We start from the raw sequence: 56927 nt of genomic DNA on the forward strand, positions 1-56927 counted from the left end.
TCACAGATAAGCCCTGACTGAAAAGTCAGGGCTTTTTCTATTGGGTTTAAATAACGTTCTTGTTAGCTACACGATGATTCCGACAATTCAGAACACTGATTGAAACCCCGGTCTAAAATCCCTATAACAGACAGGTGCAACAGATGCGGAAGGAATTGGGCAATAAAGTGCGAAAAAAAACCTATGCAATGCGTTATGTCGCGGGGCAGCCCGTTGAACAGATCTTTCCACCCGGCAGCATGCTACATCTTGGTCAGGCGCTTCCCCCTGGCGCACCGCTGACGCCTGACGCACATTTGAAAATTCTGGTATGGAATATCTTCAAGCAGCAGCGCGCTGACTGGATGTCCGTATTACAGGGATTCGGCAAAGATGCGCACCTTGTACTGCTACAGGAAGCGCAAACTACGCCTGAGCTGATACAGTTCGCGACCAGCAACTATCTTGCCGCCGATCAGGTACCAGCTTTTGTGCTGCCGCAGCATCCTTCTGGCGTCATGACGCTGGCTTCGGCGCATCCCGTTTACTGTTGTCCGCTACGTGAGCGTGAGCCGCTGCTGCGTCTGGCCAAATCGGCGCTCGTTACCGCCTATCCCCTTCCAACCGGCGAAATGCTGATGGTCGTCAACATTCATGCGGTGAATTTCAGCCTGGGTATCGATGTCTATAGCAAACAGCTGGGACCAATAGGTGAGCAGATCCTGCATCATAAAGGTCCGGTAATTATGGCTGGCGATTTTAATGCCTGGAGCCGACAGCGTATTCATGCGCTTTATCGCTTTGCCCGTGAAATGGCGCTTAAAGAAGTCAGGTTTACCGACGATCACCGCCGTAAAGCTTTTGGACGCCCGCTCGATTTTGTCTTCTACCGCGATATGAACGTCAATAAAGCCTCAGTGCTGGTTACGCGTGCTTCAGACCATAACCCTCTGCTGGTCGAATTCAATGCGGCGCGCTGACGCCCAGAACACTAGCCTGAACTAAAGCGGCTCCCTTCGCTTACAGACGCCGTAAGAGGCGCTAAACGGCCTCTTCGCGCATTTTATAGCCTTATGCCATTCTTTGACTGAAAAGCGGTCTGCGAGGGTTTTACGCGCTGATTCTCGAGCCTGTTGAGGAAGCAGAGGCGTTCAGGCTGGTCAGGAAATATCTCTGGAGAGGATGAAAAAGAAAAAGGCCAACTTTTGTTGGCCTTTTCGACGCATCAGGTATCTGGCGATGCGCTATTATTTACGTAGAGCGTAAGCCTGTCGCCGGGCTGGATATCTTTCGTGCTGCTCAGGACCGTATTCCAGCGCATCACATCCTTGATATCGACACCGTGGCGTCGTGCAATACTGGCAAGAGAATCACCTTTACGCACGCGATAGGTGATGCTGTTGCTATTATCAGCCAGGCTGGCCGCGCTGTCGCCTACGGTCAGCGTCTGACCGGGACGAATGCTGGCGCCCTGCAAACTGTTTTGCTGCTTTAGCGTAGCTACGCTAACGCCCAGTTTGCTGGCAATACCGGAAAGGGTATCGCCACGACGAACTTTATAGGAGCTGCCTGCCGTACTGGTTTTCGCCAGCTGAGTCGGCTGCACCGCTGCGATGTCGCCTGAAGCCAGTGAATTACGCAGCTTCGCGACGTGGGACTTAGGCACGAGAATGTACTGAGGTCCGTTAGGCGCAGTGGCCCCTTTTTTATAGCCGGTATTGAAGCTTTTAAGCTTGCTAAGCGACATACCCGCCATTTCTGCCGCCTGCGTCAGCTGCATCTGCTGGCCGACTTCGACGCGCGCCAGCGCGCGACTTTCATCAGGCGTTGGCAGTTTAATGCCGTAACGTTTGTTGTTCTTAAGCAAATCGCTTAGCGCCAACATTTTCGGTACGTAAACCGTTGTTTCGCGTGGCAACGATAAATTCCAGAAGTCGGTCGGTTTACCTCGGGCCTTGTTCTGCTTTATCGCTTTCAATACGCGCCCTTCACCGCTGTTATAAGCAGCAACGGTCAGCAACCAGTCGCCGTCAAACATCTTGTTCAGACGCTGCATCATATCCAGCGCAACTTTGGTCGAGGCCACAACATCGCGACGCCCGTCATACCACTGGTTTTGTTTCAAACCATAGTTTTTGCCCGTTGTTGCAACAATCTGCCAGATGCCAGCGGCATTGGCGGATGAGGTTGCATGGGGGTCAAAAGCGCTCTCCACTATGGGTAGCAGTACCAGTTCCATCGGCATCTTACGTTTATGTATCTGCTCGACTATCCAGTACATGTACGGCTCTGCCCGTAATGTTACATCGTGGAGATAGCTCTTATTTTTTAAGTACTTTTGTTTTTGTTCGCGGATCCGGCTGTTTTCCGGAATCCCCATCTTCAACTCGTCACTAATGAAACTCCAGAGATCGGTATCTTCTGCGAGGCCAGTTCCATCTTCCTGCCATCGCGGCGACAACATACGATCACCGTACTTTCCATTTTCACCTTGACCAGCTGAAGACAGACTCTGGGCATGCTGTTCGGGGATATTGGCGTCATTCCGTGATGCCTGACATCCCACCAGCAAGACCGAGGCGAGTAATATCGCTTTAGCCTTCATGTGTGTGTCAATAGTTCGCTTAAAAGACGAGCAACTATACGTGACGCCCTGTCACAACACAACCCGAAAAATCAAAAATGGTCTTTCTTCTTACGCAGAGCAGCAAAAGTGTCCCATACATGTCCTGTAGATAAATCTGTATTTAATGCTCTTTGCAAATCAGGATCTTGCGTACGGAGAAATAAATTTATTTGCCTTTCGTGCGCAAGTTTTGTGGGTAAAGTAATGCCGTTTTCAGCGCGTAAGTCCTTAATTTTCTGATATTCAGCCATAATTTGCGGGTTATGGGGCAGAATAGCCGCAGCAAACTTCATATTTGATAACGTATACTCATGCGCGCAGCAAACCAGGGTGTCATCAGGGAGCTGATCAAGCTTTTGAAAAGATTCGTACATTTGCTCAGCGGTGCCTTCAAAAAGGCGGCCGCATCCGCCGGAAAACATTGTGTCGCCACAAAAAAGATAAGGTGAGCTGTAATATGAGACATGTCCTAAAGTGTGTCCCGGCGTATGAATGACGGAAAAGTCCATACCCAGCACAGAGACGATGTCACCCTCGCTGATGATGACGGATGCGCCTTTATCTTCTGTTTCCTGTGGTCCGTAAATGACAATGTCAGGAAATTTTTCCAGCAGCGTTTTTACGCCGCCGACGTGATCCTGATGATGATGCGTTAACAAAATTGCGATCGGCTTCCAGCCGTTTGCATAGACTTTCTCCAGTACCGGTTGCGCTTCGCCGGGATCGACAATCAGACAGTTGCCTGCTTCATCGTTGAGTGTCCAGATGTAGTTATCCTGTAATGCTGGAATACTGGTAAGATTCATCATCACCTCGAGCAAGTCATAAAAAGGAAGATGGTAAAGCATGAAGCCTGCGAAGACACGCCAGATTCTGACTGCACCGCATTCATGGCGAGATATGCCGTGGGGAGACTATTTTCGCGATGCGCTGACTCAGCAGCTACAGCCTTACCTCGGAAAGCTATATGGCTTTCATATGCTTAAGATTGGCAACCTTAGTGCAGAAATCAACACCGAGCAGTGTGCTATTTCACATCAGGTCAATGTCGGCAGCGAGGGAGAGTTGTTGCATGTGCTGGCGCAGCCCACGCAATTACCCTTCGAATCGAAATCCGTTGACGCATGCCTGCTGGCGCATACGCTGGCCTGGAGTCAGGACCCGCATCGCATCCTGCGCGAAGTGGACCGCGTGTTGATTGACGACGGCTGGATGATTATCAGCGGCTTTAATCCGTTTTCACTGCTGGGCATCAGTAAGGCGTTGCCGGGCATCCAGCGCAAAGCGCCGTGGAGCGGCAGGATGTTCAGCCAGATGCGCCTGCTCGACTGGCTGAATCTGCTCAATTACGAGGTCGTATATCGCACGCGCTTTCAGGTGGTGCCCTGGCATCAGCAGGGCGGGAAGGTTATCAGCGCGCATCTGCCGGCGCTGGGATGCCTTAACATCGTTGTCGCCCGGAAACGGACATTTCCGCTGACGCCGACCAAAGCTAAAAAAGCGCTGGCCAAAGCCCAGCTGCGTCCAGCGGTCAACGCCACGCGGCATTTTCATGCGGAGAAAGATCAGGACTCAACCTGATAGCCTATATCCTCTGACTGTGGGCGCGAGGCTGCGCTGCGCGCCAGCTCGTCGCAGCGTTCATTTTCAGGATGGCCGGCGTGGCCTTTTACCCATTCCCACTGGATTTCATGCCCAGCCAGCGCGCTGTCGAGGCGTTGCCACAGATCGACGTTTTTCACCGGCTTTTTCTCCGCCGTTTTCCAGCCGCGCTTTTTCCAGTTGTGGATCCAGCTGGTGATGCCCTGACGCACATACTGACTGTCAGTGCTCAGCACGACGTGGCAGGGTTCTTTTAGCGCCTCCAGGGCCACAATCGCCGCCATTAGCTCCATGCGATTGTTTGTCGTCAGCCGGTAACCGGCGCTAAAGAGCTTTTCATGTTTTCCGTAGCGCAAAATTGCGCCGTAGCCACCGGGACCGGGATTGCCCAGGCAGGATCCATCGGTGAATATTTCTACCTGCTTGCGCATCTCTGGTAGACTCCCTTTTGAGAAAAACGCCAAGTCTGACACAAAACGAATCCTATGAGCACTGCAAATAACCGCCAGATCGTACTCGATACTGAAACCACCGGCATGAACATGATCGGTGTCCATTACGAAGGTCACCGTATTATTGAAATTGGCGCGGTTGAGGTCGTCAATCGTCGGCTGACCGGTAATAACTTCCATATCTATCTGCGGCCCGATCGGCTGGTGGATCCGGAAGCATTCGGCGTGCACGGCATTGCCGACGAATTTCTTGCCGACAAGCCGACCTTCGCGGAGATTGCGGATGAGTTCCTGGACTACATTCGCGGCGCCGAGCTGGTGATCCATAACGCCTCGTTCGACATCGGCTTTATGGATTATGAGTTTTCCATGCTGAACCGGGGCATCGAGAAAACGGAAACCTTTTGCCGCATCACCGATAGCCTGGCGATGGCGCGTAAAATGTTTCCTGGCAAGCGCAACAGTCTGGATGCGCTCTGCTCACGCTATGAGATCGATAACAGCAAGCGCACGCTGCATGGCGCGCTGCTCGACTCCGAAATTCTGGCGGAAGTCTTCCTGGCGATGACGGGCGGCCAGACGTCGCTGGCGTTTTCGATGGAGGGAGAAAACAGGCAGCAGACCGAAGGCGAAACTATACAGCGCATCGCGCGGCCGGCTTCCGCGCTGCGCGTCGTAGCCGCATCCGATGAAGAAGTCATGGCGCATGAATCTCGTCTTGATCTGGTAATGAAAAAAGGCGGCAGCTGCCTGTGGCGTGGCTGAACGGCCTGTCTTTGTCGCTAAAATCAACGACAAGCGTAAAAAAACAGCAAACGCGCCGCGCAACGTTAAAAAGCATTGACGGGGTATCTGACGGCCATTAATATGCGCCTCGTTCCCGACGGGGAACACAGCGCGGTGCGGTAGTTCAGTCGGTTAGAATACCGGCCTGTCACGCCGGGGGTCGCGGGTTCGAGTCCCGTCCGCACCGCCAACTTTTTAGAAAGGCCGATTCAGTAATGAATCGGCCTTTTGCTTTTTTATTTCTGGTCAAATAACCCGTAGCTCTCGGCAGAGACATGCGTTTGCGGGCGGCCTGACGGCAAGAAGCCTGCTTCAGGACTGGGCGCTGAGAGCAGACTCGTCGGCACAACGCTGTTAACGATGCGCGCGTAACCTTTGCGCTGCGCTTCAGTGGCATCGCCGTAGACAGCCAAATCATTAGCCTGTGTGACTGCGGGTTAATGTATGGCTGCCAGAGCAACGTAACACGGGATGAGGCCTGACGAACCCTGGCGCCTTTATCAGGGAAAGTATTGGTTGTTTGTAGTCGCGGTAGTTTCGCCGGGCCGACTTCATACCTGAGCTTTTTCCTTCACTCTTCACACCGGGTACACTCCGCTTCATTCTCTCCCCCTGCTTTTCACCAAAGCATCCACTGTCTGCTCAGGTCCGGGCAGGACAGGATTTATCCACTATTACAGATCTGGCCTCCTTATTCAGATAGCGAAGAAGATTGACAGAGCGAGACCCTAACGGAGCCAGCGTCAAAAGGATCTTTATAAAGGCAGGGGACAGCGCAAGCTTCATTGTTCCCTGACAAGCCTCTTTCTTTATAGCCTTGTGGGGGAATGGATAATTTCAACTCGACGGTATGCGCGCGTCCTTGTTCCGTTGCATTACTGGCTGCTGGCTACGTATTGCCTGCGTCTTCAACGCTGAAACGGCTGGTGGACGCACCGCTACGATTTCGAACGGCAAAGCGCTGGTTCTAAATTTCATCAAATGAAAATGCAGGTTAAATTAGTGAATGGTTTTTAACGTTAAATAAATCATGCTTGTAAAATAGGGAGGGCGATAGACAGTTTTTTTGGTATTCATTGCTAATCAATGAAATTATGGCGTCATATCGCGGAAATTAATCATTTTGTCTGTTAAATTAACTGCCTAATGTGCTTTTTAGGGTGGTAGATACCGTTAATGTGTGATCTTTTGGAGATCAATTCTTGAAAATGATGAGTGGGCGATACATTGGTTTGAATTTTATATTGTGGCTACACATCCGGTGTTAAATATTGATAATTACTCCTCAGTTTGCAGATTAATTTATATTATTGGGCCACCCCTTTTTAAGCGCGTTTTTTTAATAAGGAAAGCATGGGTTGTCGTTGCAAGATGAGCTGCTTTTATTTATTTCGGTAAAAGGAATGGCTAATAAGTATGTTAGTTGTTTTAAGGATAAAGAAATCTCCTTATCATAACTAACCGAACTCCTTCCCGGTTCGCTCAGCGTGTGGGTTTGACTAAACATAGTCCATGTGAAAATAAATAATAAGGGCAGGCGATAACGAGATATGCGTGTTAAGAATGTTAAATGTAGTGGCAAGGGGCGTAACCTTCATAATAAAACGGGAGTGATTTTCTGAGCAGCCACTTCGATTGCTAGTGACGAGCCGCGTGACGTCTCTTTTCTGGAGCCGTCGCTGGAAGAAAACCAAAACGCTGGCATCATGTTGCGTAACGATTTGGGAGCAAGGTGCGTCTTGTATAAGAAGGTGCATCCGTAGCATGGAGGGTATGACATAAAAGGCAGACGGGTGGCTTTTTTTCCATCCCTTTGGCCCAGAGCTGAATGAGTTAGCGAGGTATCATTCAAACTGACAAACCGCTTGCCATTGCAACAGCGGATTATCTGTTATTCATCTACAGAAAAGACGCATTCTGCCGTTCCAGACAAAAAATGCTGATCTTTTTTGATGCCAGCAGGATGTGATGATTTTAATCGGACAAGATTGCAAACAAAGTAATAGAGCGAAAAGGCGTAAGCGAATGCCTGAAGAAATGCGCATCCGCTATCGCAACGCCAGCAAAAGAACTGAAAGCCCTTCGCGCTGGTTTAATCGCTATGCCTCCTTTGTTGCTAATTAATGGCGCGGAGGAAAAGAGAGCCTTTTCTTTTAACTAATCATTCTAAAGGGAATAATTATGAATGAATACAGAAATGCATGGAAAGTCATCCGGATAATTAGTTGCCCATTTTATGCGTTCTTCGCACCTTTTACGTTGTCTACATTCACTTATGCCGCAAATGTCGATAGCATTGTCGTTGATGGCAATGAGCGTAAGCTTGAAGATGTGACGCTTGAAAACAATCTTACTTATCATAACATTATTGATGCTAAAAACGGCGCGCACCTCATCCTCAATAATCTGGAGTTAAACTCTTCAGGGTGGATGAGTGCGGGTATTAATTTGTTCCGCAGTTCGCTAACCGGTACGGATTTACGTCTTAATGTCAGCGGTGAGACGGCAAGAGGAATTACGATGGGCGCTGGCAGCGTCGCATCAATTAACGGCCTTACCATTACGGCTGAAGGCAGAGAGGTCTATGGTTTATACCTTTTCGGGGCAAATCCCGAACCGAATGGGCTGGGATCGGCTGAAGTTACACAGGGAACCGTTAAGCTTGGCCCTGGCAAACAGGGCAATGCCTTTTTTGCTCACTATGGCACCTTAACGCTTAACAATGTCTCGGCGAGTACCGAAGGCCAGGACAGCTATACGATTAACGTCAACGGTGAAGCGACTATTAACGTGGAGGGCGGGCAATATCTCACGCAGGGTTACCGAAGTTATGGGGCCTGGGTGGTGAGTTCATCCCGGCTTAATCTGAACAACACCAGCATAACCACGCAAGGCGATGAGGCGATAGCCATTGACGTACTGGACGCTTCGGCAGAGGTCACTAACAGTACGCTGGAAACATACGGACAAGAGGCCCATGCGCTTTATAACCTGAATTACGTCACCGCCGACAATTCATCGCTGATAACCCATGGTGACGCCAGTATGGGCCTGTTGGCGGGAGACGGAGGTCAGGGAATCGTCAAAAACAGCACGATAACCACGCATGGCGAACTTGCGGCTGGCCTGCTGGTCTTTCCCGGCTCTCAGGCGACTGCTGATAATGTCCAGATTGTCACAACCGGAGTGAATGGATATGGCATGTGGGCGCGGGCGGGTAGGCTTACCGTCAGCAATAGCCAGATTGAAACGTCAGGTGAAGCGGCCAGCGGCGTAATGGTCGACGTTTATTCTGAGGCCCCCCAGTACAGAAACCAGGTATCGTTAGATAACGTGACGCTGAATGCCCGGCAGGCGCAGGCCGTTAACGTCAGGCCCACGATGCTAACGCTGGAGGTCAAAGATTCAACGCTGTCAGGCGGAAACGGTCAGCTGATGACGGTCGCGCACTATGAGGACGAGCAGAACGCGGCGAACAATCGCTATAGCGATGTAGCGTTCAGCGCCAGCAATAGTCAGTTAAACGGCGATATTGTTGCCGACAGTGCGGGCAATACGATCGCGGTGGCGCTGACTGATGGCTCAAGGCTTAACGGGGCGGTCAAACAGGTCACCTCCGTAACGCTCGATAAAAGCAGCAGCTGGCTGATCAGCGACAGCTCAAGCGTCGGGGAGTTAATTAATAACGGAACCCTCTCTTTTTCCGATCAAAGCAAATTCGATACGCTAAACGTGACGGGCGACTATGGCGGAGATGGCGGTCTGCTGGTCATGAACAGCGTGCTGGGCAGCGACGGCTCTTCAACAAATAAGCTCACCGTCGGCGGCAACGTGCTGGCAGGAACAACCCAGGTGGCCATCAATAACCTGGGCGGATATGGCGCACAAACCGTTGAAGGCATCGAGATCGTACAGGTTGGCGGCGTATCACAAGGCAGCTTTGCAAAATCAGGGCGCATCGTGGCAGGCGCCTATGACTATGATTTGATCAAAAAAGGGGAGAGCTGGTATCTCACCAGCCAGTCTAACGCGATCGCCGGGAACGAGCCGGAACGGCAAGACAGTGAGCCGGTGCCCGCGCCTGAGCCGGTGCCAGCGCCAGCGCCCGTGCCGGTGCCTGCATCGAAAACTGTCCCGGCGGTTCGCCCGGAAGCGGGAAGTTATGCGGCAAACCTGGCGGCAGCCAATACGCTATTTACCCTGTCCCTGCACGACCGCATGGGAGAACCTCAGTTTATTGATGCGCTCTCTGACCAGGCGCAAGCAAGCAGCCTCTGGCTGCGGCAGACGGGCGGCCACAATAAATGGCGTGACAGCAGCGGTCAGCTGGAAACGCAGAGCAATCGCGCGCTGACCCAGATCGGAGGCGATACCGCGAGCTGGAGCAGGAATGGCACGGATCGCTGGCATTTCGGATTCATGGCCGGCTATGCGGATAATCACAGCACAACGAGAAATGACCATAATGGTTATGCCGCTCAGGCAAGCGTTAAGGGATACAGCGTAGGTTCCTATGCCACCTGGTATGCGAATCAGCATGACCATACCGGGCCGTGGCTTGATAGCTGGATACAATACAGCTGGTTTGATAACAAGGTCAGCGGCGAAAAGCTGGCGGCGGAAACTTATAAAACTCACGGTTTTACCGCCTCGCTGGAGAGCGGATATGCCTGGAAGGCCGGTCAGTTTACCGGTCGTTATGGCACGCTTAATCAGTGGTTTGTTCAGCCTGAAATGCAAGCTATCTGGATGGGGGTACGCGCTGATGAACACGATGAGGCAAACGGCACGCGCGTCCGGGGAGAAGGACAAGGCAACTGGCAAACCCGGTTAGGCTTCAGAAGCTGGCTGAGTAGCCATCATGTCAGTGACAACGGTAAGCAGCGTCTCTTCCAGCCGTTTATGTCCCTGAGCTGGCTGCATAACAGCAGAAATTTTGCGGCGCAGCTGGATGACATCCGGGTCGTTCAGAGCGGCGCAACCAATCAGGGCGAAGTTAAAGTCGGCGTGGAAGGGCAGCTTAATCCTCTGCTGAACCTCTGGGGTGATGTTCGGGTACAGGTGGGGGACAATGGCTACCATGACACAACGGCTTTGGTGGGAATGAAATATAGTTTTTAGAGCAGATAACGGGGCCGATCTGTTTATGATCCGGCCCCATGCTGTTTTACGACAATGATTTCTCCTGCACCGCTACGGCGCCAGCAAAAGGTTTTGCCTCGCCCGCCGCGCGCTCGTTGCGTGCCAGATAGCGATAGCATCCTCCCCCCAGCGCTGCGCCGATAAACCAGCTAAAGCTGGCGACCTCATGCAGTGACGGTACAAAGCTGATAATCAAACCGATAGCGACCGAGGGCAGCAGCGCGGCAATAGCTTTTGGATTAAATCCGCCGCGATACCAGTAGCGTCCTTTCGGTGTGGCGTCGAACAGATCGTCCACCCAGACGCGGCTGCGTTTAATCAGGTAGAAATCCGCCAGCAGAATGCCAAACAGCGGCCCGATAAAGGCGCCCAGCACGTCCAGCGTATAGTGGATAAGCTCAGGCGACTGAAACAGGTTCCACGGCGTCAGCAGCACCGAGCCGACGGCGGCTATCATGCCGCCGGTGCGGAAGCTGATTTTCTGCGGCGAACAGTTTGAAAAGTCAAAGGCGGGCGAAACGAAATTCGCCACGATATTAATGCCGATGGTGGCGGTAATCATGGTCAACAGGCCGATCGCGACCGCCAGATCGTTGCCGACCATGCTGACGGTTTCAATCGGATCGGTGATCATTTTACCAAACAGCGACTGGGTGCCAGAGACGATAACCACCGTCACGACGGAGAAGAGCAAAAAGTTAAAGGGCAGACCCCAGCGGTTGCCGCGACGGATTTCGCCCATGCTTTTGCCGTAGCGCGAAAAATCGCCAAAGTTCAGCAGCGGCCCGGAGAAGTAGGAGACGACCAGCGCGGTGGCGGTAATCATTTGCCAGCTCTGTTCACCGGCGGTCAGCGACTTGCTTGCCAGGGTAAAAGAGATACCGTCGAAACCGGTTTTGTATACAATCCATCCCGCCAGCGCCACCATCACCACGTAGACCGCAGGTCCCGCCACATCGATAAAGCGCTTAATGGCGCTCATGCCATGCCAGAAGACCATCGCCTGTAAAAGCCACATCACACCGAAGCAGCACCAGCCCAGCAGCGACAGACCCAGCCAGCTGGTCTGGGTCATTGACGACAGAGAGGGGAAAAATTTCAGCAGCACCAGCATCAGCGCGTTGGCGGCAAGATACGTCTGAATGCCGTACCAGGCGAAAGCGATCAGCCCGCGAATGACGGCCGGAATATTCGCGCCGTAAACGCCAAAGGCCTGGCGGCAGATTACCGCATAGGGCACGCCCGCCATCTGGCTGGGCTTCGCCACCAGGTTGGCACACAGCTGGACGATGCAGATCCCCGCCAGCAGACAAATCAGCACCTGCCAGCTCGCCAGACCCAGCGTAAAGAAGCTGGCCGCGACGACATAGCCGCCCATGCTGTGCACATCCGACATCCAGAACGAGAAGATGTTATACCACGTCCAGTTCTGCTGGCGCGTCGGGGCCAGATCCTCATTAGTCAGACGTGGACTGTAGTGCGCGCGGGCGTCAGCAGCCGACGCGGCAGAACTTGTTTGATGATTTGGCATAAAACCTGCTCCTCATAACGACGTTTAAGGGTCTTCGCAATACGGATAGCTGTTGCAGGATCCAGGCCAGAATTGAAATCTTGTATACAAAAAAATCTTTTAACGTATACGATGTGGAGACACAGCGACTCAGGAGAGCCGGACATGAGAAGTCAACAGGGTCAGAGCACGACCGCCGATCTTACGGATAAAGACGAGCCAATCTATCAGGCGTTAATGAACGCCATTGTCGAACACCAGCTGCCGCCCGGCAGCAAACTGCCGGAAGAGGCGCTGGCTGACGTATTTGGCGTCAGCCGTACCGGCATCCGCAAAGTGCTCCAGCGCCTCGCCGCAGTGCAGATGGTGACGCTTCTGCCCAGGCGCGGTGCACAGGTGACCACGCCCGGCGTCGACGAGGCGCGCGATATTTTCCGCACGCGCGCGCTGATCGAATGCGCCAACCTGCCTGCCGTGCTGGCGCATGTGCAGCCGCCGCACCTGGCGGCTCTGACGCAGCGCATCGCGCAGGAGCAGCAGGCGCATGACGCGCGGGACGGCGCGGCGGCGATCCGCCTCTCCGCCGCCTTTCATATTGAGCTACAGGCGATTGCGGGCAATCAGGTGCTGACCGAGCTGGTCACGCGCCTGACCCAGCGCTCCTCCTTAGTGATCGCCGCGTACGGCGCGCCCTGGCAACACGGCTGCCGCTGTGACGATCACGATCGTCTGGTCGCTCATCTGCGCAACCAGGATCTCGCTGCGCTGACCCAGGCGCTACAGCACCATTTTGACCATATCCTTTCCAGCCTGCACTTCGAGCGCAGCGGTGAGACGCTGCCTGACTTCGCACGGTTATTTTCCCGTCATAAAGAGGTGACACTATGAGCCTGATCCAGGTGATCAACCCCAACACCAGCCTGGCGATGACAGAAACCATCGGCGCGGCGGCGCGTGCGGTGGCCGCGCCGGGTACAGAGATTATCGCCGTCTCGCCATCGCACGGCGTGCCCTCTATCGAAGGCCACTTTGACGAGGCCATTGCGGCCATCGGCGTGCTGGAGCAGGTCAGGCGCGGCAGAGAGCAGGGCGTCAGCGGCCACGTTATCGCCTGCTTCGGCGATCCCGGCCTGCTGGCCGCGCGCGAACTGGCCAGCGGGCCGGTAATCGGCATCGCCGAAGCGGCCATGCACACGGCAACGCTGGTGGCGACGCGCTTTTCCATTGTCACTACGCTGCCCCGCACGCTGGTGATCGCGCGTCATTTATTGCAGCAGTACGGCTTTACCCATCACTGCGCCGCGCTGCACGCGATCGATCTGCCGGTGCTGGCGCTGGAGGATGGCAGCGGCGTTGCCCAGGAAAAGGTGCGTCAACGCTGCCTCCAGGCGAAGCAGCAGGATGGCAGCGGCGCCATTGTGCTGGGCTGCGGCGGAATGGCGACGCTGGCGCGGGAGCTGACGCAGGAGCTGGGCATGCCGGTTATCGACGGCGTCAGCGCCGCGGTGAAAATGGTGGAGTCGCTGGTGGCGCTGGGCTTTGGCACCAGCAAGCACGGCGATCTTGCCTTGCCGATCGCCAAACCTCTCTCAGGCGCGTTTCAGCATCTAAACTAACGGAACCTTGTCGCAACTTCACAGGAATCACTCAATGGATAGTGCAGAGAAGAAAGAGTACAGCTTCAACAAAAACTATCCGCGCGATCTGATCGGCTACGGCGAAACGCCGCCGCATGCCGCCTGGCCGAACAAGGCGCGCGTAGCAGTACAGTTTGTCCTCAACTACGAGGAGGGCGCAGAGAATAACGTGCTGCACGGCGATGCCGGCTCCGAGCAGTTTCTCTCCGACATCATTGGCGCGGCCAGCTACCCCGATCGCCATATGTCGATGGACTCCCTTTATGAATATGGTTCGCGCGCCGGGTTCTGGCGCATCCATCGGGAATTTCAGAAGCGCGGCCTGCCGCTGACGATTTTTGGCGTGGCAATGGCGCTGGCGCGTCATCCGCAGATCGTCGAGGCGATCAAACAGGCCGATTATGATGTGGTCAGCCACGGCTGGCGCTGGATCCACTATCAGGCGATGGACGCCAAAACCGAGCGCCAGCATATGCAGCAGGCGATCGACGTGCTCACCGATCTGTTCGGCAAGGCGCCCACCGGCTGGTACACCGGACGCGACAGCCCCAACACGCGGCGGCTGGTGGTGGAGCAGGGCGGCCTGACTTATGACAGCGACTATTACGGCGACGATCTTCCGTTCTGGACGCAGGTTACCTGCCAGGACGGCACCGTGAAGCCGCATCTGATCATTCCCTATACGCTGGAGTGCAACGATATGCGCTTCGCCACGCCGCAGGGATTCAACACCGCTGAGCAGTTCTTTACCTACTTACGCGACACCTTTGACGTGCTGTATGAAGAGGGAGAGACGCAGCCGAAAATGATGTCGGTCGGCATGCACTGTCGTCTGCTGGGACGGCCGGGCAAATTCAGAGCGTTACAAAATTTCCTCGATCATATTCAGCAGTACAGCGACGTCTGGATCTGTACGCGCCAGCAGATTGCCGACCACTGGGCGGCGACCCATCCTGCGCCGCAGCCCTGATCATCGGCAGGCGCGGCTGCTCAGACAGCCGTGCTTGCCCGCCTGCGGCGCGTTAAAACTGTAACCGGTTATTTAGAAGAAATTTTAATGGATATGCTTCACCATTAGCGCATTGTGCGCTCTGTAAGCGCCCGTTAAGCAAGGATTTATTAACGGATGTTAAATGAAATAAAGATACTTGCGTAACAAAATTAATTAACAGGCGTGAGGATCTTTGCCGCCTGAAGAAGTGTTACATCTTGCCTGCCGCCTGCCTTTTCCATTCCGTCTATAGATAGTGCACTGCGCTTTTTTATAACGGAAAAGGAACCGCTTTGATGAGCAAACTCTCCAGAAGACATTTTATGGCATTCGCTGCGGGCGGCACGGTGGCGCTGGCTGCGGGTCAGGTACACGCCCACGACGCTATTGCCTCCTCGCCTGCGGACACGCCGCGCGATCCGGGGCCGCACGATCCGACGCGAGAGGCGCAAAACCCTGACATCGTGGATCCGCCTGCGACCGACAGCGGCACGCTGCCCAATCTGCGCTTCTCGTTCAGCGATGCGCATGTGCGTAAAGGCAGCGGCGGCTGGACGCGGCAGGTGACGCAGCGCGAACTGGGCATCTCTACCACCATTGCTGGCGTCGATATGCGGCTCAACGCGGGCGGCATTCGCGAGCTGCACTGGCATAAAGAGGGAGAGTGGGCCTACATGACCTTCGGCCACGCGCGCGTCACCGCGTTTGATACAGAAGGCGGCTGGTTTGTCGATGACATCGGCGTCGGCGATCTCTGGTATTTTCCGCCGGGTATTCCGCATTCCATACAGGGGCTGGGACCGGATGGCTGTGAGTTCCTGCTGGCCTTTGACGATGGCGGCTTTGATGAAGACAGCACCTTCCTGCTGTCTGACTGGTTCAAACATATTCCGCCTGACATTCTGGCGAAAAACTTCAGCGTGCCGGTTTCGACCTTTGCAAAACTGCCTTCGCCGGACGATGAGTATATTTTTGCGGGCAAGGTGCCGGGCAGTCTGGCTTCCGATGCCATTAAGGGCGCGCCGAAATCGAAAAAGCAGTTCACCCATCGTATGCTGGCTCAGGCACCCATCACCGCGCCGGGCGGCAGCGTGAGGATCACCGACTCGCTGAATTTCCCCGTCTCGAAAACCATTGCGGCCGCGCTGGTCGAGATTGCGCCGGGCGGGATGCGCGAACTGCACTGGCATCCTAATAATGACGAGTGGCAATACTATCTGGAAGGCGAGGGGCGTATGGGCGTTTTTGCCTCATCCGGCCAGGCAAGAACCTTTGACTATCGGGCGGGCGACGTCGGCTATGTGCCTTTCGCTATGGGGCACTATATTGAGAACACCGGCGCGGGGCCGCTGCGGTTTCTGGAGCTGTTCAAAAGCGATTACTACGCCGATATCTCGCTTAATCAGTGGCTTGCCAGCACGCCGCGCGAGCTGGTGGCGCAGCATCTGCACCTTGACGACGCCTTTCTCTCCGCGCTGTCGCTGAAAAAGAATCCGGTCATCAGGTAGTCTCAGGGCAGAATGGCGCGCCATTCTGCCTTTGAAAAAGCCTGCAAAACCTGTGGTTGTTACCGCCTGCTCAATCAGCGAAAATCGCCGCTTCCATCATTTTTTCTGATGAATGAGCGCTGTAAACATGACTGAACCGCGTCAGGCGAAGTGGATTATTACGCTACGCACCTTTCTTGCCCGTTTCTGGCCGCATTCGCTGCCGGTTGCCAAAAAACAGATCGTTATCGCCAGCCTGGGGGCCGGATTAGGCCTGATGATCACCAGCCTGATCAGCCACTGGCTGCTGGGGCAGGTGAACCTGTGGTTTGTCGCGCCGATGGGCGCCTCGGCCGTCTTGCTGTTCGGCATGCCGAACAGCCCGCTGGCGCAGCCCTGGTCCATTGTCGGAGGCAACGCGGTGGCAGGGCTGATCGGCGTCACCGCCGCGCTGTTTATTCCTTATGCTCCGCTGGCCTGCGGGGTCGCCGCCAGCCTGGCCATTGCCGTGATGTTTCAGCTGCGCTGCCTGCATCCGCCGAGTGGCGCCGTGGCGCTGACGGCGATTATGGGCGGCGGCGGCGTTCATCAGCTCGGCTATCACTATGTTCTGACGCCGGTACTGCTGAACTCGGTCTGCCTGGCGCTGCTGGCGATTCTCTTTAATAACCTGGCGGGCCGGCGCTATCCGCATCCGCTGGCGACAGCCGAGACGAAACCCCTGCCAGTGGCGCTTGACGTTCCCGTCACGCGTGACGATCTGCATCAGGCGCTGGCTGAGGGAGAGCTGCTGGATATTGACGAAGACGATCTTCAGCAGCTGCTACAGCGCGCCGAGGAGATTGCCCGCGCCCGTCAGGCAGCGCGCGCTCAGCCTCTGAAGCGCGCCAGCTAGCTCATCAGGCTTACCTGCGCGGCGACGATACGCCAGCCGCCCGGCAGCCTCACCCAGCTCTGCTGCTGTCGGCCGATCTTCGCCGTGCCTTCGCGCGTAAACTCCGTGCTGCACACCGCATAATCTTCGCCGAAGGTGGTAATCACGCTGTTGCGCAGCGTGCGTGCCAGCCCGGCCGCAGGACGCTGGGCGCGGAAGGCGCGGATCTGCTCGATGCCATACAAATTTTCGCCCGCCCCCAGCCTGACGGTGCGCGCATCGTGCCAGAACAGCGCGTCCAGCGTCTCGATGTCATTGCTGACCAGCGCCTGCTCGTAACGATAAAAGGCGGCGGTAACCTCTGCCACGACGTGCGGCAGATTAATTGCTCTGTTTTCCATTTTGTTTATCCACACAGGTAATACCCTGCTGCTCAAGCGCAAACGCGACGCGCAGCGCGGCAGCTTCGTTAAAGGGCGCGGCGATCAGCTGTAATCCAATGGGCAGACCGCCTGCGGTCATCAGCGGCACGCTGCACACCGGCAGGCCGAGAAAGGAGATCGGCTGCGTCAGCATTCCCATACTGGCGCGCGACGGCAAATCCGTACCATTGATATGAATGGTGTCCTGACCGATCAGGGGCGCAGCGCAGGGCGTGGCTGGGGCGATCAGAACGTCAAACTGTTCAAACAGCGGCAGCACCTGCTGCTGAAAGTGACGGCGGAAGCGCTGCGCCTGCACATACCAGGCCGCAGGCAGCATCGCGCCCGCCAGCAGCCGCTCGCGCGAGGCAGGCTCAAAGCGCTCTGGCGCGCTGCGCAGCGCCGGCAGGTAGTGATTGCCTCCTTCGCTGGCGGTGAGAATAAAGGCCGCCGAGCGCGCCAGCTCTGCTTCCGGCAGCGTCACCTCATCCTGAATATTCAGCGCCCGCGCCGCCTGCGCCAGGGCATGACGCGCATCATCGTCGCACCAGGCAGAGAAAAAGCCGCCCAGCAGCGCGCAGCGCTGGCCCGTTTCGGCGAGTCCGGCCAGCGTCGGATCGGCAGGACGGTTCGCCTGGAAGGCATCGTGTTTATCCTGTCCTTGCAGCACGTCATATACCAGCGCCAGATCGTCAACGCGGCGCGCAAAGGGACCGATATGATCGAGGCTGGCGACAAAGGGGTGGCTGCCGCTGCGCGACAGGCGGCCAAAGGTCGGCTTGAGACCAAAGATACCGCACAGCGACGCAGGCACGCGAATCGAGCCGTTGGTGTCGGTGCCGAGAGAGAAGTGCGCCAGCCCGGCCGCAACCGCCGCAGCGGACCCGCCTGATGATCCTCCGGCGACGCGCGTCAAATCATGAGGATTGCGCGTCGCGCCAAAATGGGTGTTCTCAGTGGTAAAGCCGTAGGCGTAGGCGTCCATATTTACCATGCCGGAAAGCAGCGCGCCCGCGCGGCTCAGGCGGCTCACCGCCCAGGCATCCTGCTCTGCCGCAGGGCGATCCTGAAACAGCGCCGCGCCGGCCAGCGTCGTATGGCCCGCGACGTCAAACAGGTTCTTAACCGCGTAGGGAATACCGGCCAGCGACGGCAGGCGCTCCCCGCGCCGCTGGCGGCTGTCCAGCGCGTCGGCCTCGCGCAGCATACGTTCGGCGGTTATCTCAGTCCAGGCGTTCAGCGCCGCCTGTTGTTCAATGCCCTGCAACGTCTGCTGCGCCACTTCGCGCGCGCTAATGTCGCCGCGCTGAATTGCCTGCTGCAACGCCTGAACAGAAAAATCGCTGATAGTCATGGATGAAACACTCCCGCCACTTCGAGCCGCTCATCGAGCGGAAACGCCATCAGCGGCTCCGCCAGCGCGGCAATGCGCTCCAGCTGAATTAACAGCTCGGCGCGACGCGCGTCGTCCAGCTCCAGCGCCAGAATGCGCTCCATCTGAGCCAGGTAGAGTGTCCAGTCGGTTTGAGTCATGGTGTGCTCCTGTCAGAATCCACTTGCGCTGCCGTTGCTGCGCGGATCGCATGCGCCTTCCAGCATGCCGTTGTTGTGACGCACGATGGCGCCTGCATGGCCCACCGCCTCGCTGAAATCGGGTAGCAGCTCTACCTCGTGGCCCAGCTGGCGCAAACGTTCGACGGTTTCCGGCGCAAAGCGTCCCTCCAGCTTCAGCGAGTCGGAGGTCTGGCCCCAGGTGCGCCCCAGCAGCCAGCGCGGCGCGCTGACGGCCTGCTGAAGCGGCATACCCTGTATGACATGGCGGGTAAAAATAGCCGCCTGGGTTTGCGGCTGGCCGTCACCGCCCATCGCGCCATAAACCAGCGTACGGCCATCTTTCAGGCGGGCGGCGGCGGGGTTAAGCGTATGGAACGGCTGTTTGCCCGGCGACAGCGCCAGCAGATGATCGGGGTCGAGGCTGAAGGCCGCGCCGCGATTCTGCCAGGTAATGCCGGTGCCGGGGATCACCACGCCGCTGCCGAATTCGTGGTAGATGCTCTGAATAAAAGAGACGGCGAGACCGCTGCTGTCCATTACTCCCATCCATACGGTGTCGCCTGGCCCGCGTCCGGTTCCCCAGGGCGCGGCCTGCGCGTCGCTGATCTGGCTTGCAAGGGTGGCGAAGTGATCCTCGGTTAACAGCGACTGCGCCTCGCACGCCATATGACGCGGATCGGTGATATGGCGATCGCGGAGCGCGAAGGCTTTTTTGGTGGCTTCGACGATGCGGTGCACGGTCTGCGCGTCGTCAGCCTGCGCCATATCCAGCCGATCGGTAATGCCGAGGATCGCCAGCGAGACCATACCCTGCGTTGGCGGCGTCATGTTCCACAGATCGCCTTCGCTGTGCGCCACATGCAGCGGCGTACAGCGGCGCGCGCGCTGCCGCTGTAAATCGGCCAGCGTCACCGGCATGCCGAGCGCCGACATCTCGCGCGCCAGATGCTGCGCCAGCTCGCCGCGGTAAAAGCTGTCCAGACCCTGTTCGCTCAGCAGGCTGAGCGTGTGGGCCAGCGCGGGCTGGGTAAAACGGCTGCCCGCTCGCGGCGGCTCGCCGTCGGGCATAAAAGTAGCGGCAAAACCCGGCTGCTGTTCAAGCTCAGGACGTTTAGCGGCGGTCGCGGCGGCCTGCGACGCCGTGACCGGCATCCCGTCCGCAGCGTAGCGAATCGCGTCGCGCAGCAGGCGCGCCAGCGGCAGCGGTGCGCCGCCCAGCTCGCGGGAGAGCGTCAGCGCCTCTTGCCAGCCGCTCACCGTTCCGGCCACGGTTAAAGCGGCCGCCGGACCGCGATGGGGGATGGCGTCAGCGCCGTGATAAAAATCGGGATGCGCCAGCGAACCGGCCGCGCCGCTGGCGTCAATGGCGACAGGGTCGCCGTTCGGCGGCAGCACCAGCCAGAAGCCATCGCCGCCGAGTCCGTTCATATGGGGGTAGACCACGGCGACAGTGGCAGCGGCGGCCACCATCGCTTCAATCGCATTGCCGCCGTCGCGCAGCACCGCCAGCGCGCTCTCGCTCGCCAGGTGATGCGGCGCGACCGCCATGCCCAGCGGAGCCATATTGCTCTGAATCATAATTACGCTTCTTATCGGGTAACAGAGCGGGGATTCAAGCAAGAGCCGTTCCAGTTTTGGCGTTACCGCGCAGCAGCAGTAACCTGGATCGAATTGTGCTAGCTTTTGCTGAAACGAAAGTTACAGGGAAACGCATGAAACGGCTTGATGAACGGCTCCGAACTCACTATCCGCAGCTTTCTCCGCAGGAGCAGCGCATTGCGGACTTTGTCTTTGACCATTTTGACGATCTGATCAGCTATAACAGCGCTGAACTCGCCAGGCTCAGCGGCGTATCAAAGGCCACCGTCAGCCGCCTGTTTCGGCGGCTGGGCTATGACAAATACAAAGATATGCGCGACGAGCTGCGCATTCTGCGTCAGAGCGGAATGCCGCTGACCGACAACCGCGATGCGGTGCAGGGCAATACGCTGCTGGCGCGCCACTACAAGCAGGAGATGGCGAACCTGACCCAGTGGGTTAACAGTCTCGACGCGCAGCAGTTCGGCGACGCGGTGCGGCAGCTAACGCAGGCAAAGCGCATCTTTATTATCGGCATGCGCAACTCCTGGCCGCTGGCGCTGCACCTGCGCCAGCAGCTGTTACAGGCGCGCGCCAGCGTACATATTTTGCCGCAGCCAGGCCAGACGATGGCCGAAGAGATCGTAGATATTATGCCGGAGGATATGGTGGTGGTGATGGCGTTTCGCCGCCGCACGCGCCTGATCCGTCCGCTGATGCAGCAGCTGCAACAGCGCGATATTCCCCTGCTGGCGCTGTGCGAGCCGCAGGCGCAGTCCATGAACGGTCTGGCGCGCTGGCAGCTGTGCGCGCCGCTGGACAGCGTGTCGGCGTTTGACAGCTATGCCTCGGCGATGAGCCTGATCAATCTGCTGGCTAACGCGCTGCTGCATGAAATGCTGTCGCAGGGGCGTCAGCGCATCCATCAAATCGCCGACCTTTACCAGCAGCTGGACGAACTGGAGCACCGTTAAGAGGCGTCATTGTGGTGCATTGCCCCGTTTTGAATCTCTTTGCGCAGAGGCGCGCAATCCGCTTTTAGCGCGGATTGCGCGCTTCGCCTCAGCCTGTCGCCGCGCATGACATTGGCACATTAGTTGCAGACTGGTTAAGCAAGAATCTTTTGTTTCAGGTTAACTTACCGGGGTGCATAATGAAAAAGGCGTTGATGGCGGTAGCGGCGGCGGCATTACTGATGGTTCAGACCGGCAGTGCGCTGGCCGATCAGCTACAGGATATAGAGAAGCGCGGCGTGCTGCGCGTGGCGGTGCCGCAGGATTTCCCGCCGTTCGGTTCAGTGGGTACGGATCTGCAACCGCAGGGCTACGATATTGATACGGCGAAGTACCTGGCGAAGCAGATGAAACTTAAGTTGCAGCTGGTGCCTGTTACCAGCGCCAACCGCGTACCCTATCTGCAAACCGATAAGGTCGATCTGGTGATCTCCAGCATGGGCAAAAACCCTGAGCGTGAGAAAGTGATCGACTTTAGCCGCGCCTATGCGCCGTTCTTCCTCGGCGTCTTTGGCGCGAAAGGCGAGACGTTAAAAGATGCGGCTCAGCTTAGCGGCAAAAGCATTGGCGTGACGCGCGGAGCGGTAGAGGACATGGTGCTGAGCAGCCTGGCGCCCAAAGACGCGCAGGTGAAACGCTATGAAGACAACAACACCACGCTGTCTGCCTATCTCTCCGGACAGGTGGAGTATGTAGCGACCGGCAATCTGGTCGTGGCGGCGATTGCCCGCCAGAACCCGCAAAAGGCGCCGGTGGCGCAGTTTATGCTGAAAGATTCGCCCTGCTTTATCGGCCTGAAAAAAAGTGAGCCGGCCCTGAAGGCGAAAGTCGATGCGCTGATTGAGCAGGGCATTAAAGACGGCACGCTTAACAAACTGTCGGAAGAGTGGCTGAAAGCGCCGCTGCCCGCCAGCCTCGGCGCATAAGGGCGCATGATGCTCGGTCAACTTAATTTTCCCGCGCTCCTGCCTTACTGGCCGGAGCTGCTCGCCGGGCTGTGGGTCACGGTTCAGCTCACGGTGCTGGCCACCGTCGGCGGCGTCGGGCTGGGGATTTTCGGCGCGGCGCTGCGCAGCGGCAGGCCGAGCTGGGCCAGCCGCCTGTGGGGAGCCTATGTTGAGATCATCCGCAACACGCCTTTTGTGGTGCAGTTGTTCTTTATCGTGTTTGGCCTGCCTAATCTGGGGCTGAAGCTGACGGCGGGCGAGGCGGCGCTGCTGGCGATGCTGATCAATCTGGGCGCTTACAGCACCGAAATTATTCGCGCGGGCATTCAGGTGACGCCGAAAGGGCAGTGGGAGGCGGGGCGCGTGCTGGGGCTGACCCGCGCGCAAACCTTTCTGCGCGTCGTGCTGCCGCCCTCGCTACAGCGCATTTATCCGGCGCTGGTCAGCCAGTGCATTATCGTCATGCTCGGCTCGTCGGTGGTGTCACAGGTCTCTTATGAAGAGTTAACCTTCGCGGCCAACCTGATTCAGTCGCGGACCTTTTTAAGTTTTGAGGTCTATGTGGTGACCACGCTGATCTATCTGCTGTTATCCATCGCCATGCGCCAGGTTCTGCTGGGGCTGGGGCGGAGATGGTTTGGAGTCCAGGCATGATGACGACTTTTACCGACTGGGACATTTTGCGCAATCTGCTGCTGGCGGCGCGCTGGACCCTCCTGCTGTCGCTCGCCGCCTTTTTCGGCGGCACGCTGGTGACGCTGCCGCTGCTGTTTTTACGTCTGCTACAGCGCCGCTGGCTGACGCGTCTGATTCGCGGCTATACCGAGCTGTTTCAGGGCACGCCGCTGCTGATGCAGCTCTTCCTGGCCTTTTTCGGCGTCGGCCTGTTCGGCATCGACGTCGCGCCCTGGACGGCGGCGTCGCTGGCCCTGACGCTCTATACCAGCGCCTTCCTGCTTGATATCTGGTTCGGCAGCATTCGCGCCCTGCCGAAAGGGCAGTGGGAGGCGTCGCGCTGCCTCGGTCTGAGCTTCGGCCAGACGCTGTGCCGGGTTATCGCCCCGCAGGCGATCCGCATCGCCATCGCGCCGACGGTCGGCTTTGCGGTGCAGGTGATCAAAGGCACCGCGCTGGCCTCGATTATCGGCTTTATCGAACTGACTAAAGCCGGAACCATTCTGAACAACGTGACGTATCAGCCCTTTAAGGTGTTTGGCCTGGTCGCGCTGGGCTACTTCCTGATGTGTTATCCGCTGTCTCGCTACAGCCAGTATCTGGAGAAAAAATTCCATGCCGCTCATCACCATTAATCAGGTGCAGAAATACTACGGCGATAATCACGTGCTCAAGGGCGTCGATCTCGACATCGAAATGGGAGAGGTTATCTCCATTATCGGCCGCAGCGGATCGGGTAAAAGCACGCTGCTGCGCTGCATGAACGGGCTGGAAGGCTATCAGGAGGGCAGCATTAAGCTCGGCGGCATGACCATCACCGACCGCGACACCCAGGCGCGCGAAATCAGCCGCTCGGTGGGCATGGTATTTCAGAACTTTAATCTGTTCCCGCATATGACCGCGCTGGAAAACGTGATGCTGGCGCCGCGCCGGGTGCTCAAGAAAAGCGAGGCGGAGTGCCGCGCGCTGGCGGCGCAGATGCTGGAGAAGGTCGGTCTCGGCGAGCGCCTCGACTACTACCCGGCGAACCTGTCCGGCGGCCAGCAGCAGCGCGTGGCCATTGCCCGCGCGCTGGCGATGAATCCCAAAGTCTTGCTGTGCGACGAGATCACCTCCGCGCTCGATCCCGAACTGGTGGGGGAAGTGCTGAAAGTGCTGGAGCAGCTCGCCGCCGAAGGCATGACATTAATCCTTGTTACCCATGAGATGAACTTTGCCCGCGACGTCGGCGACCGCGTGGTCTTTATGCATCAGGGGCGCGTCTGGGAGCAGGGCAGCAGCAAAACCCTGTTCGCCGCTCCGCAGACGCCAGAGCTAAAACAGTTTATCTCGTCGGTGCGACTCTAAATTCATAAGGAAATCAACATGGAAACTCGCTACCCGCAAATCAATCCCCCGCAGCGTCTGCTGATGGGCCCTGGCCCGATCAATGCCGATCCGCGCGTGCTGCGCGCCATGTCGACTCAGCTGATCGGCCAGTACGATCCGGCGATGACGCACTATATGAACGAGGTCATGGCGCTCTATCGCGGCGTCTTCCGCACGGAAAACCGCTGGACGCTGTTGATCGACGGCACCTCACGCGCCGGGATCGAAGCGATCCTGCTGTCGGCGATCCGCCCCGGCGATCGGGTGCTGGTGCCGGTATTTGGCCGCTTCGGCCATCTGCTGTGCGAAATCGCTCGCCGCTGTCGCGCCGAGGTCCATACGATTGAGGTGCCGTGGGGCGAAGTTTTTACCCCGGACCAGGTGGAAGACGCCATCAAACGCGTCAAACCGCGCCTGCTGCTGACGGTGCAGGGCGACACCTCGACCACCATGCTGCAACCGCTGGCGGAGCTGGGCGCCATTTGTCAGAAATACGGCGTGCTGTTTTATACCGACGCTACGGCTTCGCTTGGCGGCAATGCGCTGGAGACCGACGCCTGGGGGCTGGATGCCGTGTCGGCAGGCATGCAGAAATGCCTTGGCGGCCCGTCCGGCACGTCGCCGATCACCTTAAGCCCGCAGATGGAAGAGGCGATCCGCAGGCGTAAATGCGTTGAAGAGGGCATCCGCACCGCCGCGCATCAGGATGGCGACGAAGAGATAATCTACTCTAACTACTTCGATCTCGGCATGATCATGGATTACTGGGGACCGGAGCGCCTTAACCACCACACCGAGGCCACCACCGCGCTGTTCGGCGCGCGCGAATGCGCGCGGCTGATAATGCAGGAGGGGCTGGACGCGGGTATCGCCCGCCATAAGCTGCACGGCGACGCGCTGCTGAAGGGGATTCAGGGCATGGGGCTGGAGACCTTCGGCGACCTGAGGCACAAAATGAACAACGTGCTGGGCGTGGTGATCCCCCAGGGCGTCAACGGCGATCAGGTGCGTCAGCTAATGCTGGAGGATTTCGGCATTGAGATCGGCACCTCGTTCGGTCCGCTGCACGGTAAGGTGTGGCGCATCGGCACCATGGGCTACAACGCGCGTAAAGACTGCGTGATGACCACGCTGGCGGCGCTGGAAGCGGTGCTGGCGCACGTGGGCTTCCGGGCGACCCAGGGCGCGGCCATGCAGGCGGCCTGGGATCACTACGGGAGTCAGGCATGATCATGAACGCCGTAGAGGCGCAGTTCGCCGCCGAACGCGTGATGGCGCGCTGCGATGCGCTGGCGGCGATCAGTGAGTCGCCGGATAACCTGACGCGCGTCTATCTTTCGCCGGAGCACCTTCGCGCCAACGCGCAGGTGGGCGAGTGGATGGCGCAGGCGGGAATGCGCGTCTGGCAGGATGAAGTCGGCAATATTTGCGGCCGCTATGAGGGCATCAACCACGGCGCGCCCGCGCTGCTGCTCGGCTCGCACCTCGATACGGTGCGCAACGCCGGACGCTACGACGGCATGCTGGGCGTGCTGACCGCTATTGAAACCGTGCAGTGGCTGCATGATAACCAGCAGCGTTTACCGCTGGCGGTAGAGATTGTTGGCTTCGGCGATGAAGAGGGGACGCGCTTCGGCATTACGCTGCTGGGCAGCCGGGGCATTACCGGAAGCTGGCCGGAGAGCTGGACCACGCATCCGGACGGAAACGGCATTACCGTGGCGCAGGCGATGGCCGATGTTGGGCTGGACGCCGGGGCGATTCCGCGCGCCGCGCGCGACCTGAACGACATCGTGGCCTATCTTGAGCTGCATATCGAACAGGGACCCTGCCTGGAGCAGGAGGGGCTGGCGCTGGGCGTCGTCACCGCCATTAACGGAGCGCGTCGTCTTAACTGTCGCTTTACCGGCGAGGCAGGCCACGCGGGAACGGTACCGATGACGCATCGCAAAGACGCGCTGGCCGCCGCGGCAGAGTGGATGGTATTTATTGAAGCCACGACGCGCGAACAGGATCCGCAGCTGGTGGCGACGGTGGGAACGCTGAGCTGCGCGCCGGGCGCGGTTAACGTTATCCCTGGCGAGGTTGCGCTCTCGCTGGACGTGCGCGGCCCGCAGGATCTGCCGCTGGAGCGGCTGCTGTCGAGCCTGCTGACCCAGGGCGAGGCGATCGCGCTGCGACGCGGTCTGCGTTTCGACGCGGAAGAGTATTACCGCATCAGCGCCACCGCCTGCGACGGCGCGCTGCAACAGGCGCTGAGCAGCGCGGTGGAGACGGTGCAGGGTCGCACGCTGGCGCTGCCGAGCGGCGCAGGCCATGACGCCATCGCGATTGCCGAGCGCTGGCCGGTGGGCATGCTGTTTGTACGCAACGATCGCGGCATCAGCCATCACCCGGCGGAAGCGGTGATGAGTAGCGACGTGGCGCTGGCGGTGCGCGCTTATCTTCAGGCGGTGTGTCAGCTGGCGCAGCGGAGTGCGGTATGAATCTCGCCACCTTTAACGCCCTGCCGCAGGACGCGGCGCAGGCGGCTATCGCCCACTGCGTCGCCATTCCACGCTGGCAAGAGGCGCTGGTCTGCGCCCGGCCCTTTGTTTCTGCGTCAGCGCTGCTGGCAGAGGCAAACCGGCTGGCGCAGAGCTGGAATGCCGCCGATCTGGCGCTGGCGCTGACGGCGCATCCGCGCATCGGCGAGCGCGCCGCAGGCGCGGACAAAGAAGCCGCGCTGTCCCGTCATGAGCAGGCGGCGATGAGCGAGGCCGACGCGGCGCTAAAGCAGGCGATGCTGGCGGGAAACCAGGCCTATGAAGCGCGCTTTGGCCGTGTTTTTCTTATTCGCGCCAGAGGGCGCAGCGGCGAGGAAATGCTGGCTGCGCTTCAGCGCCGGTTGGCGCATGACCCGCAAACGGAAGAGCGTGAAACGCTCGAACAGCTACGTGAAATTACCTTATTGCGCCTGAAGGAGAGCCTGACATGAGCACGATTACCACCCATATTCTCGACACGGCGCTGGGCAAACCCGCGATCGGCGTGGCGATCTCCCTTGAGCAAAACAGCCCGGAAGGCTGGCTACCGGTCGCCGAAGGCAGTACCGACAGCGACGGACGCGTTAACGATTTGACGCCGGAACCCTTAACGCCGGGCCATTACCGTCTGACGGCGGAAATCGGGGACTATTTCGCCGCCGACGGACGCGACGCGCTGTACGTCTCGGCGCAAATCGACTTTGTTATCGCCGAGGCGGGCAGCCATTTTCACCTGCCGTTTTTAATCTCTCCCTGGTCGTGGTCTACCTATCGGGGTAGCTGATTTTGAAAGCTAACGGCTATCAAAACTAGCGGTTTTTCCAGATAGAGTTTGCCTGAGCGTCTCGCTATCGTAATCCGGTAAACCAATGCCAACGGAGCCGATAATGAGCACGCCAGAAAATAACGATAATGCCGCCGCCGCCGGTAAATGCCCTTTTCCTCATGGAGCATCGCAAGAAAAAACCACCGACCAGAGTGGCGCTGACGCCGGTAAATGTCCTTTCCATCACGGCGCGTCCGAAGAAAAGAGCGTATTAGCGCGCGGCGCAGGTAGCGGTACCACTAACCGCGACTGGTGGCCCAACATGCTGCGTGTTGATCTGTTGAACCAGCACTCCAGCCGCTCCAACCCGCTCAGCGACGATTTCAACTACCGCGAAGAGTTCAGCAAGCTCGACTATTCGGCGCTGAAAGCCGACATTCGCGCGCTGCTGACCGATTCGCAATCCTGGTGGCCAGCCGACTGGGGCAGCTACATCGGCCTGTTTATCCGTATGGCATGGCATAGCGCCGGCACCTACCGCACCGTTGACGGTCGCGGCGGCTCTGGCCGTGGTCAGCAGCGCTTTGCGCCGCTTAACTCCTGGCCGGATAACGTCAGCCTGGATAAAGCGCGTCGCCTGCTGTGGCCGGTGAAGCAGAAATATGGTCAGAAAATTTCCTGGGCCGATCTCTACATCCTGGCGGGCAACGTCTCGCTGGAGAACGCGGGCTTCCGTACCTTTGGTTTTGGTGCCGGTCGTGAAGACGTGTGGGAACCGGATATGGACGTAGACTGGGGGAACGAAACGGAGTGGCTGGCGCATCGCCATCCGGAAAGTCTGGCTAACGCGCCGCTCGGCGCGACCGAAATGGGCCTGATTTACGTTAACCCGGAAGGACCGGAAGCGAGCGGCAACCCGGCTTCGGCCGCGCCTGCTATCCGCGCCACCTTCGGCAATATGGGCATGAACGATGAAGAGATCGTGGCGCTGATTGCCGGCGGCCATACGCTGGGTAAAACCCACGGAGCCGGCGCGGCCAGCCATCTCGACGTCGATCCGGAAGCCTCTCCGATTGAAGCCCAGGGCTTTGGCTGGGCCAGCAGCTACGGCAGCGGCTCCGGCGCCGATGCCATTACTTCGGGCCTGGAAGTGGTCTGGACGCAAACGCCGACCCAGTGGAGCAACTACTTCTTCGAAAACCTGTTCAAATATGAGTGGGTGCAGACGAAAAGCCCGGCGGGCGCGATTCAGTTTGAAGCCAGCAATGCCGACGCGATTATCCCGGATCCCTTTGATCCAGAGAAAAAGCGTAAGCCTACAATGCTGGTGACCGATCTGACGCTGCGCTTCGATCCTGAATTTGAAAAAATCTCGCGCCGCTTCCTCAACGATCCGCAGGCGTTTAACGAAGCCTTTGCCCGCGCGTGGTTCAAGCTGACCCACCGCGATATGGGTCCAAAAGCGCGCTACCTGGGTCCGGAAGTGCCGAAAGAAGATCTGCTGTGGCAGGATCCGTTACCGGCGGCGATCCATCAGCCAGATGCCAGCGACATCAGCGAGCTGAAGGCGAAAATCGCGGCGTCCGGCCTGAGCGTCAGCCAGCTGGTCTCCGCGGCCTGGGCCTCTGCCTCGACCTTCCGCGGCGGCGATAAACGCGGTGGCGCAAACGGCGCGCGTCTGGCGCTGGCCCCGCAGAAAGACTGGGCGGTGAACGCCAGCGTGATCCGCGACGTGCTGCCGGTATTGCAGGAGATCCAGAAAGCGTCGGGCAAAGCCTCGCTGGCGGATGTGATTGTGCTGGCGGGTAACGTCGGTATCGAGATGGCGGCCGCAGCGGCGGGCGCGGCGGTGCAGGTGCCCTTTACGCCGGGTCGCGTCGATGCGCGTCAGGATCAGACCGACGTCGAATCCTTTGCTTTGCTACAGCCGCTGGCGGATGGATTCCGTAACTATCGTCGCGTGCAGGGCGGTTCCTCCACCGAGACGCTGCTGCTGGATAAGGCGCAGCAGCTTACCCTGAGCGCGCCGGAACTGACGGTGCTGCTGGGTGGTCTGCGCGTGCTGGGTACCAACTTCGACGGCAGCGATCGCGGCGTGTTTACCGATCGCCCTGGCGTGCTGAGCACTGACTTCTTCGTTAATTTGCTGGATATGCGCACCGCATGGCGCGCCACCGATGAGAGCGAAGAGCTGTTCGAAGGCCGTGACCGTCAGAGCGGCGAAGTGAAGTACAGCGCCACCCGCGCCGACCTGGTGTTTGGCTCCAACGCTATCCTGCGCGCGCTGGCGGAAGTTTACGCCAGCAGCGATGCGCAGCAGAAGTTTGTGACCGACTTCGTAGCCGTGTGGACGAAGGTGATGAACCTGGATCGTTTCGACCTGTAATGGCGTAACGAGTAAAATGGTAAAGCCGCAGCTAAACGCTGCGGCTTTTTTTTTGGCGGTATCCAGTATGCTACTTCAGCGTAAAGCCATCGGCATCGCGCCAGGCCGGAAAGCGCTCGCGATACGCGGTCAGCGTCTCCAGCGACAGCGTGGCGTCGAGCCGCGCCTGGGAAAACGGCTCGGCTTCACTGAGGATCTCGCCCAGCGGCGAGACAATCCGGCTGTCGCCGCTGTAGCTGTGCTGGTTGCCGTCGCTGCCGACGCGGTTGCAGCCCGCGACATAAGCCTGATTCTCAATGGCGCGCGCCAGCAGCAGCGCCTGCCAGTGCAGGGCGCGCGGCGCCGGCCAGTTAGCGACGTACAGCGCCAGATCGTAATCGTTGTTGTTGCGGGCAAACACCGGGAAGCGCAGGTCGTAGCAAATCTGCGGCAGGATACGCCAGCCGCGCCACTCAAATACCTCGCGCGTTTCGCCCGGCAGATAGTGATGATGCTCATCCGCCATGCGGAACAGATGACGCTTGTCGTACTGATGTAGCGTGCCGTCTGGCTCTACCAGCAGAAAGCGGTTTACCGCGCCTTTCTCTGTCTGGATCGCCGCGCTGCCGCCGACCAGCGCGTTGCTCGTCTCGGCGTGCTTATGCAGCCACTCCACTACCTGCGCCTGCGGCAGCGAACGCTGCGCCGCCTCCATAGCGAAGCCGGTGGTAAACATCTCCGGCAGCACAATCAGATCGCGGCCCGTGATGCCCTCAAGCACCCTGTCGAAATGACGCAGATTCGCCTCGCCGTCCATCCAGTGCAGGGTTTCCTGCAAAACCGTTATGTTTAAATCCGACATAAGCGCTCCGCGGCGGCGTCAAGCGTCGCTTCCTGTTTGGCAAAGCACAGGCGAATCAGCTTGTGCGGGAAAGGACCGGCGCAAAACACCGACAGCGGAATCGCCGCGACGCCGACCTCTTTTGTCAGCCACTGACAGAAGCTAACGTCGTCGAGATCGGAAATCGCGCTGTAGTCCGCCAGCAGGAAGTAGGTGCCTTCGCACGGCAGCACCTTAAAACGGCTCTTCTCCAGCGCCTGCGCCAGACGGTCGCGGCGCGCGCGATAAAAGTCGGGGAGTTCGCGGTAGTGCGCTGGCTCGTTGCGCAGCATATCGGCGATCGCCAGCTGCGCGGGGGTATTCACCGCAAAGGTCAGATACTGATGTACTTTGCGGATCTCGGCGCTGATAGCGGCAGGCGCAACGCTGTATCCTACTTTCCAGCCGGTCATATGAAAGGTTTTGCCGAAAGAGGAGACGGCCACAGCGCGCTGGCGCAGCTGCGGATGCGCCAGCACGCTGGCGTGGCCCGCCTCATCAAAACAGATATGTTCGTAGACTTCGTCGCTCAGCACATAAATTTCCTGCCCGGCAATCGCCTGCCACAGCGCCTCAAAATCCGCTTTGCGCCAGACGGTAGCGGAAGGATTATGCGGCGTATTGAGAATGACCAGACGCGTCTTGCTAGAGAGCAGGCTGGCAAACTCCGCCCAGTCAACGCGAAAGCCCGGCGGCTGGAGCGCGATGCGCTTTAGCACGCCGCCGGACAGCTCCACGGCAGGCGCGTAGCTGTCATAGCTTGGGTCGAAACAGATAACCTCATCGCCCTGGCGTACCAGCGCGGTGATCGCCGCATAGAGCGCTTCGGTCGCGCCTGCGGTAACGGTAATGTCGCTGTTGACGTCGGGGCGGTGGCCGTACAGCTCGGCGGTTTTGGCGGCGATGGCTTCACGCAGCGGCAGCGCGCCGGTCATGGGCGCATACTGGTTGGCGCCCTGGCTGACGTGCCAGGCCAGACGCTCCTGCAAATAGCGCGGGCCATCAAAATCGGGGAAGCCCTGCGAAAGATTAATGGCGTTGTGCTGCTGTGCCAGCGCGCTCATCTGGGTGAAAATCGTGGTGCCAAGAGCGGGCAGTTTGCTCTCCGGCGTCAGGTTGTGCTGCGTCATTGTTAATTGCCTTAAGCGCGAATGTCGTTGCGGAGTAACCCTGTGTTGAAGCCACTATAAACAGGATGTTAATATTTGGCAATCGAGACGCTTAGACGTCTAAACCCACCCTACAGGATGCTGAAACGCTATGTCGCAACTCTCTCCGCTTGACCAGCTGGTGGCCGCCTGCCACTGGATTGGCGCTAAAGGCTGGGCGCCCGCCACCGGCGGCAATATGTCCGTTCGTGAAGATGGGCGCTTCTGCCTGCTCAGCGAATCCGGCAAAGATAAAGGCAGCCTGACGCGCGATGATTTTATACAGGTGGAGATTGCCACTAATAGCGTGCCGTCCGGACGCAGACCTTCGGCGGAAACCGGGCTGCACACCCTGATTTACCGGCTGTTTCCCGATGCGGGCGCGGTGCTGCATACCCATACGGTAAATTCAACGGTGCTGTCGCGCGTCGAAAAAGGCAGCGCGCTGCGGCTGGAGGGCTACGAAATGCAGAAATCGCTGGCGGGCCAGCGTAGCCATCTTGAAGAGGTGGCGATCCCGGTGTTTGATAACGATCAGGACATTGACGCGCTGGCGCAGCGGATTGAGGCCTACGCCGCAGCGACGCCGTTCCGTTACGGTTTTCTGCTGCGCGGTCACGGATTGACCTGCTGGGGCCGCGACGTCAGCGAAGCGCGCCGCCATCTGGAAGGACTGGAATTTTTGTTTGAGTGTGAACGCCAACGTCGCCTGCTGGAGGCCCTGTGATCCGCGCTATTGTTACCGATATTGAAGGCACCACCAGCGATATTCGCTTTGTACATGATGTGCTGTTTCCCTATGCGCGCGAGCATCTCGCGGCCTTTATCCGCGCGCAGCACAGCGATCCTGAAGTCAGCGCGGCGCTCGATGCCGTACGCGCCGAGGCGGGGCAGCCGGATGCCGATATCGAGGCGGTGACGCAGATCCTGCTGGGCTTTATGGACGAGGATCGCAAGTCTACCGGGCTAAAAGCGCTACAGGGAATGATCTGGCGTGACGGCTATGTCAACGGCAGTTTTACCGGTCATCTCTATCCTGACGTGCTGCCTGCGCTGCGCTGCTGGCGGGAACAGGGCGTCCAGCTTTACGTTTATTCTTCCGGTTCGGTAGCGGCGCAAAAACTGTTATTTGGCTACAGTGATGAAGGTGATATTACTGGCCTGTTTAGCGGCTATTTCGATACCCGCGTCGGCGCCAAGCGTGACGTCGCTTCGTACCGCGCTATCGCTGAAAAAACCGGCCTGCCCGCTGAGCAGCTGCTGTTCCTCTCCGACATTCGTCAGGAGCTGGATGCGGCAGCGGAAGCCGGATGGAATACCGTACAGTTAATTCGCGGCCCCGCTGACAGCGAAAGCCGCCATCATCAGGTGAACACCTTTTCCGGAGTCGTTTTAGCATGAGTGCATTGACCATTTTTACCGATACCGAAGCCACGCTGCCGGTGTGGCACAGTACCGATGCGGAGATGATCCGTGAACGGCTGAATGCAAAAAATGTGCGCTTTGAGCGCTGGGCGGCGGATCGCGATTTAGGTGAAAATCCTGAGCCTGCCAAAGTGATCGAGGCCTATCAGCACGCGATCGATCGGCTGGTGGCGGAGAAGGGCTATCAGAGCTGGGACGTAATCAGCATGCGCGCCGACAATCCGCAAAAAGAGACGCTGCGCGCGAAATTTCTTTCCGAGCATACCCACGGCGAAGATGAAGTGCGTTTTTTTGTTGAAGGCGCGGGCCTGTTCTGTCTGCATCTGGATGGACAGGTGTACCAGATACTGTGTGAGAAAAACGATCTGATTTCCGTGCCTGCGGGCACGCCGCACTGGTTTGATATGGGATCGTCGCCAAACTTTACCGCGATCCGCATCTTCGATAACCAGGAGGGCTGGGTGGCGCACTTTACCGGTGACGCTATTGCCGACGCCTATCCGCGCCTGCCATAAGATGAGGCTTATGCGCCCGGCAATAGCGATGGCCTTGCCGGGCCTGACTTAACCGCTTAGCGCGCGTCCGCCGACGGCTGAAACACGCCTGCCGCTACCGCTTCAGGCGTCACCACGCCCGTATCCAGTACCCAGCCGCTAATCAGCGCCGCCGGCGTCACGTCGAACGCCGGGTTAAAGACCGCCGCCGTTTCCGGCGCCCACTGCACGCTGCCAAAGCTGCCTGCCACGCCGGTCACTTCGCTGGCGGCGCGCTGCTCGATGGGAATATCTCTGCCGCTGGCGCACTGGCGATCCAGCGTGGTATGGGGAGCGGCGACGTAAAATGGAATGTGGTGGTAGTGCGCCAGCACCGCCAGGCTGTAGGTGCCAATCTTGTTCGCGACGTCGCCGTTAGCCGCAATGCGATCCGCGCCCACCCAGATAGCGTCAACCTGGCCGCTGGCCATCAGACTGGCCGCCATCGAATCGGTGATCAGCTGATAAGGGATCGCCAGCTCGCCCAGCTCCCATGCGGTCAGACGTCCCCCCTGCAACAGCGGGCGCGTTTCATCGACCCAGACATTAGTCACCTTGCCCTGCTGATGCGCGCGGGCGATCACCCCCAGCGCTGTGCCGACGCCCGCTGTCGCCAGCCCGCCGGTGTTGCAGTGAGTTAACAACCGGCTCCCCGGTCTGACCAGCGCGCTACCGGCTTCGGCGATGTTATCGCACAGCTGGCGATCTTCCGCCACCAGTCGCAGGGCTTCCTGGCCTAAAGCGAAAACAAAATCCGCCTGCGTCAGCGCCAGCTTCATCCGGTCGAGATTATTCATCAGATTAACGGCGGTGGGGCGGGCCGCACGCAGCACCTCCAGCGACTGCGCCAGCTCCTCGCGGGCTGCGCCCTGTTCCGCCAGCAGCGCCAGCAGCAGCGAGGCGGAAAGGCCAATCAGCGGCGCCCCGCGCACGCGAAGCGCATGAATATGCCCCACCAGCTGCGCCACGTCATGCGCCGGCAGCCAGTTTTTTTGCTGCGGCAACGCCTGCTGATCGAGTATCCAGAGCTGATTGTCACGAACCTGTAAGCTGGTGGTTTGAAGCGTTTGCATCATCTGTGAAATCCCTGTTGCGTTATTGTCGCGTATTGTGCCAACATGCGGAACGGATGTATAGACGTCTGAACGGCTTATTACAGTGCCCTGGCGGGGTTTTCGTTTCAGAGATTTTTTGAGAGGAATGGCAATGTCGCAATACCGTACCTTCACCGCGGCGGATGCCGTTGAATATGCCAGAGAATTTGGCGGCGTGGACGATCCGGCCTCGCTGAGCGAGGCGCAAGAGATTGGTGACGGTAATCTCAACCTGGTCTTTAAAATTTTCGACCGTCAGGGAAAGAGTCGGGTTATCGTCAAGCAGGCGCTGCCTTATGTGCGTTGCGTCGGCGAATCCTGGCCGCTGACGCTGGATCGCGCGCGGCTGGAAGCGGAAACCCTGACTGAGCACTACAAATATTGCCCGCAGCACACCGTTAAGGTGACGCATTACGATCCCCAGCTGGCGGTGATGGTGATGGAGGATCTCTCCAGCCATCGCATCTGGCGCGGAGAGCTGGTAAAAGGCGCTTATTACCCGCAGGCCGCGGCGCAGCTGGGGGAATATCTGGCGCAGACGCTGTTCCATACCTCTGATTTTGTGCTGCATCCCCACCAAAAAAAGGCGGAAGTGGCGCGCTTTATCAACCCCGAAATGTGCGAAATCACGGAGGATCTGTTCTTTAACGATCCCTATACCGATCATGCGCGCAACAACTATCCACAGGCGCTGGAGCCGCTGGCCGCCAGTTTGCGCACCGACGACGCGCTGAAGATCGCCGTCGCCGGATTAAAGCATCGCTTTTTCGCCCATGCCGAAGCGCTGCTGCACGGCGACATTCACAGCGGCTCTGTTTTCGTTGCCGACAACAGCCTGAAAGCCATTGACGCCGAGTTTGGCTATTTTGGTCCCATCGGCTTCGATGTGGGCACGGCGCTGGGCAACCTGCTGATCAACTACTGCGGTCTGCCAGGCCTGTTGCCGCCGCGCGAGGCGGCGGAAGGGCGCGAGCTGCGGCTCAACGACGTTCGCGAGGTGTGGAACACCTTTGCCGCGCGCTTCCTGGCGCTGGCGGAAGCGAAGACCTCAGATGTCGCGCTGGCATATCCCGGCTATGCGCAGGCGTTTCTGCGCAAGGTGTGGGCCGATACCATCGGCTATTGCGGCACCGAGTTGATTCGCCGCACCGTCGGCATGTCGCACGTCGCGGATATGAAGCTGATTAAAGATGAGGCGATGCGCACCGAATGCATTCGCAGCTGTATTACGCTGGGACGCACGCTGATTCTGGCGGCCGATCATGTGGAAGATGTCGATGCGCTGATTGCGCGCATTCGCCAGGCCGGTTAGGGCTGAGGATTTATTTTTATCGTTGATGGGGCAGGGACCGAAGAGCGACGCCTGGCGCGACAGGGAAAAATCCAGAAAGCGCTGTCGCCCAGCGCAGCGCGCGAATAGTCGCTGTTCGCGCGGGCCGGGCTGGCATGGACGCCGTTTGTACCGCTTGCGGGCGACTATGCCGCCCGCGCAAACGCCTTGCTCGCTAACCGCAGTGTTACGCCGCCTCGCTTTCCCGCGTCGCCTTCATCACGGGCTGCTTCACCGGCACCGCCAGCGCATCCGCGTCAAACTCATCTACGTTGATAGCGCGCAGGCGACTCGCCTCGGCACGGGTCAGCACCTCGGCTTCCGCCGCGTCGATCCAGCCTGCTTTCAGCGCCTGCTGCGCCAGCGCGTCCAGTCGGGTAAATGAGAAGTGCTGTTTCTGCTGTTTGCACAGACGATCGTGGATCGCTTCCGCCGCCATCACCTCCTGCAAGGCCTGCTCCAGCTGGCCCGCCGGATTATGCTCGCTCGGCGTCAGATACTGGCCGCGTCCCAGACGCGTACGCGTCGCGGAAGGCAGTTGCAGCAGCTTCGCCAGCTTGTGGTCCAGACGATCGCTCGGCGCCGGGCAGTGCTTACCGCCAGCAAAAATCATCATACGCAGCGCGCCAGCCGCCAGCGGACTGGGGAAGTTGCGCAGCAGATCCTCAATCGCCTGCTCAGCCTGATGTAAGGCATCCTGCACGCCCCAGTGCACCAGCGGCAGATCCGCCTCGTGGCGGCCTTCATCGTCATAGCGCTTCAGGGTGGCTGAGGCGAGATAGAGCTGGCTCAGCACATCCCCCAGACGCGCCGAGATGCGTTCGCGACGTTTCAGGCTGCCGCCCAGCACCGCCATCGACACGTCAGCCAGCAGGGCCAGGTTGGCGCTCAGGCGGTTGAGATGCTGGTAATAGCGGCGCGTGACGTCGCGCGTCGGCGAGGCGCTGCCGCGTCCGGCGGTCAGGCCGAGCCACAGGCTGCGCACGGCGTTGCTGCCTACATAGCCGATATGGCTGAACAGCGCGCTGTCAAAAGCGTTAAGATCGTGGCTGGCCGCCGCCGCCATCTCTTTCAGCACGAACGGATGGCAGCGGATTGCGCCCTGGCCGAAGATGATCATGCTGCGCGTCAGGATGTTCGCGCCTTCTACCGTAATGGCGATAGGCGCGCCCTGATAGGCGCGGGCGAGGAAGTTATTGCGGCCCAGCATAATGCCTTTGCCGCCCGCAATATCCATCGCATCCACGATAGCGCGCTGGCCGCGATGGGTGCAGTGGTATTTTACAATCGCCGACAGCACCGCCGGTTTTTCACCCTGCATAATGCCGGTAGTGATCAGCGTGGCGGCGGCGTCCATAACGTAGGCGTTGCCGGCAATGCGCGCCAGCGGCTCCTCAATGCCTTCCATCTTGCCGATAGAGACTTTGAACTGACGGCGAATATGCGCATAAGCCCCGGTCGCCAGCGCCAGACTTTTCAGGCTGCCGGTGGAGTTAGAGGGCAGGGTAATACCGCGTCCGACGGACAGGCACTCGACCAGCATACGCCAGCCCTGACCGGCCATCTGCGGTCCGCCGATGATAAAATCGATCGGCACAAAAATATCCTTGCCGCGTGTCGGGCCGTTCTGGAACGGCACGTTAAGCGGAAAGTGGCGCTTGCCGATCTCTACGCCTGGGGTGCTGGTGGGGATCAGCGCGCAGGTAATGCCCAGCGACTCGGTGTCGCCCAGAAGGCGATCGGGATCGGAGAGCTTAAAGGCCAGACCCAGCACGGTCGCCACCGGCGCCAGCGTAATGTAGCGCTTGTTCCAGGTCAGGCGCATGCCCAGCACCTGTTTGCCCTGCCATTCCCCCATACAGACCACGCCGGTGTCAGGAATCGATCCCGCGTCGGAACCCGCTTCCGGGCTGGTCAGCGCAAAGCAGGGAATGTCCTCGCCGCGCGCCAGTCGCGGCAGGTAGTGTTTTTTCTGTTCGTCAGTGCCGTAATGTTGCAGCAGTTCGCCGGGGCCGAGTGAGTTAGGCACGCCCACGGTGATGGCCAGAATGCCCGACACGCCCGCCAGCTTTTGCAGCACGCGCGCCTGCGCATAGGCGGAAAATTCCAGTCCGCCATACTCTTTCTTGATAATCATGGCGAAGAAACGCTGCTCTTTCAGCCAGGCCCAGAGTTCCGGCGGCAGATCGGCCATTTCATGAGTGATCTGAAAATCGTTCGCCATGCGGCAGGCTTCTTCAACCGGGCCATCAAGAAACGCCTGCTCTTCCGGCGTCAGGCGCGGCTGAGGATAGTTATGCAGCTTCTGCCAGTCGGGCTTGCCCTGAAACAGATCGCCTTCCCACCAGGTGGTGCCGGCGTCGATGGCCTCTTTCTCGGTGCGCGACATCGGCGGCATCACCTGCTGAAAGCGCTGCAACATCGGCTTTGAGAACATTGAGCGACGCATGGTCGGCAGGTTAAAAGGCAGCAGAATAATCGCCAGCGGCAGCAGCAGCCAGGGCGTCCAGACCTGCGCCGCTGACCAGGCTGCGGTCCACAACAGCAGAATGGCGCTGCTCGCCGCCAGAGAGACGCGGTGGTAGAACAGGGCGCTGATCAACACCAGCGTCGCAAGTATCGACACAACTATCATAATCACAGCTCCGTAGTAGTAAGAGGTCTGACCTGTTATTGGTAGAGGTGTATGATACCGGGCGGCAATTAGCAATTTGTTTACATCGCAATTACAACCTCACTCACAAAATCGCCTCGTTCTCTGTCCCAGACCAACGGGGTTTCGCGCGGCGCATGCTTTGCGGCAACCCGGCATTCCGTTAAACTTGCAGAGTCACTCTTTTACTAACAAGGACATCCCCTATGTACCAGGACATCATTCGCTCTGAGCTGAATGAAGCAGCGGATACGCTTAATAAATTCCTCAGCGATGAGGCGAATATTCATGCGATTCAGCGCGCGGCGGTGCTGCTGGCCGATAGCTTTAAAGCAGGCGGCAAAGTGCTCTCCTGCGGCAATGGCGGCTCACACTGTGACGCCATGCACTTTGCGGAAGAGCTGACCGGACGCTATCGCGAGAACCGCCCCGGCTACCCGGCGATTGCCATCTCCGACGTCAGCCATCTCTCCTGCGTCAGCAACGATTTCGGCTATGACTATGTTTTCTCGCGTTACATCGAGGCGGTTGGCCGTCCGGGCGACGTGCTGCTGGGACTGTCCACCTCCGGCAACTCGGCCAATATCATTAAGGCGATTGAGGCCGCGCGCGCGCAGGGCATGAAGGTCATTACGCTGACCGGCAAAGACGGCGGCAAAATGGCGGGCACGGCGGACATCGAGATTCGCGTGCCGCACTTCGGCTATGCCGACCGCATTCAGGAGATCCACATTAAAGTGATCCATATCCTGATGCTGCTGATTGAAAAAGAGATGGTGAAATAGAGACGCTGGCCGCCGGCAAGCAGGCTGGCGGTCTTTTTGACTAAGGCGGTAGCTATGTGCGAATTGCTCGGGATGAGCGCCAATGTGCCAACCGACATCTGTTTCAGTTTTACCGGCCTGGTGCAGCGCGGCGGCGGAACCGGGCCGCATAAGGATGGCTGGGGCATTACCTTTTATGAAGACAAAGGGTGCCGCACCTTTAAGGATCCGCTGCCCAGCTATAACTCGCCGATTGCGCGCCTGGTGCAGGAGTATCCGATTAAGTCTCATTCGGTGGTGGCGCATATTCGCCAGGCGAATCGCGGACAGGTGTCGCTGGAAAATACCCATCCCTTTACCCGCGAGCTGTGGGGGCGCAACTGGACCTATGCTCACAACGGTCAGCTGAAAGGCTATCGCCAGCTGGAAACCGGCCATTTTCGACCGGTTGGCGAAACCGACAGCGAAAAGGCATTTTGCTGGATCCTGCACAAGCTGGCGACGCGCTACCCGCGCACGCCCGCTAACTGGCCGGCGGTGTTTCGCTATGTGGCGGAACTGGCGGGAGAGCTGCGGCAGAAGGGGGTCTTTAATATGCTGCTGTCGGACGGACGCTATCTGATGGCGTTTTGCTCCACCAATCTTTACTGGATCACGCGGCGCGCGCCGTTCGGCAAAGCGCAGCTGCTCGATCAGGACGTAGAGATTGATTTTCAGCAGCACACCACCGCCAACGACGTGGTCACGGTGATCGCGACGCAGCCGCTGACGGGAAATGAAACCTGGCACCGCATCGTGCCAGGTGAGTGGGCGTTATTCTGCCTTGGAGAGCGCCAGGAATGATTTAGAGGCGGCGACGGGATTGACCATCACCGGGCTGCCGTTCATCACATAGCTGCCGCTGGCGACATTGACCGTCGGCGGCTGATGATACTTCGCGAAGTAAGCATAGCCGGGTTGCAGCTCGCGCCAGAAGCTGGCGTAGGTCGAGTAACGGTGACGCTGCATATTGCTGTCGGTCATGCGGAACGGGAAGATGTTGATGTCCACCTGCGGCTGGCCGTTACGCAGCGCCGCGTTCACGTAGCTAAAGATCTCATCCATATAGGCGTCAGTCATGGCGTAGCAGCCGATCGACTTACAATCGCCGTGAATCATCAGATAGTTGCCGGTATAGGCGTGGTCGCGGTCGTACTGATTAGGGAAACCGACGTTGATCGCGCGATAAAAACGGCTGTCTGGCTTGAGCTGATTCAGCCTGACGCTGTAAAACCCTTCCGGACTCTTAAAATCGCCTTCGCGACGTTTCGGGCCGAGACCGCCGGAAAAGTTACAGATGCGATAGGTATCCAGCAGGCGAAACTCATTGCCGATTTTGCCGTACAGCTCCAGCGTACGTTCTTCCTTGAAAATCTGAATATAAACTGGCGTGCCAAGTAACTGTTTCTTTAATTCTTTGCTCACCGCTGTCGACGTCTGCTGTGTCGGTTCGGGAGTCATTGCCATGCTGAGGGCTGGCATTAAAATCATCGCAAACAGAAGTGCGATTTTGCCCATGCTGTGTGTACCTTGAGTGAGGAAGAACGGTGACGCAAAATGCGTCTCAGACTTGCATAATCGGAAAACTCCGCTACCGCAGCGCAACATTAGCATTGTCTGTTTTTTTATCAAGACGCCGCTGGGTAAATTCGCGCTTTCCTGAGGTGTTGACGGCCAAAAATTTGTAAACTTTAGTCGCGCAATACGCAACGCCGTTTTATCCGCTGATACGCCACAATTTTTGCATCTGTACATCTATACAGTATCATAAGGTGTGACGAAAACCGGACGGCGAGCAAGCGTGAAAATCATACATGTCGATATGGACTGCTTCTATGCAGCGGTGGAGATGCGCGATAATCCAGCATTGCGCGACATTCCCATTGCCATTGGCGGCAGCCGCGAACGACGCGGCGTGATCAGCACGGCGAACTATCCGGCGCGCAAATATGGCGTGCGCAGCGCTATGCCGACCGCGATGGCGCTGAAACTGTGTCCGCACCTGAAGCTGTTACCGGGGCGTTTTGACGCCTATAAGCAAGCCTCGCAGCAGATCCGCGACATATTTCTGCGCTATACCCCGCTTATCGAACCGCTCTCTCTCGACGAGGCCTATCTGGACGTCACCGACAGCCAACACTGTCACGGCTCCGCCACGCTGATCGCCCGCGAGATCCGCCAGACCATTTTTCAGGAGACGGGGCTGACCGCCTCGGCGGGCATTGCGCCGATTAAGTTTCTCGCCAAGATAGCCTCCGATCTTAATAAACCAGACGGGCAGTACGTGATTACGCCGCAGGAGATGCCCGACTTTTTGCTGTCGCTGCCGCTGGCGAAAATTCCCGGCGTCGGCAAAGTAGCCACAAAAAAGCTGGAGGAGATGGGACTCTATACCTGCGCAGACGTACAGAAAGCCGACGTCGCCCAGCTTCTCAAGCGCTTCGGCAAATTCGGCCGCGTGCTGTGGGAGCGCAGCCACGGCATCGACGAGCGCGGTGTGGTGGTGGAGCGCGAGCGCAAATCCGTTGGCGTCGAGCGCACGCTGGCGGAAGATATTCACAGCTGGGAAGCCTGCCTGGAGATTATCGACTTTCTCTACGCGGAGCTGGAGCGTCGTCTGACGCAGGTGCGGCCCGACAGGCAGATTGCGCGGCAGGGCGTCAAACTCAAGTTCAACGATTTTCAGCTCACCACGCAGGAGCATATCTGGCCGGAGCTGAATAAAGAGGATCTGATCGCCGTGGCGCGTAAAACCTGGGATGAGCGGCGCGCCGGGCGCGGCGTGCGGCTGGTGGGATTGCACGTCACGCTGCTCGATCCGCAGCTGGAGCGGCAGCTGCTGCTGGGGCTGTAATGAGCAGGAAAAAATCAGTGGCGGCGCGGCATTATGGGGCAGTGCCAGCGCGGATAGTCTCGCCCGATCGCAAAACCGCTGTTCGTCACCCCTGACCGCTCGGCCTGCGCCAGTCCGCACCTCATCCTTGAGGTGCGCCCGTATCGGGCCAGCGCACAGCGTTGTTCAAACACGCTCCCGGCGTTTTTGCGCTTTGCTCTTCGGCTTGCTAAGCCATGGCGCCGTCTGTGAAAGCTTAAGGCGCCGGATAGGTGTAACGGCGGTGAATCGCCTCCAGCGCGTCCAGCACTTCGGCATCCAGCGTCAGATTAAAGCTGTCGATATTGGTTTTCAGCTGATCAAGGGTGGTGGCGCCCAGCAGCGTGCTGGCCACAAACGGCTGCTGACGAACATAGGCCAGCGCCATCTGCGACGGATCCAGCTGGTGCTTCTGCGCCAGCGCCACATATTCCGCAATGGCCTGCTGCGACTGTTCGCTGCTGTAGCGCGTAAAACGGCTAAACAGCGTATTGCGCGCGCCGGCCGGTTTCGCGCCGTTCAGATACTTGCCGCTCAGCGTGCCGAACGCGAGGCTGGAGTAGGCCAGCAGCTCTACGCCCTCATGCTGGCTAATCTCGGCCAGTCCTACCTCGAAGCTGCGGTTCAGCAGGCTGTAGGGATTCTGAATGGTGACAATGCGCGGCAGCTCGTGTTTTTCCGCCAGCTGTAAATAACGCATCACGCCCCAGGCGGTTTCATTGGACACGCCGATATAGCGGATCTTGCCCGCGCGCACCTGCTCGGCCAGCGCTTCCAGCGTCTCCAGCAGCGTAACCGGAATGGTGTTTTCGCTGTACTGATAGCCCAGCTTGCCGAAATAGTTGGTCTGGCGCTGCGGCCAGTGCAGCTGGTAGAGATCGAGGTAGTCGGTATTGAGACGCTTCAGGCTGGCATCCAGCGCTTCGCGGATATTTTTGCGATCCAGCGCCTGATGCGGACGAATAGAGGCGTCAGCGCCGCGAACCGGGCCGGAAACCTTGCTGGCGAGGATTACTTTGTCGCGACTGCCGCGCTTCTTCAGCCAGCTGCCGATGTACTGTTCGGTCAAACCCTGGGTTTCCGGGCGCGGCGGCACCGGGTACATTTCAGCGGTATCGATAAAGTTAATGCCGCTGGCGATGGCGAAATCGAGCTGCTCATGGGCGTCGGCTTCGCTGTTCTGTTCACCAAAGGTCATGGTTCCTAATCCCAGCTGACTCACTTCCAGCGTGCTATGAGGGATGCGGTGATAGTGCATAGCCGTCTTCCTTATTCTTATGGAATGTAATGGTGCGTCCTGTTGGACTATAGCGCGTCAGTCAGCGGGGAAGGAAGTGGGGAAAATCGGGGAAATCGCCTGTCCAGACAAATTACCGGGCAGGCGACTTAAAAAGGCACTTAACGCTCAATAATGGTCGACACTTCGTCGCCATTAATCTGTACTTCATGACCGGACTGATCGACATATTTCACCAGGCCCGTTTCTTTATCGATGGTCGGCTTGCCTTCCGTCATGATCATCTGTCCATCTTTGGTTGCCATAACATAATCTGAGCTGCATCCGCTCAGGGTCGCCACGGCCAACATCAATACTGCTACGCTTGCCAACTCTCTCATTACGTTTATTCCTCTCACTCCCGCCAGCCTGAAGGTTGCGCCAGCTGCGCGTGCCCTTTCACGGGCGCACAGCATCAACTGCAAAAAGTGTAGTAATAAATCGTTTTAGCGCGTTGCGTTATCGCATGAATCCGAAAATAAACGGGCGGCTCATGGCCGCCCTTGACTTTTTACGCCGCGTTTTTCTTGCTGCGCATCAGGTTAAGGCACTCCACGGCCATCGAGAAGAACATGGCGAAATAAATGTAACCTTTTGGTACATGCACTGCGAAGCTTTCGAGGATCAGGGTGAAGCCCACCAGAATCAAAAACGACAGAGCCAGCATTTTGATCGACGGGTGGCGATCGACAAATTCGCCAATGGCCCGCGCGGCGAACATCATCATCAGCACGGCTATCACCACCGCCGCCATCATAATAAACAGGTGGTCAGAGAGTCCCACCGCGGTGATCACCGAATCCAGGCTAAAGATAATATCCAGCAGCATGATCTGCACAATCGCGCCGAGGAAAGAGTGAACGTTGGTTTTGTGCTCCTCTTCGCCGCCCTCAATGGTCTCGTGGATCTCCATGCTCGATTTCCACAGCAGAAACAGACCGCCGCCAAGCAGGATCAGGTCGCGCCATGAAAAGGCGTGATCGAACAGGGTAAAAACCGGATGGGTCAGACGCGCGACCCAGGCAATGGAGGCCAGCAGGCCGAGACGCATTAGCATCGCGCCCATCAGGCCCAGACGGCGGGCGCTGGCCTGCTGGTGTTTTGGCAGCTTCGCCACGACCAGCGACAGAAAAATAATATTATCAATGCCCAGAACCACTTCGAGGATGGTCAGCGTGCCCAGTGCCAGCCAGGCATTGGGATCGGTTATCCATTCAAACATGCTTACACTCAATGTTAAACGAAAAGTAAACGGCGATTATACGCATGCGCTGATACGCACTTACAGCAAAAAATGGCGCGCCAGCAGCGGGGCGGTAAAGCTCTTCTTCAGGTAAAACCCGCGCGGCAGCGTCATAATCGGCTCGCCATGTTCGCCAATGCCTTCGGTAAGCGCGCGGCTGTTAGCGGCTTTGGGCCGGATTTGCAGCCAGGCGCCGTGGCGGGCCGTAATGCGTTCAACCTGACCCAGCACGATCATATCCATCAGCTCTTCCCAGTCCTGACGCAGCATGCGCTCTTCTTCTTCATCTGGACTCCACAGCAGCGGCGCGCCGACGCGGCGCTGCGCGAGGGGAATGGCGCGGTCGCCCTCCACCGGGATCCACAGCACGCGCGCCAGCTTATGGCGCACATGGCTGGTTTCCCAGGTCACGCCGCTATTGCCGGTCAGGGGAGCGACGCAAACAAAAGTGGTTTCCAGCGGTTTGCCCTGTGCATCAATGGGAATGGTTTTCAGCTCGATGCCGAGGTGGGCGAAGTCCTGTTCCGCCTTGCTGCCCGCGCTGGCGCCCAGATAGCGCTCCAGCAGCATGCCTACCCAGCCTTTATCTCGCTTCAGATCGGCAGGCATGGGCAGGCCGGCCTGACTGGCCAGGGTTTGCAGCGTCTGGCCCGCCAGCGCATGGGCGCGCGCCAGCAGGATCGCTTCATTTTCAGGCGGGGCAGGGAGTTGAACCATGACAAAGACTCGGCTGGTTAAAAAATGAGCTATCTTTTCCGCTGTCGGGTTTTCCACAGCGTAGACAGAAGAAAAGAGAGTGATAATAGCATGATTCAACATGCTTTTTTAAGCACAACTCTTTTTAGCCGCGCCTGAAAAAACCAGGTTATCCCGGAATGACGGCAACAATGAACAGGATCTTAAGCTAAGTTATCCACAGAAGAGTGGGATAACCCTGGACAACGCGCGCTACTGGTTCCATTTACAGCCTTGACTTTAGCAAATAAGCCGCTTTTTTAGGCAGCTGTGACCAGGTTTACTCCATTGTCTGTGGATAAAAACGTCGGCGCTTGATCTTTGACCAGTGGCGGGCTGGAGTAAGTCATTTACGAGATTTATGTGCCCGATATTCCGAATAAGACCCGCTTAATATGCTGTTTTAACATGATAAAAATCATCTTTTTGTGCTGTGGCGCAGAGCGGGATGAAAAAGTTTATTCAGCTAATTCCCGTGTTCTGCACAAAGCTATCCACAGAAAACGTGAATAAGATCGACGCTTTACCTGGGTCATTGTTTATAACTTTGGATGATCCTGTGAGTTATCCAGGTTTTACTCGCCGTTCTCCCCGGCAATCCAGTGGTTTACCGCCTGTAAGGAGTGTGAAACAATCAGGCTATTCAAATTTAGCTTTGAGGTAGTCCAGTGATCGATGATGATGGCTACCGCCCGAATGTTGGTATCGTAATCTGTAACAGGCAAGGACAAGTGTTGTGGGCCAGGCGCTTTGGACAGCACTCCTGGCAGTTTCCTCAGGGAGGCATCAATCCGGGTGAAACCGCAGAACAGGCGATGTATCGCGAACTGTTCGAAGAGGTCGGTTTACACCGTAAAGATGTTCGAATACTTGCATCTACCCGTAACTGGTTGCGCTACAAATTGCCAAAACGTTTGGTGCGTTGGGACACAAAGCCGGTGTGTATCGGCCAGAAACAAAAATGGTTTCTTCTGCAGTTGATGTGCAATGACGCGGATATCAATGTGCAACACAGCAGCACGCCGGAATTTGACGGCTGGCGTTGGGTGAGCTTCTGGTATCCGGTGCGTCAGGTTGTCTCCTTTAAGCGCGATGTTTATCGTCGGGTGATGAAGGAATTTGCTGGCGTGGTGATGTCGATGCAGGAGAGTGCCGGGCAGCAGCGCAGCGCGCCAGCCCATCGACGGAAAAGAGGATAGGCCACGCCCTTATGCTCACTCAGTTGCGCGAAATAGTAGAAAAGGTGGCGGGCGCGCCGCGTCTTACCGACGCGCTCGACATTCTGGTCAACGAGATCTGCCTGGCGATGGACACAGAAGTGTGCTCCGTCTACCTGGCGGATCACGATCATCATTGCTATTACCTGATGGCCACGCGAGGTCTGAAAAAGCCGCGTGGGCGCACCGTTACGCTGGCGTTCGACGAGGGTATCGTCGGGCTGGTAGGACGGCTCGCCGAACCGATTAACCTTGCCGACGCGCAAAGCCATCCCAGCTTCAAATATATCCCTGCCGTAAAAGAGGAGCGCTATCGCTCTTTTCTGGGCGTGCCGATCATCAGCCGCCGCCAGCTGCTGGGCGTGCTGGTGGTGCAGCAGCGCGAACATCGCCAGTTCGACGAAAGCGAAGAGTCTTTCCTGGTGACGCTGGCGACGCAGATGGCCGCCTTGCTGTCGCAGTCGCAGCTCGGTCAGCTCTTCGGCCAGTTCCGCCAGACGCGCGTGCGCGCCATCGCAGCCGCCCCTGGCGTTGCCGTTGCGCCGGGCTGGGTCGATGAAACGCAGCCGCTGCTGGATCAGGTCTCCGCCGCCTCTACCCTGGACGTGCAGCGCGAGCGCGAACGTCTGGTGCTGGCGATGAGCGAAGCCGCCAGCGAATTTCGCCGCTTTAGCAAACGTTTCGCCGCGGGCGTGCAAAAAGAGAGCGCGGCGATCTTCGATCTCTACTCCCACCTGTTAACCGACGCCAGGCTGAAAAAGGATCTGTTCGATGAGATCGAGCAAGGATCCGTGGCCGAATGGGCGGTTAAAAAGGTCATCGAGAAATTCGCCGCCCAGTTCGCCAGCCTGAGCGACAGCTATCTGCGCGAACGCGCGGGCGACCTGCGCGTGCTGGGGCAGCGCCTGCTGTTTCACCTTGATGACTCGCTGGTCGGCACCAACGCCTGGCCGGAGCGTTTTGTGCTGGTGGCCGACGAGCTTACCGCCACCACCCTGGCTGAGCTGCCGCACGAGCGGCTGGCGGGCATCGTAGTGCGTGACGGCGCGGCGAACTCGCACGCCGCCATCCTGACGCGCGCCATGGGCATTCCCACGGTGATGGGCGCGGATATTCTGCCTGCGCAGCTTAATAAGCGTCTGCTGATTGTCGACGGCTACCGCGGCGAACTGCTTATCGACCCGGAACCGGTGCTGGTCCAGGAGTATCAGCGCCTGATCAGCGAAGAGAACGCGCTGAGTAAGATGGCGGAAGGCGTGGTCGATCAGCCGGGCGAGCTGAAAAGCGGCGAGCGCATTCAGGTGATGCTCAACGCCGGTCTCAGCCCGGAACATGAGCAGACCCTCGACAGCTGGGTGGATGGCATCGGTCTCTACCGCACGGAAATTCCCTTTATGCTGCAAAGCGGCTTTCCGTCCGAAGAGGAGCAGGTCGCGCAGTATCAGGGCATGCTACAGCTGTTTCATAACAAGCCGGTCACGCTGCGCACCCTCGACGTGGGGGCTGACAAGCAGCTGCCCTATATGCCGATCAGCGAAGAGAATCCCTGTCTCGGCTGGCGCGGCATCCGCCTGACGCTGGATCAGCCGGAAATCTTTCTGGTGCAGGTGCGCGCCATGCTGCGCGCCAACGCCGCCTCCGGCAACCTGAGCATTCTGCTGCCGATGATCAGCCATATCGACGAAATCGACGATGCGGTGCAGTTGATCCAGCGCGCCGGACGCGAAGTGGAAGAGATGCTGGGCTACGCCATTCCCCGACCGCGCGTCGGCGTGATGATCGAAGTGCCGTCGATGCTGTTTATGATCCCTCAGCTGCAATCACGCGTCGATTTCGTCTCGGTTGGCACCAACGATCTCACCCAGTATCTGATGGCGGTGGATCGCAACAACACGCGCGTGGCCAACCTCTACGATCCGCTGCATCCCGCGATGCTGCGGGCGCTACAGGCGATTGCCAGCGCAGCCCGTCTGGCGAATCTTGAACTCTGCCTGTGTGGTGAAATGGCGGGCGATCCGATGTGCGTCGCGCTGCTGGTGGGGCTGGGCTATCACCATCTCAGCATGAACGGCAAGAACGTGCCGCGCGTGAAATATCTGCTGCGCCATCTGGATAAAGAAGAGACGCAAAAACTCAGCGAGCAGGGACTGAATGCGCACACCGCGTCAGAGGTGCGTCATCTGGTCGCCGCCTTTATGGAGCGGCGCGGACTGGGCGGCCTGATCCGCGGCGGGCGCTAAAGGTTATTCTCGTTTACATTTACGCTTCTCTGTAAAAAACCAGGCTGTGCTATGATGCGCAGCCTTTAACATATCCGCCTGGCGCCCGCTTTTTTTTCAGGGCTGAAAAATGAATGGTGAATGATGAATAACGGCTATATCGCATTTCCGCAGTTCGATCCGGTGATCTTCTCCATCGGACCGGTTTCGCTGCACTGGTACGGACTGATGTACCTCGTCGGCTTTGTTTTTGCCATGTGGCTGGCGGTACGCCGCGCCAACAAACCGGGCAGCGGCTGGAAAAAAGAGGAGGTTGAAAACCTGCTCTATGCCGGTTTCCTCGGCGTGTTCCTTGGTGGCCGCATCGGCTACGTGCTGTTTTACAACCTGCCGCTGTTTCTGGAAAACCCGCTCTACCTGTTTAAAGTCTGGGATGGCGGCATGTCGTTCCACGGCGGTCTGATCGGCGTTATCGTGGTCATGCTGATTTTCGCACGCCGCACGAAGCGGACTTTCTTCCAGGTGTCAGACTTTATCGCGCCGCTGATCCCCTTTGGTCTGGGAGCCGGTCGCCTCGGCAACTTTATCAACGGCGAGCTGTGGGGCCGCGTCGCGCCTGACTTCAAATTCGCGATGCTGTTTCCGGGGTCGCGCAGCGAAGATGTGGCGCTGGCGGCGAATAATCCCCAGTATCAGCAGCTGCTGAACACGTACGGCGTACTGCCGCGTCATCCGTCGCAGCTCTATGAGCTGATGCTGGAAGGCGTGGTGCTGTTTATTATTCTGAATCTGTTTATTCGCAAGCCGCGTCCGATGGGCAGCGTTTCCGGCCTGTTCCTGATCGGCTACGGCGCGTTTCGCATCATCGTAGAATTTTTCCGCCAGCCAGACGCCCAGCTTGGCCTGTTTGAAGGCGGCGTCAGTATGGGGCAGATCCTCTCCATTCCGATGATTCTGGCCGGCGTAATTATGATGATCTGGGCGTATCGTCGTCGCCCGCAGCCACACACGAGAGAGGTAAAATGAAACAGTATCTGGACCTGATGCAACATGTGCTGAACGAAGGCACGCCAAAATCTGACCGTACCGGCACCGGCACGCTGTCGATCTTTGGCCACCAGATGCGTTTCAATCTGCAAGACGGTTTTCCGCTGGTGACCACCAAAAAAGTGCACCTGCGCTCTATTATTCACGAGCTGCTGTGGTTCCTGAAAGGTGAAACCAATACTGGCTACCTGAAAGAGAACAACGTCACCATCTGGGACGAATGGGCGGATGAAAACGGCGATCTCGGCCCGGTCTACGGTAAGCAGTGGCGTAGCTGGAGAAGCGCGCGCGGCGAAGAGATCGACCAGATTGCGAAGGTCATGGAACAGCTGAAGCGCGACCCCGACTCACGCCGGATTATCGTCTCGGCGTGGAACGTGGGCGAACTGGATGAGATGGCGCTGGCGCCCTGTCACGCCTTCTTTCAGTTCTACGTGGCGGACGGCAAGCTCTCCTGCCAGCTTTATCAGCGCTCGTGCGACATCTTCCTGGGCCTGCCGTTTAATATCGCCAGCTATGCGCTGCTGGTTCATATGATGGCGCAGCAGTGCGATTTGCAGGTCGGCGACTTCGTCTGGACCGGCGGCGATACCCACCTCTACAGCAACCATCTGGAGCAGGCGCGCTTACAACTGACGCGCGAGCCGCGCCCGCTGCCGAAGCTGGTGATTAAGCGCAAGCCTGACTCGCTCTTCGACTATCGCTTCGAAGATTTTGAGATCGAGGGCTACGATCCCCATCCGGCTATCAAGGCGCCGGTCGCCGTCTGACCCGCACCTGTGATAGCAAAAGCCCCGGCGCAGCTCTGCTCGCCGGGGCTTTTTTATGCGCTATCTCGCACGGTTTTGCGCTGCGCGGCAACGCCGGCGTCTTTGCTGGAAGCCAGCGCGTAATACCCGACAATAGCGGTCGCGGCGCGGCGCGTCAGGCGGCACAGTGTCGCTATGAACAGGGAAAACCATCACGGCTTTACGCTGCCGGAGTTGCTGTGCGTACTGGTTATCGTCGCCGTTCTCAGCCTCAGCGCGCTGCAAGGGTGGCAGCGCTGGCAGCAGCGACAACAGCTGCGCGAAACGGCCCAGCAGCTACACGGCTTTTTACAGCGGCTGCGCGCCCAGGCCAACTGGCAAAATCAGCAGCGCCTGCTCTGGCTGATGCCGGGCGATCGCTGGTGTCTGGGCAGCGGTCCAAAACCTGACGCGGGCTGTGAGCGCGGCAAGCGAATGCAGTTTGTCGCGCCTTATCCCGGCGTGCGCGTTGTCGGGCTGCGCGGCGAGCCGGGCTTCTATGGCCGCCGCAATATGGCGAAGGCGGGGAGCCTGGCGTTCGGCAACGCCAGCGGCACGCTGCGGCTCATTATCTCCGCGCGCGGCCGTATTCGACTCTGCCAGCCGGAGGAGCAGGGATGCGACTGAAAAGCGCCGGGTTCAGCCTGCTGGAGATGCTGGCGGCGATGGCGCTGAGCGCCGTGCTGATGCTGAGCGCGGGCCGTTTTTTACCGCTGCTGCTGGGCGAAAGTCTGCGCCTGCAACAGCGCGTGCAGCTGCGAGAGGAGCTACAGCAGCTGATGCAGACGCTGGAAAAAGCGGTGCGCCGCGCGGGGTACTGCAACGGCGACTGCGGCGCGAAAGGACTCAGCGTTTTTACTGACTGTGTGCTGCTGCGCTGGGATGACAACAGCAACGGCAAGTGGGAAGGCGTCGCGCACAGTGAAAGCGACTATTACGGTTTTCGCCTGCGGCAAAAGCAGCTGGAAACCCAGCGCGGCGTCGACAGCTGTACGGGAACCGGCTGGGAGCGCCTGACCGATCCGGCGTTTGTCGCCATCGAACAGTTTCGCGTCGAACAGAGCGGCAAACGGGTAATGCTGCGCCTGACGGGGCGAGCCGGACGCTGGCTGGAAACCGCGGAGAGCTGGGTTGAAGGAGAAAACCTGTGAACGAACGGGGTAACAGCGCGCTGGGCGTGGTGCTGGTTGTGCTGTTGACGGGCAGCCTGACGCTGCACGCCAGCCGGGAGAGGCTGGCGCAGAGCCTGTCGCTGGTGGCCGATGAGCGTCATCACATCAGGGATTTCTGGGCGGCGCAGTCGGCGCTGCAATGGGGTCTGGCGCTCAGCTGGCCGGAAGCGCTGACGCCGCGCTGTCAGCAGGAGCCGCAGCAGGGCTGGCGAAGTTGTCTACAGAGGGTGAATGATGAACGGCTATTACTTAGCGGGCGCGCCGCGCAGAGCGATCTGGCGCTGTGGCGCTGGGTGGCAATCAGAGGCAGGCGGCTTGAACCCCTGCCGCACGGCTGGATCGACTACTGCCCGCTGGCGCAGGCGAACCGGTGTCGGTAAGCAGCGCGGCTTTAGCCTGCCGGAGGCGCTGTTCGCCCTGCTGCTGCTGGCGATGAGCGTCAGCACGCTGCTCCGGTATCATCATGTTCTGATGCAGGGGTTTAGCCAGCAGTGGCAGCAGCGCGCTGCCGTTCGCGTTGCGGCGCAGCGCCTGATGGGCCATGAGATCGAGGGCTGGCGCGTCTCGCTGACGCGAAGCGCCGCTGTCGCAGGCTGTACGCTGGAGCGCGTCGAGGTCAGCGGCGCGTTTCAGGCGCACGCGACGCTGACCCGTTTACGCTGCTGAGAGGCAAAAGAGCCGGCGCACGCTGGGCAACCCCGGCGATACGCGGTAGAGTGACCAGTCTGCCGCTTTGCCGCGCCAGACAGTGTCACCACAGGAGTTTCCATGTTTCACGTTTATCACTCAAACCAGCTCGATGTTCTGAAGATTCTCGCGGCAGCGGTGATAGAACATGACCCCCTCAGCGACCCCTTTGCTGCCGAAACCATACTGGTGCAGAGTCCCGGTATGGCGCAGTGGCTGCAAATGGAACTGGCGCAAACTTTTGGCATCGCCGCCAATATTGAATTTCCGCTACCGGCCTCGTTTATCTGGGATATGTTTGTGCGCGTGCTGCCGGATATTCCCGCCGAGAGCGCGTTTACCAAATCCAGCATGAGCTGGAAGCTGATGCACCGCCTGCCTGAACTGCTGACGCATGAGGCGTTTACCTCGCTGCGCCACTACCTGCATGACGATAGCGACAAGCGCAAACTGTTTCAGCTCTGCTCTCGCGTGGCGGATCTCTTTGACCAGTATCTGGTGTATCGCGCCGACTGGCTAAATCGCTGGGAGCAGGGGGGGCTGGTTGAGGGCTTAGGCGATGCGCAGCTGTGGCAGTCTGCCCTGTGGCGCGATCTGGTGGCCTATACCGAGGCGCTGGGCCAGCCGAAATGGCATCGCGCTAATCTCTACGCACGCTTTATCCAGACGCTGGAGCAGGCGGAACAGCCGCCCGCCAGCCTGCCGAAGCGCGTCTTTATCTGCGGCATTTCCGCGCTGCCGCCGGTCTATTTGCAGGCGCTTCAGGCGCTGGGCCGTCATATCGATATTCATCTGCTGTTCACCAATCCCTGCCGCGATTACTGGGGGGATATTCAGGATTACGCCTTTCTGGCGAAACTTCAGAGCCGCCAGCGCCGTCGCCACGACAGCGAAGAGGCGCGCGCGCTCTTCAGCGATCCGCTTGAGGCGCCCACGCGCTTCAACGCCGAGGGAGAACAGCAGCTCAGCAATCCTCTGCTGGCCTCCTGGGGGAAACTGGGCCGCGACAACCTGTTTTTGCTGAGCCAGATGGATGAGGCGGATGATGTCGACGCCTTTGTCGAGGTCGAAGAGGACAACCTGCTGCACGCCATGCAGCACGACCTGCTGAATCTACAGGATAAGGCGGTGCTGGGGTTGAACGCGGAAGAGCTGGCCTACAGCGGCAACAAGCGACGGCTCGATCCTGACGATCGCTCTGTCAGCGTGCAGATCTGCCACAGCGCCCAGCGCGAAGTGGAGGTGCTACAGGATCATCTGCTGGCGATGATGGAGGCGGATCCCTCGCTCAAGCCGCGCGATTTTATCGTGATGGTGGCTGACATCGACAGCTACGCCCCCTTTATTCAGGCGGTGTTTGCCAACGCGCCCGCCGATCGCTATCTGCCGTTCTCTATTTCCGATCGTCGCGCCAGCCAGGCGCATCCGGCGATCTTCGCTTTCCTGAGCCTGCTGGCGCTGCCTGACAGCCGCTTTGCCGCGGAAGACGTGCTGGCGCTGCTGGAGGTGCCGGCGCTGGCGAGCCGTTTCTCGGTGGATGAGAGTGGGCTGCGTCTGCTGCGGCGCTGGGTAGACGAGTCAGGCGTGCGCTGGGGGCTGGACGACGGCAGCGCCGAAGCGCTGGCGCTGCCGGTCACGGGTCAGCACACCTGGCGCTTTGGGCTGGAGCGTATGCTGCTGGGCTACGCCATGGAGAGCCATCACGGCGACTGGCAGGGCATCCTGCCCTACGACGAATCAGGCGGTCTGGTCGGCGAGCTGGCGGGGCATCTGGCGCAGCTGCTGATGCGGCTAAACCACTGGCGTCTGCAACTCAGCGAGTCGCGGCCGCTGGAGGCCTGGCTGCCGCTCTGCCGCGAAATGATTAACGACTTTTTCCACGGCGACGCCGAAGCGGAAGCCGCGCTGCTGCTGGTGGAAGAGCAGTGGAAGCAGCTGATTGAATATGGTCAGGCGGCGCGTTATCAGGCCCCCATTCCGGTGACGCTGCTGCGCGACGACCTGCGCGCGCGGCTCGATCAGCAGCGTATCAGCCAGCGTTTTCTCGCCGGACAAATCAATTTTTGTACGCTGATGCCGATGCGTTCTATCCCTTTCCGCGTGGTCTGCCTGCTGGGCATGAACGACGGCGTCTATCCGCGTACGCTGCCCGCGCCGGGCTTCGACCTGATGCAGCAGCAGGCGCGCAAAGGCGATCGCAGCCGACGCGATGACGACCGCTATCTGTTTCTGGAGGCGCTGCTGTCCGCGCAGGATCGCCTCTATATCAGCTATATTGGCCGCGCCATTCAGGATAATACGGAACGCTATCCCTCTGTGCTGGTCACAGAGCTGCTGGATTATATCGGGCAGAGTTTTTGTCTGCCCGGCGATGAAGAGCAGGAGCTGGATACGAGCGCGCAGCGCGTGCAGCAGCATATTCAGCATCTGCACAGCCGTATGCCGTTCGCCGCCGAAAACTTTCAGCCGCTGGCGCGCTGCCACAGCTTCGCGCGCGAATGGCTGCCTGCCGCGCAGGGCAAGGGCGAGGCGCAGCCCGACTTCGTTCAGCCGCTGCCGACCGCAGAGCTGGAGAGCGTCTCCTGCGAACAGTTCCTGCGCTTCTGGCGTCATCCGGTGCGCGCCTGGTTTCACCAGCGGCTTGGGGTGACCTTCTGGCTGGAAGAGACAGAGCTGTCTGACAACGAGCCTTTCGCTCTCGACAGCCTGGAGCGCTATCAGATCAACGCCGAACTGTTGAATGCGCTGGTTGAAGGAGAGGATACCCAGCGGCTTTTCGCGCTGCACCGGGCAGCCGGTAATCTGCCCTACGGCGCGTTTGGCGAGCTTTTCTGGCAGGCGCAGCAGGAAGAGATGCAGGAGGTCGCGGCGGCGGTGGTTGAACAGCGCAGCGAGGGCGAAAGCTGGGAGGTCACTCTGCCGCTCGACGGCGTCGTGCTTACCGGCTGGCTGACGCAGGTGCAAAGCGATGGCCTGCTCCGCTGGCGTCCTGGCGTTCTCAATATGAACGACGGACTGCTGCTGTGGCTGGAACATCTCATCTACTGCGCGCTGGGCGGCAGCGGCGAAAGCCGCATGATGGGCCGGGAAAACAGCCGCTGGCGATTTGCGGCGCTGGCGCAGCAGGAGGCTGAGGCGATGCTGACGCGCTATATGCAGGGCTATAAAGAGGGCATGTCGCGTCCGCTTATGTTGCTGAACAAGAGCGGCGGCGCCTGGCTGACGGCCAGCTACGACAAGAAAACACAGCAGCTGCTGCTGGATGAGAGCACCCAGGTTAAGGCGCGCAATCGTCTGTTGCAGGCCTGGACCGGCGGGTATCAGCAGGAAGGCGAGGGGGGCGATCCCTACCTGCAACGTCTGTGCCGCGTATTAAACGAAGAGCAACTCGCTGAGATTACCGAGGCCGCGCAGCGCTGGTATTTACCGGTATTGCAGGCCCACCAGGATGATGAATAGCAGGCCGTTTAACGGAATCTGACACGTTAGCGGCACATAACAAGGTT

At 58.7% G+C, this 56927-nt stretch carries 52 protein-coding genes and 1 tRNA gene; 36 read left to right on the forward strand and 17 right to left on the reverse strand.

Features of this window, described 5'->3' with window-relative positions; genetic code table 11:
- Positions 1–167 precede the first annotated feature (167 nt).
- Complete coding sequence (locus BBB56_RS02620) at positions 168–959, forward strand: endonuclease/exonuclease/phosphatase family protein (protein WP_123799408.1); 792 nt, start codon at positions 168–170, stop codon at positions 957–959.
- A gap of 245 nt (positions 960–1204) precedes the next feature.
- Here the strand turns inward: BBB56_RS02620 and mltD are convergent, their stop codons facing one another.
- Together mltD and gloB are read right to left on the reverse strand one after the other, a co-directional pair.
- Positions 1205–2584: a murein transglycosylase D gene (gene mltD / locus BBB56_RS02625; protein WP_123798545.1), complete on the reverse strand. Its 1380-nt coding sequence runs from the start codon at positions 2582–2584 to the stop codon at positions 1205–1207.
- Between the two features lie 71 nt (positions 2585–2655).
- Positions 2656–3411: a hydroxyacylglutathione hydrolase gene (gene gloB, locus BBB56_RS02630; protein WP_123799410.1), complete on the reverse strand. Its 756-nt coding sequence runs from the start codon at positions 3409–3411 to the stop codon at positions 2656–2658.
- 40 nt (positions 3412–3451) lie between these two features.
- Between gloB and BBB56_RS02635 the strand changes: the two genes are divergently transcribed.
- The gene (locus tag BBB56_RS02635; protein WP_123798547.1) at positions 3452–4186 is read left to right on the forward strand and encodes a class I SAM-dependent methyltransferase; all 735 of its coding nucleotides are present in this window, start codon (positions 3452–3454) and stop codon (positions 4184–4186) included.
- On the opposite strand, the gene rnhA is transcribed toward BBB56_RS02635, so the two are convergent.
- The gene (gene rnhA / locus BBB56_RS02640) at positions 4171–4638 is read right to left on the reverse strand and encodes a ribonuclease HI (protein ID WP_123798548.1); all 468 of its coding nucleotides are present in this window, start codon (positions 4636–4638) and stop codon (positions 4171–4173) included. The genes BBB56_RS02635 and rnhA overlap by 16 nt on opposite strands.
- A gap of 54 nt (positions 4639–4692) precedes the next feature.
- On the opposite strand from rnhA, the gene dnaQ reads away from it, so the two are divergent.
- The 3 genes from dnaQ (at position 4693) to BBB56_RS02655 (ending at position 10566) form a co-directional block, all read left to right on the forward strand.
- On the forward strand, positions 4693–5424 hold the full coding sequence (gene dnaQ / locus BBB56_RS02645) for a DNA polymerase III subunit epsilon (RefSeq protein WP_123798550.1): 732 nt from the start codon (positions 4693–4695) through the stop codon (positions 5422–5424).
- A 134-nt stretch (positions 5425–5558) separates the two neighbouring features.
- Positions 5559–5635 (forward strand) — tRNA-Asp (locus tag BBB56_RS02650).
- Positions 5636–7965: 2330 nt separating this feature from the next.
- Entirely contained in the window at positions 7966–10566 is a 2601-nt protein-coding gene (locus BBB56_RS02655; RefSeq protein WP_158673929.1) for an autotransporter outer membrane beta-barrel domain-containing protein, read from the forward strand.
- 46 nt (positions 10567–10612) lie between these two features.
- Here BBB56_RS02655 and BBB56_RS02660 read toward each other — a convergent pair whose 3' ends face one another.
- On the reverse strand, positions 10613–12118 hold the full coding sequence (locus tag BBB56_RS02660; protein ID WP_123798554.1) for an NCS1 family nucleobase:cation symporter-1: 1506 nt from the start codon (positions 12116–12118) through the stop codon (positions 10613–10615).
- 144 nt (positions 12119–12262) lie between these two features.
- Between BBB56_RS02660 and BBB56_RS02665 the strand changes: the two genes are divergently transcribed.
- The 5 genes from BBB56_RS02665 (at position 12263) to BBB56_RS02685 (ending at position 17107) form a co-directional block, all read left to right on the forward strand.
- On the forward strand, positions 12263–12985 hold the full coding sequence (locus BBB56_RS02665) for a GntR family transcriptional regulator (RefSeq protein ID WP_123798556.1): 723 nt from the start codon (positions 12263–12265) through the stop codon (positions 12983–12985).
- The gene (hpxA, locus tag BBB56_RS02670) at positions 12982–13713 is read left to right on the forward strand and encodes an allantoin racemase (protein ID WP_123798558.1); all 732 of its coding nucleotides are present in this window, start codon (positions 12982–12984) and stop codon (positions 13711–13713) included. The genes BBB56_RS02665 and hpxA overlap by 4 nt, the downstream gene beginning before the upstream one ends.
- 34 nt (positions 13714–13747) lie before the next feature.
- Positions 13748–14704, forward strand: a complete 957-nt coding sequence (gene puuE, locus BBB56_RS02675) for an allantoinase PuuE (protein ID WP_123798560.1) — start codon at positions 13748–13750, stop codon at positions 14702–14704.
- A 317-nt stretch (positions 14705–15021) separates the two neighbouring features.
- Positions 15022–16233, forward strand: a complete 1212-nt coding sequence (locus BBB56_RS02680; RefSeq protein WP_123798561.1) for a cupin domain-containing protein — start codon at positions 15022–15024, stop codon at positions 16231–16233.
- A gap of 127 nt (positions 16234–16360) precedes the next feature.
- Entirely contained in the window at positions 16361–17107 is a 747-nt protein-coding gene (locus BBB56_RS02685) for an HPP family protein (protein ID WP_123798563.1), read from the forward strand.
- On the opposite strand, the gene hpxZ is transcribed toward BBB56_RS02685, so the two are convergent.
- The 4 genes from hpxZ to BBB56_RS02705 are packed head-to-tail and all read right to left on the reverse strand — an operon-like array spanning position 17104 to position 20640.
- The gene (hpxZ, locus tag BBB56_RS02690) at positions 17104–17487 is read right to left on the reverse strand and encodes an oxalurate catabolism protein HpxZ (protein ID WP_123798565.1); all 384 of its coding nucleotides are present in this window, start codon (positions 17485–17487) and stop codon (positions 17104–17106) included. The genes BBB56_RS02685 and hpxZ overlap by 4 nt on opposite strands.
- Positions 17468–18862: an AtzE family amidohydrolase gene (locus BBB56_RS02695; RefSeq protein WP_123798568.1), complete on the reverse strand. Its 1395-nt coding sequence runs from the start codon at positions 18860–18862 to the stop codon at positions 17468–17470. The genes hpxZ and BBB56_RS02695 overlap by 20 nt, the downstream gene beginning before the upstream one ends.
- Positions 18859–19041 carry an oxalurate catabolism protein HpxX gene (gene hpxX, locus BBB56_RS02700; protein ID WP_123798570.1) on the reverse strand — a complete coding sequence of 61 codons (183 nt, stop codon included), beginning with the start codon at positions 19039–19041 and terminating at the stop codon, positions 18859–18861. Before hpxX ends, BBB56_RS02695 begins: the two co-directional genes overlap by 4 nt.
- A gap of 12 nt (positions 19042–19053) precedes the next feature.
- Entirely contained in the window at positions 19054–20640 is a 1587-nt protein-coding gene (locus BBB56_RS02705) for a gamma-glutamyltransferase family protein (protein WP_123798572.1), read from the reverse strand.
- Between the two features lie 134 nt (positions 20641–20774).
- On the opposite strand from BBB56_RS02705, the gene hpxU reads away from it, so the two are divergent.
- From hpxU to katG, 10 genes are all read left to right on the forward strand, one after another.
- Complete coding sequence (gene hpxU, locus BBB56_RS02710; RefSeq protein WP_123798574.1) at positions 20775–21614, forward strand: MurR/RpiR family transcriptional regulator HpxU; 840 nt, start codon at positions 20775–20777, stop codon at positions 21612–21614.
- A gap of 179 nt (positions 21615–21793) precedes the next feature.
- Positions 21794–22579: a transporter substrate-binding domain-containing protein gene (locus BBB56_RS02715; RefSeq protein ID WP_123798576.1), complete on the forward strand. Its 786-nt coding sequence runs from the start codon at positions 21794–21796 to the stop codon at positions 22577–22579.
- Between the two features lie 9 nt (positions 22580–22588).
- Complete coding sequence (locus BBB56_RS02720; protein WP_123799412.1) at positions 22589–23254, forward strand: amino acid ABC transporter permease; 666 nt, start codon at positions 22589–22591, stop codon at positions 23252–23254.
- Positions 23254–23910, forward strand: coding sequence for an amino acid ABC transporter permease (locus BBB56_RS02725; protein ID WP_199756191.1), 657 nt, complete (start codon positions 23254–23256; stop codon positions 23908–23910). Before BBB56_RS02720 ends, BBB56_RS02725 begins: the two co-directional genes overlap by 1 nt.
- Positions 23891–24622, forward strand: coding sequence for an amino acid ABC transporter ATP-binding protein (locus BBB56_RS02730; RefSeq protein ID WP_123798580.1), 732 nt, complete (start codon positions 23891–23893; stop codon positions 24620–24622). The genes BBB56_RS02725 and BBB56_RS02730 overlap by 20 nt, the downstream gene beginning before the upstream one ends.
- 18 nt (positions 24623–24640) lie before the next feature.
- The gene (locus tag BBB56_RS02735) at positions 24641–25873 is read left to right on the forward strand and encodes a pyridoxal-phosphate-dependent aminotransferase family protein (protein ID WP_123798582.1); all 1233 of its coding nucleotides are present in this window, start codon (positions 24641–24643) and stop codon (positions 25871–25873) included.
- A complete protein-coding gene (gene hpxK / locus BBB56_RS02740) occupies positions 25870–27129 on the forward strand; it encodes an allantoate amidohydrolase (protein WP_123798583.1) in 1260 nt (419 codons plus the stop codon). Before BBB56_RS02735 ends, hpxK begins: the two co-directional genes overlap by 4 nt.
- On the forward strand, positions 27126–27620 hold the full coding sequence (gene uraD, locus BBB56_RS02745; RefSeq protein ID WP_123798585.1) for a 2-oxo-4-hydroxy-4-carboxy-5-ureidoimidazoline decarboxylase: 495 nt from the start codon (positions 27126–27128) through the stop codon (positions 27618–27620). The genes hpxK and uraD overlap by 4 nt, the downstream gene beginning before the upstream one ends.
- Positions 27617–27952 carry a hydroxyisourate hydrolase gene (gene uraH, locus BBB56_RS02750; RefSeq protein WP_123798587.1) on the forward strand — a complete coding sequence of 112 codons (336 nt, stop codon included), beginning with the start codon at positions 27617–27619 and terminating at the stop codon, positions 27950–27952. The genes uraD and uraH overlap by 4 nt, the downstream gene beginning before the upstream one ends.
- 103 nt (positions 27953–28055) lie before the next feature.
- Positions 28056–30320 carry a catalase/peroxidase HPI gene (gene katG, locus BBB56_RS02755; protein ID WP_123798588.1) on the forward strand — a complete coding sequence of 755 codons (2265 nt, stop codon included), beginning with the start codon at positions 28056–28058 and terminating at the stop codon, positions 30318–30320.
- Positions 30321–30390: 70 nt separating this feature from the next.
- On the opposite strand, the gene BBB56_RS02760 is transcribed toward katG, so the two are convergent.
- Together BBB56_RS02760 and BBB56_RS02765 are read right to left on the reverse strand one after the other, a co-directional pair.
- A complete protein-coding gene (locus BBB56_RS02760; protein ID WP_123798591.1) occupies positions 30391–31161 on the reverse strand; it encodes an amidohydrolase in 771 nt (256 codons plus the stop codon).
- Entirely contained in the window at positions 31149–32309 is a 1161-nt protein-coding gene (locus tag BBB56_RS02765; protein WP_123798593.1) for a pyridoxal phosphate-dependent aminotransferase, read from the reverse strand. The genes BBB56_RS02760 and BBB56_RS02765 overlap by 13 nt, the downstream gene beginning before the upstream one ends.
- A gap of 130 nt (positions 32310–32439) precedes the next feature.
- Between BBB56_RS02765 and BBB56_RS02770 the strand changes: the two genes are divergently transcribed.
- Genes BBB56_RS02770 through BBB56_RS02780 form a run of 3 tightly spaced genes read left to right on the forward strand, consistent with a single transcriptional unit; the run spans position 32440 to position 34267 of the window.
- Positions 32440–33054, forward strand: coding sequence for a methylthioribulose 1-phosphate dehydratase (locus BBB56_RS02770; RefSeq protein WP_123798595.1), 615 nt, complete (start codon positions 32440–32442; stop codon positions 33052–33054).
- A complete protein-coding gene (mtnC, locus tag BBB56_RS02775) occupies positions 33051–33728 on the forward strand; it encodes an acireductone synthase (RefSeq protein ID WP_123798597.1) in 678 nt (225 codons plus the stop codon). Before BBB56_RS02770 ends, mtnC begins: the two co-directional genes overlap by 4 nt.
- Positions 33725–34267 carry a 1,2-dihydroxy-3-keto-5-methylthiopentene dioxygenase gene (locus tag BBB56_RS02780; RefSeq protein ID WP_123798599.1) on the forward strand — a complete coding sequence of 181 codons (543 nt, stop codon included), beginning with the start codon at positions 33725–33727 and terminating at the stop codon, positions 34265–34267. The genes mtnC and BBB56_RS02780 overlap by 4 nt, the downstream gene beginning before the upstream one ends.
- 56 nt (positions 34268–34323) lie before the next feature.
- Here the strand turns inward: BBB56_RS02780 and mtnA are convergent, their stop codons facing one another.
- Positions 34324–35358: an S-methyl-5-thioribose-1-phosphate isomerase gene (gene mtnA / locus BBB56_RS02785; protein WP_123799414.1), complete on the reverse strand. Its 1035-nt coding sequence runs from the start codon at positions 35356–35358 to the stop codon at positions 34324–34326.
- A gap of 133 nt (positions 35359–35491) precedes the next feature.
- On the opposite strand from mtnA, the gene mtnK reads away from it, so the two are divergent.
- Positions 35492–36691 carry an S-methyl-5-thioribose kinase gene (mtnK, locus tag BBB56_RS02790; RefSeq protein ID WP_123798601.1) on the forward strand — a complete coding sequence of 400 codons (1200 nt, stop codon included), beginning with the start codon at positions 35492–35494 and terminating at the stop codon, positions 36689–36691.
- Between the two features lie 205 nt (positions 36692–36896).
- Here the strand turns inward: mtnK and fadE are convergent, their stop codons facing one another.
- Positions 36897–39344, reverse strand: coding sequence for an acyl-CoA dehydrogenase FadE (gene fadE / locus BBB56_RS02795; protein WP_123798603.1), 2448 nt, complete (start codon positions 39342–39344; stop codon positions 36897–36899).
- 224 nt (positions 39345–39568) lie between these two features.
- Between fadE and lpcA the strand changes: the two genes are divergently transcribed.
- Both lpcA and BBB56_RS02805 read left to right on the forward strand, forming a co-directional pair.
- The gene (gene lpcA, locus BBB56_RS02800; protein ID WP_123798605.1) at positions 39569–40147 is read left to right on the forward strand and encodes a D-sedoheptulose 7-phosphate isomerase; all 579 of its coding nucleotides are present in this window, start codon (positions 39569–39571) and stop codon (positions 40145–40147) included.
- A 54-nt stretch (positions 40148–40201) separates the two neighbouring features.
- The gene (locus BBB56_RS02805) at positions 40202–40969 is read left to right on the forward strand and encodes a class II glutamine amidotransferase (RefSeq protein WP_123798606.1); all 768 of its coding nucleotides are present in this window, start codon (positions 40202–40204) and stop codon (positions 40967–40969) included.
- Here the strand turns inward: BBB56_RS02805 and dpaA are convergent.
- Complete coding sequence (gene dpaA / locus BBB56_RS02810; RefSeq protein WP_123798608.1) at positions 40940–41683, reverse strand: peptidoglycan meso-diaminopimelic acid protein amidase; 744 nt, start codon at positions 41681–41683, stop codon at positions 40940–40942. The two genes, BBB56_RS02805 and dpaA, sit on opposite strands and share 30 nt — an antisense overlap.
- A gap of 283 nt (positions 41684–41966) precedes the next feature.
- Between dpaA and dinB the strand changes: the two genes are divergently transcribed.
- Positions 41967–43019 carry a DNA polymerase IV gene (gene dinB / locus BBB56_RS02815; protein ID WP_255420529.1) on the forward strand — a complete coding sequence of 351 codons (1053 nt, stop codon included), beginning with the start codon at positions 41967–41969 and terminating at the stop codon, positions 43017–43019.
- A 235-nt stretch (positions 43020–43254) separates the two neighbouring features.
- Here the strand turns inward: dinB and BBB56_RS02820 are convergent, their stop codons facing one another.
- The 4 genes from BBB56_RS02820 to mutH form a co-directional block, all read right to left on the reverse strand.
- A complete protein-coding gene (locus tag BBB56_RS02820; protein WP_123798610.1) occupies positions 43255–44295 on the reverse strand; it encodes an NADP(H)-dependent aldo-keto reductase in 1041 nt (346 codons plus the stop codon).
- Between the two features lie 140 nt (positions 44296–44435).
- Positions 44436–44654 (reverse strand): YgdI/YgdR family lipoprotein, encoded by a 219-nt coding sequence (locus tag BBB56_RS02825; protein WP_123798611.1) that lies wholly within the window; start codon positions 44652–44654, stop codon positions 44436–44438.
- A gap of 170 nt (positions 44655–44824) precedes the next feature.
- Positions 44825–45535 (reverse strand): TerC family protein, encoded by a 711-nt coding sequence (locus tag BBB56_RS02830; RefSeq protein ID WP_123798613.1) that lies wholly within the window; start codon positions 45533–45535, stop codon positions 44825–44827.
- 60 nt (positions 45536–45595) lie between these two features.
- Positions 45596–46273: a DNA mismatch repair endonuclease MutH gene (gene mutH, locus BBB56_RS02835; RefSeq protein WP_123798615.1), complete on the reverse strand. Its 678-nt coding sequence runs from the start codon at positions 46271–46273 to the stop codon at positions 45596–45598.
- Between the two features lie 686 nt (positions 46274–46959).
- Between mutH and rppH the strand changes: the two genes are divergently transcribed.
- From rppH to recC, 9 genes are all read left to right on the forward strand, one after another.
- Complete coding sequence (rppH, locus tag BBB56_RS02845) at positions 46960–47490, forward strand: RNA pyrophosphohydrolase (RefSeq protein ID WP_123798618.1); 531 nt, start codon at positions 46960–46962, stop codon at positions 47488–47490.
- A gap of 11 nt (positions 47491–47501) precedes the next feature.
- Positions 47502–49748, forward strand: a complete 2247-nt coding sequence (gene ptsP, locus BBB56_RS02850; protein ID WP_123798620.1) for a phosphoenolpyruvate--protein phosphotransferase — start codon at positions 47502–47504, stop codon at positions 49746–49748.
- A gap of 123 nt (positions 49749–49871) precedes the next feature.
- A complete protein-coding gene (lgt, locus tag BBB56_RS02855; protein ID WP_123799418.1) occupies positions 49872–50753 on the forward strand; it encodes a prolipoprotein diacylglyceryl transferase in 882 nt (293 codons plus the stop codon).
- Positions 50750–51544 (forward strand): thymidylate synthase, encoded by a 795-nt coding sequence (gene thyA, locus BBB56_RS02860; protein ID WP_123798622.1) that lies wholly within the window; start codon positions 50750–50752, stop codon positions 51542–51544. The genes lgt and thyA overlap by 4 nt, the downstream gene beginning before the upstream one ends.
- Positions 51545–51718: 174 nt before the next feature.
- Positions 51719–52189 (forward strand): prepilin peptidase-dependent protein, encoded by a 471-nt coding sequence (locus tag BBB56_RS02865; RefSeq protein ID WP_123798624.1) that lies wholly within the window; start codon positions 51719–51721, stop codon positions 52187–52189.
- On the forward strand, positions 52180–52713 hold the full coding sequence (locus tag BBB56_RS02870) for a prepilin peptidase-dependent protein (RefSeq protein WP_123798626.1): 534 nt from the start codon (positions 52180–52182) through the stop codon (positions 52711–52713). The genes BBB56_RS02865 and BBB56_RS02870 overlap by 10 nt, the downstream gene beginning before the upstream one ends.
- Positions 52710–53114, forward strand: a complete 405-nt coding sequence (locus tag BBB56_RS23690; RefSeq protein ID WP_123798628.1) for a DUF2509 family protein — start codon at positions 52710–52712, stop codon at positions 53112–53114. The genes BBB56_RS02870 and BBB56_RS23690 overlap by 4 nt, the downstream gene beginning before the upstream one ends.
- Positions 53050–53400 carry a prepilin-type N-terminal cleavage/methylation domain-containing protein gene (locus BBB56_RS02880; RefSeq protein ID WP_233592979.1) on the forward strand — a complete coding sequence of 117 codons (351 nt, stop codon included), beginning with the start codon at positions 53050–53052 and terminating at the stop codon, positions 53398–53400. The genes BBB56_RS23690 and BBB56_RS02880 overlap by 65 nt, the downstream gene beginning before the upstream one ends.
- Positions 53401–53502: 102 nt before the next feature.
- Positions 53503–56880, forward strand: a complete 3378-nt coding sequence (gene recC / locus BBB56_RS02885; protein ID WP_123798630.1) for an exodeoxyribonuclease V subunit gamma — start codon at positions 53503–53505, stop codon at positions 56878–56880.
- The last annotated feature ends 47 nt before the right edge of the window (positions 56881–56927 follow it).

The organism is Candidatus Pantoea deserta (genome assembly GCF_003813865.1).
Classification (GTDB): domain Bacteria; phylum Pseudomonadota; class Gammaproteobacteria; order Enterobacterales; family Enterobacteriaceae; genus Pantoea; species Pantoea deserta.

What these genes read in the sequence shown, in the direction of transcription:
- BBB56_RS02655 (WP_158673929.1), top strand. Translation starts at nt 7,966, where the DNA reads ATGGGCGCTGGCAGCGTCGCATCAATTAACGGCCTTACCATTACGGCT.
- mltD (WP_123798545.1), bottom strand. Translation starts at nt 2,584, where the DNA reads ATGAAGGCTAAAGCGATATTACTCGCCTCGGTCTTGCTGGTGGGATGT.
- BBB56_RS02680 (WP_123798561.1), top strand. Translation starts at nt 15,022, where the DNA reads ATGAGCAAACTCTCCAGAAGACATTTTATGGCATTCGCTGCGGGCGGC.
- rnhA (WP_123798548.1), bottom strand. Translation starts at nt 4,638, where the DNA reads ATGCGCAAGCAGGTAGAAATATTCACCGATGGATCCTGCCTGGGCAAT.
- BBB56_RS02730 (WP_123798580.1), top strand. Translation starts at nt 23,891, where the DNA reads ATGCCGCTCATCACCATTAATCAGGTGCAGAAATACTACGGCGATAAT.
- hpxK (WP_123798583.1), top strand. Translation starts at nt 25,870, where the DNA reads ATGATCATGAACGCCGTAGAGGCGCAGTTCGCCGCCGAACGCGTGATG.
- BBB56_RS02760 (WP_123798591.1), bottom strand. Translation starts at nt 31,161, where the DNA reads ATGTCGGATTTAAACATAACGGTTTTGCAGGAAACCCTGCACTGGATG.
- ptsP (WP_123798620.1), top strand. Translation starts at nt 47,502, where the DNA reads ATGCTCACTCAGTTGCGCGAAATAGTAGAAAAGGTGGCGGGCGCGCCG.
- BBB56_RS02830 (WP_123798613.1), bottom strand. Translation starts at nt 45,535, where the DNA reads ATGTTTGAATGGATAACCGATCCCAATGCCTGGCTGGCACTGGGCACG.
- BBB56_RS02685 (WP_123798563.1), top strand. Translation starts at nt 16,361, where the DNA reads ATGACTGAACCGCGTCAGGCGAAGTGGATTATTACGCTACGCACCTTT.
- gloB (WP_123799410.1), bottom strand. Translation starts at nt 3,411, where the DNA reads ATGAATCTTACCAGTATTCCAGCATTACAGGATAACTACATCTGGACA.
- BBB56_RS02805 (WP_123798606.1), top strand. Translation starts at nt 40,202, where the DNA reads ATGTGCGAATTGCTCGGGATGAGCGCCAATGTGCCAACCGACATCTGT.
- mtnK (WP_123798601.1), top strand. Translation starts at nt 35,492, where the DNA reads ATGTCGCAATACCGTACCTTCACCGCGGCGGATGCCGTTGAATATGCC.
- BBB56_RS02780 (WP_123798599.1), top strand. Translation starts at nt 33,725, where the DNA reads ATGAGTGCATTGACCATTTTTACCGATACCGAAGCCACGCTGCCGGTG.
- hpxX (WP_123798570.1), bottom strand. Translation starts at nt 19,041, where the DNA reads ATGACTCAAACCGACTGGACACTCTACCTGGCTCAGATGGAGCGCATT.
- lpcA (WP_123798605.1), top strand. Translation starts at nt 39,569, where the DNA reads ATGTACCAGGACATCATTCGCTCTGAGCTGAATGAAGCAGCGGATACG.
- BBB56_RS02665 (WP_123798556.1), top strand. Translation starts at nt 12,263, where the DNA reads ATGAGAAGTCAACAGGGTCAGAGCACGACCGCCGATCTTACGGATAAA.
- BBB56_RS02660 (WP_123798554.1), bottom strand. Translation starts at nt 12,118, where the DNA reads ATGCCAAATCATCAAACAAGTTCTGCCGCGTCGGCTGCTGACGCCCGC.
- BBB56_RS02635 (WP_123798547.1), top strand. Translation starts at nt 3,452, where the DNA reads ATGAAGCCTGCGAAGACACGCCAGATTCTGACTGCACCGCATTCATGG.
- BBB56_RS02770 (WP_123798595.1), top strand. Translation starts at nt 32,440, where the DNA reads ATGTCGCAACTCTCTCCGCTTGACCAGCTGGTGGCCGCCTGCCACTGG.
- BBB56_RS02695 (WP_123798568.1), bottom strand. Translation starts at nt 18,862, where the DNA reads ATGACTATCAGCGATTTTTCTGTTCAGGCGTTGCAGCAGGCAATTCAG.
- BBB56_RS02705 (WP_123798572.1), bottom strand. Translation starts at nt 20,640, where the DNA reads ATGATTCAGAGCAATATGGCTCCGCTGGGCATGGCGGTCGCGCCGCAT.
- fadE (WP_123798603.1), bottom strand. Translation starts at nt 39,344, where the DNA reads ATGATAGTTGTGTCGATACTTGCGACGCTGGTGTTGATCAGCGCCCTG.
- hpxA (WP_123798558.1), top strand. Translation starts at nt 12,982, where the DNA reads ATGAGCCTGATCCAGGTGATCAACCCCAACACCAGCCTGGCGATGACA.
- hpxZ (WP_123798565.1), bottom strand. Translation starts at nt 17,487, where the DNA reads ATGGAAAACAGAGCAATTAATCTGCCGCACGTCGTGGCAGAGGTTACC.
- hpxU (WP_123798574.1), top strand. Translation starts at nt 20,775, where the DNA reads ATGAAACGGCTTGATGAACGGCTCCGAACTCACTATCCGCAGCTTTCT.
- lgt (WP_123799418.1), top strand. Translation starts at nt 49,872, where the DNA reads ATGAATAACGGCTATATCGCATTTCCGCAGTTCGATCCGGTGATCTTC.
- puuE (WP_123798560.1), top strand. Translation starts at nt 13,748, where the DNA reads ATGGATAGTGCAGAGAAGAAAGAGTACAGCTTCAACAAAAACTATCCG.
- katG (WP_123798588.1), top strand. Translation starts at nt 28,056, where the DNA reads ATGAGCACGCCAGAAAATAACGATAATGCCGCCGCCGCCGGTAAATGC.
- BBB56_RS02865 (WP_123798624.1), top strand. Translation starts at nt 51,719, where the DNA reads ATGAACAGGGAAAACCATCACGGCTTTACGCTGCCGGAGTTGCTGTGC.
- BBB56_RS02735 (WP_123798582.1), top strand. Translation starts at nt 24,641, where the DNA reads ATGGAAACTCGCTACCCGCAAATCAATCCCCCGCAGCGTCTGCTGATG.
- recC (WP_123798630.1), top strand. Translation starts at nt 53,503, where the DNA reads ATGTTTCACGTTTATCACTCAAACCAGCTCGATGTTCTGAAGATTCTC.
- mtnA (WP_123799414.1), bottom strand. Translation starts at nt 35,358, where the DNA reads ATGCAAACGCTTCAAACCACCAGCTTACAGGTTCGTGACAATCAGCTC.
- uraH (WP_123798587.1), top strand. Translation starts at nt 27,617, where the DNA reads ATGAGCACGATTACCACCCATATTCTCGACACGGCGCTGGGCAAACCC.
- thyA (WP_123798622.1), top strand. Translation starts at nt 50,750, where the DNA reads ATGAAACAGTATCTGGACCTGATGCAACATGTGCTGAACGAAGGCACG.
- BBB56_RS02725 (WP_199756191.1), top strand. Translation starts at nt 23,254, where the DNA reads ATGACGACTTTTACCGACTGGGACATTTTGCGCAATCTGCTGCTGGCG.
- BBB56_RS02720 (WP_123799412.1), top strand. Translation starts at nt 22,589, where the DNA reads ATGCTCGGTCAACTTAATTTTCCCGCGCTCCTGCCTTACTGGCCGGAG.
- dnaQ (WP_123798550.1), top strand. Translation starts at nt 4,693, where the DNA reads ATGAGCACTGCAAATAACCGCCAGATCGTACTCGATACTGAAACCACC.
- mutH (WP_123798615.1), bottom strand. Translation starts at nt 46,273, where the DNA reads ATGGTTCAACTCCCTGCCCCGCCTGAAAATGAAGCGATCCTGCTGGCG.
- BBB56_RS02715 (WP_123798576.1), top strand. Translation starts at nt 21,794, where the DNA reads ATGAAAAAGGCGTTGATGGCGGTAGCGGCGGCGGCATTACTGATGGTT.
- BBB56_RS02870 (WP_123798626.1), top strand. Translation starts at nt 52,180, where the DNA reads ATGCGACTGAAAAGCGCCGGGTTCAGCCTGCTGGAGATGCTGGCGGCG.
- BBB56_RS02765 (WP_123798593.1), bottom strand. Translation starts at nt 32,309, where the DNA reads ATGACGCAGCACAACCTGACGCCGGAGAGCAAACTGCCCGCTCTTGGC.
- BBB56_RS02820 (WP_123798610.1), bottom strand. Translation starts at nt 44,295, where the DNA reads ATGCACTATCACCGCATCCCTCATAGCACGCTGGAAGTGAGTCAGCTG.
- dpaA (WP_123798608.1), bottom strand. Translation starts at nt 41,683, where the DNA reads ATGGGCAAAATCGCACTTCTGTTTGCGATGATTTTAATGCCAGCCCTC.
- BBB56_RS02825 (WP_123798611.1), bottom strand. Translation starts at nt 44,654, where the DNA reads ATGAGAGAGTTGGCAAGCGTAGCAGTATTGATGTTGGCCGTGGCGACC.
- uraD (WP_123798585.1), top strand. Translation starts at nt 27,126, where the DNA reads ATGAATCTCGCCACCTTTAACGCCCTGCCGCAGGACGCGGCGCAGGCG.